The following is a 55,778-nucleotide window of genomic DNA, read 5'->3' as shown; positions in this document are numbered from 1 at the left end:
CGACAAGGAGGTGTTCAAGTGCATGTGCCACAACTCCGAATTCGATCCCCGCGCGGGCGCGCAGGTCGTGTTCGGGCCGGCACCGCGGCGGCTTGCAGCGCTGCCGCTGGCGCTCGCTGACGGTTCGCTCAGCGTCGCCGGCAATTTCATGGGAAAGGTAGGTGGCACACAGCCAGGATGATGGACGGTTGCGGGCTGGGCCCGCGTCACGAACGGCCGCCTCCGCCGACGCGGCGGACGACGGGACGAACGACAAGAATTCACAACAAGAATTCAAGCGGATGAAAAAGGGGAACGTCCATGAAACTCTCCATGACCAGGAAGCAATTCTACCTGTCCGGCTTCGTCGCCTTCACCTGCCTCGTTTCGACCGCCGCGCTGGCTGGCCCGATCGAGAATTATTCGCCCGTCACTTCGCAGCGGCTCGAAAATCCGGAGCCAGGCAATTGGATGCTCTACCGGCGCACCTATGACGGGCACGGCTTTAGCCCGCTCGACCAGATCAATACCTCCAACGTGAAGAACCTCACACCGGTCTGGACCTTCGCCACCGGCGTGGTCGAAGGCCATCAGGCACCGCCGATCGTCAACAATGGCGCGATGTTCGTGACGACCCCGATGGGGCAGGTGATCGCGCTGAATGCGAAGACCGGCGACGAATACTGGCGCTACAAGCGGCAGCTTCCTGACGATCTGTTCCAACTGCATCCGACCAACCGCGGCGTCGGCCTCTGGGAGGACAAGCTCTACCTCGCCACCACGGACGACCACGTGGTCGCGCTCGATGCCAAGACCGGCAAGGTGCTGTGGGACACGAAGGTGCAGGACTACAGGAAGGGCCAGTACCTGACCCTGATGCCATTGATCGTTGACGGTAAGGTCATCGTCGGCGGCTCCGGCGGCGAGTTCGGCGTGCGTGGCTATATCGTGGCTTATGATGCCAAGGACGGCAAGGAGCTGTGGCGGACCTACACCATCCCCGGTGAAGGCGAGCCCGGTCACGACACCTGGCAAGGCGACGACTGGAAGAACGGCGGTGGGTCGGCCTGGATGACAGGCAATTACGACAAAGAGACCAAGACGATCTATTGGGGTGTCGGCAACGCCGCGCCGTGGCCGGGCGACTCGCATCCCGGCGACAATCTCTACACGTCATCAGTGCTCGCGCTCGATCCCAACACCGGCAAGATCAAGACCTATCACCAGTATCACCAGAACGATTCCTGGGATTGGGACGAGGTCGAAGCACCGATGCTGATCGACCTGCAACGCGATGGCCGCAACATCAAGAGCCTGGTCCATCCGGGACGCGACGCGATCTTCTGGGTGCTCGAGCGCACGCCGACCAAGATCAACTACGTCGCCGGCTGGCCGTTCGTCTTCACCGACGTCTGGAAGGGCATCGAACCCGAGACCGGCAAGCCGATCGTCGACCCCGCGCACAAGCCGGTCATGGGCAAGCGCGTGGAGTTCTGCCCGTCGCTGTGGGGCGGCAAGGACTGGCCGTCGGCGGCCTACAGCCAGAAGACCGGCCTCGTCTACGTGCCCGCCAACGAGAATTTCTGCGGCGGCTTTACCGGCGAGAAAGTGCCGCTCAAGCTGGGCGAGCTCTGGCTCGGCACCAAGCCGGAAGATATCGGCCTGAAGACGAAGCCGGGTGCGGATCATTTTGGCGAGCTCCAGGCCTGGGATCCCGCAACCGGCAAGAAGGTCTGGCAGCACAACTTCCCAAAGTCGCAACTGTTCGGATCGGTCACGGCGACCGCGGGCGATCTCGTCTTCGTCGGAGGGACCAACGACCGCTATTTCCGCGCCTTCCACGCCAAGACGGGCGAATTGTTGTGGGAGCAGAAGACCAACTCCGGCATCGTCGGCATGCCGGTGTCCTACGAGATCGACGGCACGCAATACATCGCGATCCAGTCGGGATGGGGCGTCGACGCGCAGCGCATCCAGGACGCGCTCGTGACCAACAACATCGGCATCGAAGCCAACGTGCCGCAGGGCGGCGTCATCTGGGTCTTCGCGCTGAAGAAATAGCTCCGCGGGCGGATCGACAGAAGCGGAGCAGCAGGGGGGTGGCGAATGCGGCGGACGGCAACGTCCGCCGCATTTTGTGTGGCTCTTCCTTCTCCCCCTGTGGGAAGAGGTGGCGCGAAGCGCCGGACGAGGGGTTCTATCCGCGCGCTTTCATCGGGAGATTGGCGCGCAGAGGCAGACCCCTCACCCAAGTGAGCGCGCATCGACCAGCGTCGCTGCCCTCTCCCACATCGCCTTCGCCAAGGCTTCGGCGGACAAAACCGGAGAGGGCGCATCAATGCGCAGGCGCTAAACCTACTTCCCCTCGCGCTCGACCTTGTCCTTTTCCTTCTGGTTCATCTCGCGAATCTTGGGATCGGGGTTGTGCTGCCCGGTGGTCTGGGTGGTGGAGGCGGGCGGGGCGTTGGCGTTGGGCAGCGAATTCTGGTCGGGCCCGGTGGGCCGCGTGGCCGTGGTCGGCGGCGTCGTGCTGCTCTGAGCGAATGCGCCCGCGGCAGTCAAAAGAAAGGCGCCCGACAGCGAGACTGCGAGCGCCTTTGAGATGTTGGTCATCGATCTGCTCCTGTCAGATCGATGCAAACGGCGCGAGGCCGCTTCTGTTCCGCGGCTTACGCCTCCAATTGCTTGCCGATCGGAAGCGAGCGGATGCGTTTTCCCGTCGCCGCGAAGATGGCGTTGATCAGGGCCGGCGCGAACGGGGGAACGCCGGGCTCGCCGACGCCGCTCGGCGGCGTGTCGGGTCCGGGCGGCACGATGTAGACGTTGGTCACCACAGGCGAGTCGTCCATCCTGACGACCTGGAAGTCGTCAAAATTCTTCTGCTGCACCTTGCCGTCCTTGAAGGTGATCTCGCCGTATTTGGCAAGGCTCAGCCCCATGATCGCCGCGCCCTCGATCTGCGAAGCGATGCGCTCGGGGTTGACGTAGGTGCCGCAATCGATCGCGGTGTCGACCCGCGGCACCGTCAGCTTGCCCTTGTCGTCGACGGCCACCTCGACGATGGTCGCGATGTAGCTGACGAAGCTGCGGTGCACGGCGATGCCGAGACCGTGGCCCTTCGGCACCTTTCGGGCCCATTCACCCTTCTCGGCGACCAGCTCGACCACCTTGCGCAGGCGCGCGGTATCGATCGGGTAGCTTTCCTGGGGTTCGCCGTAATTCCAGAGGTCCTTCACGTTGGGCTTGACGATGCGAGGCGAGCCGATCAGCTCGAGCAGCATGTCCTTCTGGTCGCGCCCTGTTGCCTGCGCGATCTCGCCGACCATCGACTGGACGGCGAAGGCGCGCGGGATGTTCGAGACCGAGCGGAACCAGCCGATGCGGGTGAACGCCGCGGCTTCCGGGTTCTCACAAGAGATGTTCGCGATCTCGAACGGTATATCGACCAGGCCCATGCCGATCTCGAACGGCGCCTGATGCACCGTGCCGGCGGCAAAGGTCGAGGCGATGCTGGGAGCCACGCTGCGATGGCGCCAGGCGATCACCTTGCCGCTCTTGTCGAGGCCGGCCTCGATCCGTTCGACCGAGACGGTGTGCAGGAAGCCGTTGTGGATGTCGTCCTCCCGCGTCCACTGCACCTTCACCGGCGCGCCGAGCTCTTTCGAGAGCAGCGCGGCTTCGAGCGCAAAGTCGCATTTCGACTTGCGTCCGAACCCGCCGCCGAGCAGGGTCACGTTGACGGTGACGTTGGCCTCGGGAATGTCGAGCGTCTTGGCGACGTCCTCGCGGGTGCCGCCGGGGCTTTGCACCGGCGCCCAGATCTCCGCCTTGTCGCCCTTGACGTCCGCGACCGCCACCGGCGGCTCCATGGAGACATGGGCGAGATGCGGGAGGTAGTACTCGCCGACGATCACCTTGTCGGCGCTCTTCAAGGCAGCGTCCGCATCGCCCTCCTTGCGCAGCACGAGGCCGGGCTTGCGCGACGCTTCCTCGAGCTCCTTGCGGTAGGCGACCGAGTCGTATTTGCCGTTGGGGCCGTCGTCCCAGACCAGCTTCAAGGCGTCGCGGCCCTTGATCGCCGCGCCGGTGTTGCGCGCGATCACCGCGACGCCCCCGAGCGGCTGGAACTTCGACGGCCATGGCCAGCCGCGAACCTGCATCACCTTCTCGACGCCGGGGATCTTCAAGGCCTCTTCCGGCTCGAACTTGACCAGCTTGCCGCCGGTCACCGGCGGGCGGGCGATCACGGCATATTTCATGCCCGGCAGCCGCACGTCGGCTCCATAGCGCGCCTTGCCGGTGGTGATGTCATGGAGATCGACGATGCCGATCTGGCCTTTGCCGAGATAGCGGAAGTTCTTGGGGTCCTTCAGCTTGAGGCCCTCGATGCTCGGCACCGATTCCTTTGCGGCGTCGGCAGCGAGCTCGCCGAAGCCGAGCTTGCGCCCGCTGGCGCTGTGCACGACCTCGTGGTTGACCGCCTTGACCTCGGTCGCCGGCACGCCCCAGCGCTTGGCTGCGGCCTGCTCCAGCATGGTGCGGGCGGAGGCGCCGATCTGGCGCATCGGAATCAGATAATGCCGCGTGCTGCGCGAGCCGTCGGTGTCCTGGTTGCCGAATTTGACCTCGTCGCCATGGGCCTGCTGCACCTTGACCCTGGACCAGTCGGCCTCCATCTCCTCGGCCACGATCAGCGGCAGGCTGGTGCGCACGCCGGTGCCCATTTCCGAACGGTGCCCGACGATGGTGACGATGCCATCCGCGCCTACCGAAACGAAAACGCGCGGATCGACCACGACGCCATGCGGCATCTTGCCGGCGCCGGTCTCATAAGCGAGCGCCTGGCGCGACATCACGGGGGCGGCGAGCACGAAGCCGCCGGCGACGCCGAGCCCCTTCAGGATGCTTCGGCGCGTGACCTTCTCGACCTTGATGTGCTTTTCGAAGCCGCGCAGCTTGCCGGGATTGTCGATGAAGTTCATGTCACACCCCCGTCGATGCGAGATGGACGGCGTTCTCGATGCGCTGGTAACAGCCGCAGCGGCAGATGTTGCCGGCCATCCCTTCGCGGATCTGGTCATGCGAGGGTTTCGGGTTATCCATCAGGAGGGCCGCAGCCTGCATGATCTGGCCGGCCTGGCAGAAGCCGCATTGGGGCACGTTGAGCTGGCGCCACGCCTTCTGCACCGGGTGATCGCCATTCGGATGCAGACCCTCGATCGTGGTGACCTCGCGACCGGCGACATCGTTGACGGACGTGATGCAGGCGCGCACCGCTTGCTTGTCGACGATGACCGTGCAGGCGCCGCACAGCGCCTGGCCGCAGCCGTATTTGGTGCCGGTCAGTCCGGCCTCGTCACGCAGGAACCAGAGTAGCGGGAGATCCGGGTCGCCGTCCCAGCTCTGTTCCTGGCCGTTGATCTTCACCTTGATCATGATCGTGCCTCGCTCTTCATAAGCATGCCAAATTCAAAATTCCGCCGCCGGTCGGCGACGGTTCGTGCGTCGTCTCGCCACGTCCCGCCGTGGTCCCGCGCGGGCAAATCCCGGAGGGAGGCAGGAACGCGGATGGCGATGTCTGGATGTGCTCGATACCTCCCGTTTTCTTCTTGATTGATTGTCTTCGCGCGGCATCGTGACGGCACGACCCTAGCAGAGATCGCTCCGACCCGGCGTTCACAGCCGGGTGTTCTCACCGGGAAAAGATTGCATCGACGGTTTGTCAAAAGCAGGGCGCGTCATCCCGCCGCCTGCTCATCGAATGGGCGCAACGAAAAAAGCTTCGTCCGCCAGCAAGACCGAACGGACGAAGCAGTAGGCCTCAGTCGAGGGAGGGAGAACGCAGGACACCGCGAACTTCAAGCAGGAAGCGGTCGGTCCTGCGCAGTCATTCAGAGACCAGGACTGAGGAGCCGATGGCCCTTACTCACGCGTGGTGCAGAAGCGGCGGCATTGCGCCGCGGGTCCGGTGCGGCTCGCTGGCGGCGACGGGCGCTAGCGAGCCGAAGATGGTGTGGCCGAGGTCTAGCGGCCGGCCAGCTCGGGCAGCCCTCTCAGGCGGCCTTGGCCTTCGCCACATGGGTTGCGATCGCATCCATCAGGGCCGGCGACAGGCAGTCATAGGGCTCGAGGCCGATCTCCTTCAGCCGCGAACGGATGCCGGCCATCTGCTCGGGCTTCACGCCCGATTCGATCACGGAGGAGACGAAGGCGGCGAATTGCGGCGCCTGCGAGCCCTGCTCCTGGAACAGTTCGGGATGGATGAAATCGAGGCCGTAGAACGGATGGTTCTTGTTCTCGATCCGGCCGTACATGTGCGTACCGCAGGCCCTGCAGGCGTAGCGCTGGATCACCGCCGAGGGATCGACGATCTGGAGCTTGTCGCCGTTCTCGAGCACGGTGACGTTCTGGCGCGGCACCACGGCGACGACGGAGAAGGTCGCGCCCTGCGGCTTCCAGCATTTGGTGCAGCCGCAGGCATGGTTGTGGGCGACGTCGCCCTTGACGCCGACCTTCACCGGGTGGTCGCTGCATTTGCAGACCAGCGTGCCGCCGGCGAAGCTGCCGCTGCCTTGCTTGATGCCGTTGTCGATCGAGGGATGGAGTGCAACAGTCATGGTCGATCCTCCTTGGTGTGACGTTTTCGAGCTAGAACACGACGACTGAACGGATGGATTTGCCCTCGTGCATGAGGTCAAAGCCCTTGTTGATCTCCTCGAGCTTGAGCACGTGGGTGATCATCGGATCGATCTGGATCTTTCCGTTCATGTACCAGTCGACGATCTTCGGCACGTCGGTGCGCCCGCGCGCGCCGCCGAAGGCCGTGCCGCGCCAGTTGCGGCCAGTGACGAGCTGGAACGGGCGGGTGGCGATCTCCTTGCCGGCCTCGGCGACGCCGATGATGATCGAGGTGCCCCAGCCGCGATGGCAGGCTTCCAGCGCCTGGCGCATCACGGTGGTGTTGCCGGTGCAGTCGAAGGTGTAGTCGGCGCCGCCGTCGGTGAGGCCGACGAGGTGCTGAACGATGTCGCCGGTGATCTTCTTCGGGTTGACGAAGTCGGTCATGCCGAACCTGCGACCCCATTCCTCCTTGGAATCGTTGATGTCCACGCCGATGATCTTGTCGGCGCCGGCCATCTTGGCGCCCTGGATGACGTTGAGGCCGATGCCGCCGAGGCCGAACACGACCACGTTGGAGCCCGGCGTGACCTTGGCGGTATTGACGACGGCGCCGACGCCGGTGGTGACGCCGCAACCGATGTAGCAGCTCTTGTCGAACGGCGCGTCCTCGCGGATCTTGGCAACGGCGATCTCGGGCAGCACGGTGAAGTTCGAGAAGGTCGAGCAGCCCATATAGTGGTAGATCGGCTTGCCCTTGTAGGAGAAGCGGCTGGTGCCGTCGGGCATCACGCCCTTGCCCTGCGTCGCGCGGATCGCGGTGCAGAGATTGGTCTTCTGGCTGAGGCAGCTTTTGCACTGCCGGCATTCCGGCGTGTAGAGCGGGATGACGTGATCGCCCGGTTTCACCGAGGTCACGCCCGGGCCGATCTCGCGGATGATGCCGGCCCCCTCATGTCCCAGGATCGACGGGAAGATTCCCTCGCTGTCGAAGCCGTCGAGCGTGTAGGCGTCGGTATGGCAGATGCCCGTCGCCTTGATCTCGACCAGGACTTCGCCGGCCTTCGGGCCTTCCAGATCGACCTCGACGATCTCGAGCGGCTTCTTGGCTTCGAAAGCAACGGCGGCACGTGTCTTCATCGGTAGCTCCTCAAATTCGCATCAGACGCCAAGAAGTAGTCTTGGCCGCCTTCGTAACGTTCATTTCTTGCCCATGCAGGCGTCTTCAGCCTTGGTGTAGGCCTCCGTCTTCTCCTCCTTTTTCGAAGGACGCTGCCGGCCCCAGGCTTCGGTGGAGCGCGCGCGGAGATAGACATAGAGGTCGTCCATGTAGCAGGCGACGTTCGGGTTGTCGCCGAACGCCGGCATGACGTTCTCCTGCGCGGTCGAGATGTTCTTGCGGCCAGAGGCGACCACGCCGAGGAAGTCGCCGTAGCTCATCGACTTGACGGAATCCTTCAGCGCCGGCGCGTAGGTCGATCCCATGCCGTCGGGGCCGTGGCACACGTGACAGTCCGAGTGATAGCGGCGGTATCCGGAATAGGTGAACCAGTCCACGGTGCCGTCGGCCGAAATCTTGTAGGTGGGATTGCCCTCCTTATCGAGCCACTTTCCGTCGTCTTCCTTCTTCACGGCAGCCGGATCGCCCGGACCGTCCGCGACCGCAATTCCTCCGGACGCAACCAAGATCGTCGCAGCAATGACAAAGCAGATTTTACGCAAGAGTTTTTCCCTCGGCCGGCATTCGGTGGAGACGAGCCGGCGCGTGGAGCGATCCACGCGCCGGAGCGATGCTGACGGATTTAGTTCGGCAGCGAGAACACGGTCAGCGTACCGCCGAGCGCCGTGTAGTTGCTGAGGGCCGCGTAGCCGCCGACGGCACCGAGGCCTGCGGTCGGATCGGTCAGACCTGCCGCCAGACCGATGCCGGCCCAGCCACCCACGCCGGAGAGCACGGCAACGTACTCCTTGCCGTTGTTCTCATAGGTGGTGACGTTGCCGATGATGCCGGAGGGAGTCTTGAACTTGTAGAGCTCCTTGCCGGACTTGGCATCGACCGCCTTCAGGTAGCCTTCGAGCGTGCCGTAGAACACCACGCCGCCGGCGGTTGCGAGCGCACCCGACCAGACCGAGAACTGCTCCTTGTTCGACCAGACGATCTTGCCGGTCTTGCCGTCCCAGGCGATGAAGTTGCCCATGTGGCTTTCACCCTGCGGCGGATACATCGAGAGCGTCGCACCCACATAGGGCTGGCCCGCGGTGTAGCTCACCTTGAACGGCTCGTAGTCCATGCAGACGTGGTTGGTCGGAACGTAGAACAGCTGCGTGTCCGGCGAGTAGGCTGCCGGCTGCTCGTCCTTAGTACCGAGCGCGGCCGGGCAGATGCCCTTCACGTTGACGTCCTCGCCGGCCTTGTCGGTCGAGGCCGCGTCGAGCACCTTCGGCCGGCCGTAGGTCGGCGAGTTCTTGTCCATGTCGACGCCGGAGGTCCAGTTCACCTTCGGATCGTATTTTTCGGCGACCAGCAGCTCGCCGTTCTCGCGATCCATCGTGTAGGCGAGGCCGTTGCGGTCGAAATGGGTCAGGAGCTTGCGCGGCTGGCCGTTGATCTGCTGATCCGTGAGGATCATCTCGTTGACGCCGTCATAGTCCCACTCGTCGTGGGGCGTCATCTGGTAGACCCACTTGGCCATGCCGGAGTCCGCATCGCGCGCGAAGATGGTCATCGACCATTTGTTGTCGCCCGGACGCTGCTTCGGATTCCAGGTCGAGGGATTGCCCGAGCCGTAATAGACCATGTTCAAAGCGGGATCGTAGGAGATCCAGCCCCAGGTGCAGCCGCCGCCGATCTTCCACTGATCGCCCTGCCAGGTCTTCAGGCTGGAGTCGGCTCCGACCGGCTTGCCGAGCGCGGTGGTCTTGGCCGGATCGAACTTGATCTGGTCATCCGGGCCTTCGGAATAGGCGCGCCAGACCTGCTTGCCGCTCTTGAGGTCGTATGCGGTGACGTGGCACTGCACGCCGAACTCGCCGCCGGAGATGCCGACCAGGACCTTGTCCTTGACGACCAGCGCGGCCGACGTGCCGGTCTCGCCCTTCGCAGGATTGCCGTTAGTCGCCGACCAGGCCACCTGGCCGGTCTTGGCGTCGAGTGCGACGAGGTTGGTGTCGGCCTGATGCAGGATGATCTTGCCGTCGCCGTAGGACAGGCCGCGATTGACGGTGTCGCAGCACATCACGGGGATGACGTTGGGATCCTGCTTCGGCTCGTACTTCCAGATGATCTTGTTCTCGTTGGAAAGGTCAATGGCGTAGACCTTGTTCGGGAATGGCGTGTGGACGTACATGACGTTGCCGATGATCAGCGGGCCGCCTTCATGGCCGCGCAGCACGCCGGTCGAGAACGTCCAGGCGACCTGAAGCTTGCCGACGTTCTGAGCGTTGATCTGGTTCAGCTTGGAATAGCGGGTGTTCGCATAGTCGCCCGCCGGCATCACCCAGTCCTTGGGGTTCTGCGACATCTTGATCAGCTCGTCATTGGCTGAGGCGCTGCCGACGGCGAGAGCCGCCGCGGAGCCGAGATAGGTCGCCAGTAGCACCTTGCGCATAGGTTATTCCTCCGTTGGTCTCGTTTATTGTTTCCGAAGCATTGCTCAATCACCGGGCTTCTCGTCCGGCGTCTGCTCGTGCAGGGCGGTCACGTTGGGACCAGAAACGATGCTGTGCTGTTTCCTCCTCCTGATGAGAGCCACGGGTCCACGTGCAGGAGCGGCCCGTTCTTGTTGTTCCTGCCGCAATCCCTAACGGCTTCGCCATCGGGAAACTTGCCCAAGAGAGAAGGCGGTTTGCTCGACAGCGCACGGAGGTGAAGATTTTGATTTTGCAGTAGCGAATTCAGCGGCTTCGGTGCGTCCTTGAGACCGCCTCTGCGCTCAGGTTCCCCTTGACGGCGCTGCAACTAAGGCGGAGGATTAAGTTTCAAGAGTGGCAATGGAACGATGGCGCTCGTTGCAAGAGACCGCTCAAATGCGAGGTAAACGTCACGCAATCACGGCTGAGGGCTCCGGCAGCGCTGGTTGCGATTCGCGCCGAATCTCCGGATCAAATCAGTGGCTGGATTAATGTCCGACACCATTCACACGCTCTCGACGACCGGAATGACGCCGAAGCGGCAGATCCAGAGCTGGATCGACGGGCTCACGAGCCTGTGCGGGCATTTCGACGTCGATCCGCTGGAGGCGTCCTCGCTCGAAGGTCGCATCGATTACACCACGGTCTCGCGCCTGAAGCTCTGCCAGATCGAGGTCAGTCAGCATCGCATCGCGCACACGCTGGCGCGCGCCAAGGCCAATGAACACCCGTACATAAAAATCCACTTCCAGACCTACGGCGTGTCTTATTTCGAACAAGAAGGCCGGCACATCGAGATCAACCCCGGCGACATCATCGCCTATGACGTCTCCTGTCCGCATTCGATCATCAGTCCCGCCTTTACCCGTCATGACGTGGTGATCGTGCCGAAGGCGCTGCTGCGCGACCGCGGATTCCCGTCGCAGCGAATGCCGGCCTGCAAATTGACCGCGAAGACGGGGACCGGGCGGATCGCTCACGATTTCGTCCATGCCGCCTTCGACGAGGCGGCAAAACTGTCGGCCAACAGCGCGGTCGGCGTCGCCGATTCGCTGATCGACCTGTTGCTGCTGCCGCTGCGCGAGGCCGACACGATGTTCGATCGTGTCGGGCCCGAAGCGATGTATGTGCGCGCGCAGTTCTTCATCCGCGAACACTTGCGCGACCCGGATTTGTGCATCGACCAGATCTCGGCCGAGCTCGGTTGCTCCAAGCGCTATCTGCACATGCTGTTCTCCGAGCGCGGCACCACGGTGAGCGACTACATCTGGCAGGCGCGGCTGCAGAACTGCCGCCAGGAGCTCGAGGCCCACGCCGGCAAGACCATCACCGACGTCGCCTTCTCCTGGGGGTTCTCCAGCTCATCGCATTTCAGCCGGGTGTTCCGAAAATACTTCGGCGTGGTGCCGTCCTCGATCCACAAGGCCCAGCAGGGCGCGGCGAGCTCGGGCGAGCATTAGACGTTCTCAAGCGAATGCTCCACGCGAACGCTCGCATGGTGTCGCGCCTGTCAGGTCGGCATGGCGACATAGGGAATGCCGGCCACGAGCGCGACCAGCAGCACCGCGTTCCCCAGCATTCCGCTCCAATGCAGCCGGCGTAACCGACGCGCGGCCTCGGCGTCACCGGCGTCCCGCGCGCTGAGCTGGTCGTCGACCCGTTGCATGAACCAGGGGCGGCCCCAGATCGCCAGGGCCGTGATCATGCCGACGCCGAAGGCGGCAAGCAGGCGGCCGTCGAGCAGCAGCGCCACCGTTCCAATGGCGCCGGCGACGCGCATCACCAGAAAATGGGCGTTGAACATTCCGCGCAGCAGCTGAGCGACGGGTTGAATATCGAGCCTCACCAGCAGGAAAGCGGGCGATGCCAGCGTGAAATAGCCCATCGGAAACAGCAGGATGATCATAACGGCGACGGCGACTGCATCCGGTGTCATGCGATCGACCTTCCTTGTCCGCAGAGGCGCACAATCATAGCGGGAAAATGCGCCTCCGACACTAGGCTTTGGTCGGACTCCGGTCGGGGAGGGAGCAGCCGGCGTGCTGGCCATGTCTCCAAGTTCAGGCCGGCTCGAGGCCGAGCGCCTGCGCGCTCTCGATCCAGATCGGCAGCTCGCGCTGGTACAGCGCGTTTGTTTCCTTGAATCCGATCGCGGGTTCGAGCACGAAGGTCGCGAGAACCTCCTTCACCTTCGGATCGTTGTTGGCGGCGACGCAGAGCTCGGCGATGCGATCGACCACCGGCTGCGGCGTCGCCTTGGGCACAACCCAGCCGGTGAACCCGCTCACGGTGAAGAATTTCGACGTCGCGCCCTGTTCCGGCAGCGTCTTGACGTTCGGGATCGCGTCGACCTTCTTCGAATGCACCGCGAACACCGTGCCGCGGTCGCTTTGCAGCACCGACTGCGCGGCCGTGTAGCTGCCCATCGCGGCATCGAGGGTGCCTTCCAGCATTCCCGTCCACATCGGCGCCTCGCCGCGGTAGTGCACCGGCTCGATGTTGAGGCCGTATTGCTTGTTGAGCTCGTTGATCGTCATGTGCGGGGCCGAGCCCGCGCTGTAGGTGCCGAAGTTCACCTTGCCGCTCTTGCGCGCGAAGGCGACGAAATCCTCCAGCGTCTTGACCCCGGTCTTGGGGTTCGCGACCAGCAACAGGCCCGCGCCCGGAATGACGCTGACGAGTGTCAGATCCTTGTCCATGTCGTAGCCGGGATTCTTCATCACCACCCGGTTCATGATGTAGGTGGTCGAAATCGAGCACAGGATGGTGTGGCCGTCGGGGTCGGCGCGGGCGACCTCCGCCGTGCCGATCGCGCCGGCGGCGCCGGGCTTGTTCTCGATGACGACGGTCTTGCCGACCTGCTTGGAGATGAACTCGCCATAGGCGCGCGCGAGCAGGTCGGTCTGGCCGCCGGCCGGATAGCTGCAAATCATGCGAATCTGCCGCGCCGGCCAGCTGCCTTGCGCGGAGGCGCTACGCGAAACGAAAGGCATTGCGAATGCGCTGGTACCGGCGGCGATGAAGTGGCGGCGATCGAGCTTGGCGGACATGATTCTCTCCCGGATTTTTGCCGAACCTACTGCATCAGGCCGTCGCTGCCATGCGCCGCAGGCGAGACAGATTGGCGCATTCGATTGGCTTGCGCGGTGCCTATTCGCTGATCACCCGGAGGTTCGTGCCTTCCGTATCAGCCGCGGCCAAACGATCTCCGTCAGGGCTACTGCGATAAGACCGAACGTGCCGCCGATCAGCACGTTGATAATGCGCTCCTCAGCGATCCCGCTGGCGCCGCCGGCAAAGGACGCCGCCAGCGCGATAAAGAAGCAGCGCAGGCCGAAGCCGACGACATAGCGGGAGAACGAGATCAGCGTGAGGGTGGCCGCGAGAACCGCCACTGCGTAGCCGATGCGGCTTTGCGGCAGGGCAAGGCCTGTGACAAAGCCCAGCGGCACGCCGACAAAAGCGCCGATCGCGCGCTGCTTCAGCTTGTCGGTGGAGGCGGCGAGATCGCCGACGACGACGCTTGCAGCCGACCACATCACCCATTGCCCCTGCGCGAGGTCGAGGATCTCGACCAGCGCTGCTGATGCGAACACCGCCATGGCGGTCGCGAGCGCGGGCAGAAACCACTCGGCGGCGGCTGGCCCGAACGAAGCCGCCCCGGTGCCGCCGCGCCGCCGCTGGTCATAGATCTGGATGGCACAGACCAGCGCCAGCGCGACCGGAGAGGAGACGATGATGACGCCGGCGTGGCGTAGCGCCTCGGACGGACTGAGACCTTCCCGCACCTCGCAGGCGAGATAGACGGCGGGGATGAACACCCAATTGCCGAGTGTGCGGAAATGCTCGCCATGGCGCGTCCCCGCCACCGCAAGGAAGCCGGCGAGCGCCGTCAGCGCTACGAAGAGCGGCTTGATCGGAGCGGCCAGAAACAGCGCGGCAAAGGTGACGAGAATGGCTAGGTAGTGCCACACAACGATTTTTGGCGCCAGACGCAGCCGCAGCGCCGGAATGAGCAACGAAACCGCGACCAGTCCGAGATTGAGCAACGCCGTTTCGCGCGCGATGAAATAGGCGGCGACGATCGGGCCGACAACGATCAGCGCGCGCAAGAGCTCGCGGGTCTTGATCTCGCGGGCGAGGAGGTCGCGCAGGTTGCTGGCGATGGCCGGGGAATTCACGGGGCACCGATGGCGAATGAAATGCGAGCATCATACGGTTCGGGCCGCCACTAGGCGAGTCGATGCCGTCGGACTCCCGCAAGAGGTACGCTGCCGCTACTCCACACTCCGTCATTGCGAGCGCAGCGAAGCAATCCAGAATCTTTCCGTGGAGGGACTCTGGATTGCTTCGCTGCGCTCGCAACGACGGTGTTGATGTAGCTATGCATGCTCCAAAACTGAGGATGCAGCCGGGCACGAAAGCCCTTACCGTCACCGCTGGATGATCTTCGTCCAGACATCGCCGAGGATGGCGGGCTCGCGCGGCGGCAGATAGGTGAGGCCGGCCTGCTTGCCGAATTCTCCGATCCTGCCCGAAGCCGTGAGCTCCGTCAGCGCCTTGTTGACGGCCTCGATCAGCGCGCCGTCGCTGGCGAGCCCGACATAGCCGCGATTGGCGCCGATCGGGTAATAGTAGCCGGACGCCGTGATCGCCGTGTCCGGGTGTGCGGCGCGATGGGCGTCGAAGCGGGCAAGATCGATCAGCGTCGCGTCATGGTCGCCGCGCTCGAGCGCGCCGAGGAGATCGTCGCGGCCGGGGACGAGGTGGGTGATGTTGTCGATCAGGCGTCCCTTGTCGAAGGTCATCAGGATCGCGTCGCCGAGCGACCCGCTTTCGATGACGAGACGAAGGCCGGCGAGATCGCCGATGTCGCCGACCTTGCGCCGCTGCGCCTTCGGCCCCAGCACCACCGTCATCGGCGAATAGATGTAGGGCTGGCTCGGCGCGAGCACGCCGAGCGGGACGCGACGTCGCCGATCGTCGCGCGTGGCTCCGGCGAAATCCGGCAAGCGCGCCGTCTTCATGCCGGGGGCGACGAGCGAATCCTGCGTCAGCGCGTAGCCGCCGACGAGCGAGCAGCGCCCGTCCGAGAGCAGCGCGTTGGCCTCGAGCGGCGGGCTCGAATCCTCGTCCAGCTTGCTCTCGAACCACTGGATCTTCAGCGGGCGTCCCAGCCGCTCGGCGATCGCCTGCGCCAGCAGCACGTCGAAGCCGGCATCCGGCTTGCCGCGGTGATGCACCGAGAGCGGCGGCCGGTCCTCGTCGAGACAGACCTTCAGGGGATCGTCGGCCGCCAGAGCGGCCGACGCCATCGTGGACAGAAAGGCTGCCGCGCTCCAGGCAACACGCCGGCTCCTCATGGCTTTCTCCGGCTGGAGACGAAGGCCCAGAGGTTGCCGATCTCGTCGTCGCTGAGAATGTCGCCCCAGGGCGGCATCTTGTTGTTCTTGCCGTTCTTCACGGTGGTCACGAAGCGCGTCTTGTCGTCTGGGATGGCGCGCAGGTCCGGCGTGATGGTGCCGGAGTTCATCAGGTTGGGGCCGTGGCAGTGCGAGCATTTCTCGGCATAGGTCGACTTGCCGTGGTCGATCTGCGCCTGCAAGGGATTGCCGGTTGCGTCATCCGCGGCGCGGACGGTCGCCGCAAGCGCGACCGTCATCGCCGCGACGGTGGCGATCGTCGCCACCGTCTTGTGTGATACGTCGATCAGCATCGTGCCGTGGTTACTGCTTGACCGCAAAGACCCACAGCGAGCCGCCGGGCGGCACGTTGGCAAGCCGCTCGTCGCCGGAGAACAACGAGTAAACGCCGCCATAACCGCTGGTCACCGCGACGTATTGCACGCCGTCCTGTTGCCAGGTCACCGGCTGTCCCTCGATGCCGGACCCGGTCTGGAACTGCCAGAGCTTCTTGCCGGTGTCGGCGTCGAAGGCCTCGAACTCGCCGGTCAGCTGACCCGAGAACACGACGCCCCCGGCGGTCGACAGCACGCCCGAGAAGCGCGGAATGTCGCTCGGCGCCTCCCACTTGGCCTTGCCGGTCATGGGGTCGATGGCCTTGAGGTAGCCGCGCGGACCATCGTCGAACTGCCAGGGATCGGACAGGTCCATGCCGAGATACCATTCACCCTGCTTGAAGGTGACGGGCTCCGCCTTGTACTTGCCGCCGAAATTGAGCGTGTTGGCATAGGCGAGGCCGGTCTGCGGATTGAACGACATCGGCTCCCAATTCTTGCCGCCGAGGATCGACGGATAGACCGTGACCTTCTTGCCCTCGCGCGCGTCCTTGGAAACGTCGGTCTCGATCGGACGTCCGGTCTTCATGTCGATGCCGGTCGCCCAATTCACCTTCACGTAAGGATTGGCGGCGAGCAGCTTTCCGTTGGTGCGGTCGAGCACGTAAAAGAAGCCGTTGCGGTTGGCATTCATCAGCGCCTTGGTCGGCTTGCCCTCGACATTCACGTCGGCGAGCACCATCTCGGCCACGGCGTCGTAGTCGAACGGGTTGTTCGGCGAGAATTGGTAATGCCACTTGATCTTGCCGGTCTTGGGATCCATCGCCAGCACGGAGCAGGTGTAGAGATTGTCGCCGGGGCGCACGGCCGAGTTGAACGGGCCGGGATTGCCGATGCCCCAATACACCGTGTTCAGCTCGGCGTCATAAGAACCCGTGATCCAGGTCGAGCCGCCGCCGAGCTTCCAGGTGTCGCCCTTCCAGGTATCGCCGCCGGGCTCGTCCGGCGAGGGGATCGAGTGGGTCCGCCAGAGGTGCTTGCCCGTTGCCGGATCCCAGCCGTCGATGAAGCCCCTTGTGCCGAATTCGGCACCGGAGATGCCGGTGATGACGACGCCATCGGCAACGAGGGGGGCCACCGTCATCGAATAGCCTTCCTTGATGTCGGCCGCCTTCTGCCGCCACAGCTCCTTGCCGTTCTTGGCGTCGAGCGCGATCACGTGGGCGTCGAGCGTGGTGCGGAACACCTTGCCGTCGAAGAGCGCGGCGCCGCGGTTGATGATGCCGCAGCAGACGATGCGCGGGGTCTCGGCGGGGTACTCGACCTTGGTCTTCCAGATCTGCTTGCCGGTCTTGGCATCGACCGCCATCGTCGCGTTGTGCGAGGTCACGTAGATCACGCCCTGGTACACCAGCGGCTGCGATTCCTCGCTGCGGTCGTCGTTGAATGAATAGTTCCAGACCGGGACGAGGTTCTTGACGGTGTCCTTGTTGATCTGCTTCAGCGACGAGAAGCGCTGCAGATTGTAGCCCATCCCGTAATTGAGAACGTTCGATGTGTCGGTCGCACCCTTGACGAGCTGCTCGGTGGTTTGTGCATTTGCACAGGTTGACGCAAGCATGACGAGGCCCGCGGCCATCGCAAAGCGTTTCATCCGTTCCTCCCAATATGCGCGCCTTTTGACGCTGCGACTGCAACACTCCGTCGGAAACCAAAACGCGTCAATACGAAAGTCGTACGTGGCCTGCCGATATCGTTGGCGGTCACCTGACGGAAACCTGACAAAGACAACTCGAACTTGTGCGCAGACGCTGAGAAATTCCGCGACGCGAAGGTTGTGGCGCGCGCAAGTTGCAGGTCGGGACTTGAACCGAGGTCGGCTTGTGGATTTATGTCGGCTCTGCCCCCATCGATCCGGGGGCTCTAGGTCAGGGAGGTCTCGATGATTTCGGCTCGCTCAATTGCCCTTGCACTTGTGATTGCACTGTCCGCCGGTCCGGCTTGGTCGGCCTCCGCCAATGCGGTCAAGATGTTCGACACCGACAATGACGGCACGCTTGATCTTCCCGAGGTGAAGAAGGCCGCCGCCGCCACGTTCGCAAAGCTCGATCCCGATCATGACGGCACGCTCGATGCACGCGAATTGCGTGGACGGTTGAGCGCGAAAGAACTCGCCGCCGCCGATCCTGACCGCGACGGGACCCTCACCCTCGACGAATATTTGTCGGTGGTCGAGCAGCGCTTCAACGCAGCGAATCCCGACAAGGACGGAACGCTGGACGCGAAGGAGCTGAACTCGCGCGCCGGTCGCGCGCTCGTGCGATTGCTCCGGTGAACGCCGCGATGGAACGGACATGACGGGCGCAATGTTTGCGACCATTCCGGTCTGACGCTCGGGAACATCGGGCTGCTCGGCCTGTTTCTCCGGATGTCCTGCCGTCGCCGGGGCTGCGCGGCGGGAGAAGAGGAGATGCAGATGAACACGAAGCGTTCCATTCTTGCTGCCTGCGCAATCCTGACGCTGAGCGCCGGGATTGCGGTCGCCGGCCCGTGCAACACCGGCAGCGCCAGCACTGACAAGGATGCGGGTTCTGGTCCGGTCACCGTGGGCTCCGCACAATCGCACACGTCCGGCTCGGCGAGCGATACCAGCCAGCATCCGCCGACCAGCACGATGAATCGTGCCAGCGGTGAATCGCCGGCATCGTCGGAGGATGCACAGCGGCAAATGCAGAGCGAGCCGACGGCGGCTCAGCGCGCCGCAGGCGCCAAGCCGAATGCGGAAATGGCCGACAAGGGCTGCTGACGACACCCTTGTCGATTCGACGCGCGGTGCGTTGCACAAAGCAGTGTCTCGCTGGTCGTGCTTGACCAAGAGGGAACTTGCTTTGTCCGAGAGAGAAATGTGGCCGCGAAGAATCGGCACAGACGCGCTCGGCAGACGAATCGAGGCTTGAACTGCCCTTGAGGCAGCCCTAGGTTTTTCGCCGCGCGATGTCGCGCTCAATACCTTGGGAGACCCGAATGGCTTGGAAAGCTCCGAAGATCGTGGAAGTGCCGGTCGGCATGGAAATCAACATGTACGCCTGCGCTTCGCGCAAGTAAGACCGACGACCTGCTGCGGCTTCGATGGCGAACGCCGTCGTCGCCGTGGCAGTGTCGGATCACCGCCGCGCCGTGCTCTGTGCTTTGCGGATCGACACCAAAGCCGCATGTGCAGGAGCTTCAATTCTCTTCCGCAAAATCTCGACCATGCTCCGCGGCAGTGTGTTACGCTGGTGCTCGGTCAGCGCTGCTGCCGCATCAGAGCGGAGCGCGCCTTTGGGGCACGGCATGGGCGGCAGAGCCTGCAAGTTCTGGTTGGTGATCGCGTGCGCGATCGTGCTGGCGCCGGCACGCACCAGCGCCGAGGAAGGCTTTGATACCGAGCACATCTTCGGCTTCATGATCGGCACCGATGTCGGCAATGTCGGCGAGCGCGAATTCCAGAGCCAGACGACGGGGCGCTTCGGCAAAGGCGGGGTGGCCTATCGCGCCCTCGCGCAGGAGCTCGAGATCGAGGTGGTGCCGCTGCCGAATTTTCGTATCGAAGTCGGCGGTACCGCCAGCTTGCACGACATCACCGGCGTCCCTGATATCGACGATCGCCGCCAGTTCAACTTCCAGGGCATCTCGCTCGACCTGCGCTATCGCCTGCTCAACCGCGAGCGCGCGCCATTCGGCCTCACGATTGCGGCCGAGCTCCACGGCGACCGCATCGACGAGACCAGCGGCGCGAAAGGGCGGATGTACGGCACCGAATTCACGCTCGCCTTCGACCGCGAACTGATCCCGAACTTCGCCATCGGCGCCCTCAACCTGATCTACCAGCCGGAATGGGCGCGCTTCGAGATTGGAGGGGCATCCGAGAAGAGCTCGACGATCGGCGCCGCGTTTGCCGGCCTGGTGCGGGTGCGCCCCGATGTGCTGCTCGGCGGCGAGATGCGCTACTTCCGGCAATATGAGGGCATCGGCCTCGGTGAGTTCTCGGGCCAGGCCCTGTTTGTCGGCCCCACCGCCTATTTCCAGCTCTCCGAGCGCTCCCGGCTCACCATGAGCTGGAGCATGCAGGCCTGGGGGCGCCCAGCCGGCTCAGGCGGCAATCTCGATCTCGTCAATTTCGAGCGGCATCAGGCGCGATTGGTGTTCGGCGTGAACTTCTAGCGCGGAAGGTCGTCATACCCGGGCTTGTCCCGCCTGCGCGCCGAAGCCGCTTCGGCGAGGCGAAGGCCCGGGCATCGACGTTCTTTGTTCCACGAGGCAAGGCGTGGAGGGCCGGACAAGCCCGGCCATGACGAGGCTTCGGCGCTTTGAAACTTCCCCTTCCTTGGGGCGTAGCTCCATGTGCTAATCTCTGCATCGCTCGTTGCGAGAGGATTCCGGCATGAACCCGATTGACCTGGTGGTGACTGTGTGTGCGGTGCTCTCGCCAGCGACCTGCGAAGAGCAGCATCTGGTGTTCAACTATTCCGGGTCGCCCCGCCAATGCGTCATGGCCGCGCCGCCCTATATCGCGCAATGGATCGGCGAGCATCCGAAATGGCAGGCCGTGCGGTGGCGCTGCGAATATCCGCACCCGAACGACAAGGCGTGAGCTGCAAGAATCGATTCAATCGCTACTTGCTGCAGTCCTTCAAATCCTTGTCGGCAATCGAGAACACCGCGTCGGCCTTGATCTCGATGTCGCGGACGATGCACTGCCGTGCATTGGGATAGCTGACCTTGGCGTCGTAGCGGCCGGGCTCGATGCCGGTGATGCGCAGCCGCTCGTCGTGGTCGACCTCCTTATCCTTGTCGTTCAGGCACTGGTTCGGACCCCAGTCGGTCCTGCCAGCGGGCGAGAGCTGGAAGCCGGAGATCGTCTCCGTCGTGAGATTCCAGAGCCTTATGCCCTTGCTCTTGGTCTGCGCGGCGGCTTCGCCGGCAAGCGTCAACAACGCGATCAAAGCAAGAACCCCACGCATCAGCCAGTCCTCCCAAAGGGCGCCGTCATTCCCTGATCAGGCGCTCGCGGTTCTTTGCCTTGTCGAAATTCTTGGCGCGGTCAAGGCCGTTCGGTGCGATCAGCTTCGCCGAGACGAGATCGGCGCCGTCGAAATCGGCGTCGATGACGATGGCGCCGGTCAGATCGGCTCCGCCGAGCTGGGCGTTTTTCAGTGATGCGCCGCTCAGGTCGGCGCCCCTGAGGACTGCGAATTCGAGGTCGACGCGCGACAAATCTGCGTTGCGCGCGTTCAGCCGTTCCAGGTTGGCGGATCTCAGCACCGCGCGCATCAGCCCCATCGACTGGTTGCGCATATCGGCGCCAAGATGCGCGTCCGCGATCGAGGCGCCGACCAGGGTTGCGCCGGTGAGGTCGGCAGCGATGCGCGCTCCTGACAGGTTCGCGCCGTCGAGACGCGCGCGGGCCATTTGCGAGGCGAACAGATTGGCGCCCTTCAGGCTTGCGCCGGTAAGATCCGCATCCAGCAGCCACGCCTGATCGAGGATCGCACCGTCCAGCCTGGCGTCTCGAAGTATTGTCTTGTTGAGCCGCGCGGCGCGGAGAACCGTGTTGGACAGGTCCAGCCCCGAGAGATCGAGACCCGACAGGCGCTTGCCAGTGAAATCGGCAGGCTGCTTTGGGCTCGCTTTGGCCAACATGGCCTCGACCTCCGGCCTCGTCATTTCAGCCGAGACCATCGCGGGGGAAGTGAGGTCGACGCCACGCATCATGTCCTGCGCGCCCGCCGTCATCGCAACCAGTGCGAGGCTAAGCGCTGCAAGACCAAGCGTTGCGAAGGCGACTGTCCGTGTCATCATCAGCTCCGCCGCCGGCCTAATCTAGCACGTCCGCCAGGCGAGCGGCTATGAGGCATCTCGCTCAGTGCGGTCGCCTTGAGTTCGTTGGGCGAGGCTGGCCTTGATCGCCGCAATCTCGGCCTCGCCGCGTGTGCCGCGCGGGATGCCGATAGGCACCTCGGCCACGATCCGCGCCGGTCGCGGCGACAGGAAGAACAGCCGGTCGCCCAGGCGCACTGCATCGTCCAGGCTGTGTGTCACCAAAAGCGTCATCACTGGCCGGCTCGCGACGAGCGTTGCAATCTCATCGCGCAGCCGTCCGGCGAGAGCGTCATCGAGCGATGCCAGCGGTTCGTCGAGCACGAGAATATCCGGCTCGACGGCAAAGGCGCGGGCGAGCGCCACGCGCCTGGCCAAACCCAACGAGAGTTCACCGGGATAATGGTTGCGATGCGCTTCCAGCTCCAGGATTTTGAACAGCTCGGCGAGCTTGGCATCGGCGACACCGGGTGCAGCCAGCCTTACATTCTGCTCGACCGAGCGCCACGGCAACAGGCGCGGCTCCTGGAACACCATGCCGATCCGCGCCTGCGGCGGTCGCGCGACGTGGCCTGCAAAGTCGTGGTCCAGTCCGAGGATGATGCGCAGCATCGTGCTCTTGCCGCAGCCGGACGGGCCGATCAGAACGCCGACCTCACCGGATTGCAGCGCGAATTTGACCGGTGCCAGCACCTCGTGCGTTCCGCCCGCGGCACTCCGGAAGGTCTTGCCCGTGATGTCGACCTCAAGCCGCACGGGGCCGCCACCTGTTTGCGCGGGCTTCGAACGGCTGCACCAGCAAGGTTTCGATGACGAGTACGACGGCGGCAAATGTCAGGGAATAGGCCAGCAGCCGCGGCGTGTCGAACAGCTGGAAGGCGACGCCGATCTCGAAGCCGACGCCGTTCGGCCGTCCCAGCAGCTCGGCGACCAGCACGATCTTCCACACCAGCGACAGGCCGGAGCGGGCAGAGGCCGCGATATAGGGCGCAAGCTGCGGCAGCACGACGTGGCGGAAGGCGCGCCAGCGCGGCATCGCGAACACGCTCGCCATCTCGTCGAGCGAACGGTCGAGTGCGCGCGTGCCCTCGCGCAAGGTGACGATGGCGGTCGGCAGCTTGTTGATCGCGATCGCCGCGATCGCGGCGGCTTCGGTGAGGCCAGCCCAGATATAGGCCAGCACGATCACGACCAATGCGGGCAGGTTGAGCAGCAGGATCAGCCAGGGATCGCCGAGTCGGTCGGCGAGCTTGACCCGGCCCATCAAATAGCCGATCGCGCTGCCGAGCGACATTGCCAGCGTGAAGGCGAGCGCGACGCGCGCCAGCGTGGCGCCGAGATGCAGGAACAACGCGCCGCTCGATGCTTCCGCTATCATCACCTGAAGCACCGCCGGCGGGGAGGGCAGTTTTGCGCCGCCGACGAGGAGCGCGGCAATCCACCAGATCGCGAGGAACAGGGCGAACGAGAGCAGGCGCAGCACCTCAGTCTCCGGGGACCGCGTGATAGAAGGTGCCGGGGTCGAGCTCGGCTGCGGGGCCGACGAGCTCGCGTCCGCCGATCTCGGCCAGCACGCGGTACAGCACGCGCGCGTCCGTTTCCTCATCATCGATGCTCCGGCGCGGAATGCCGTCGCGGTAGCGGTCGCGGTAGGTCTTGAGCAGGGCAGGATCGGTCGTGCCGGTGAGCGGCGCGACCTTGTCCCAGGCCGCATCCGAGGTCGTCAGCAGCTCCTTGGCCTTGCGGGTCATCGCGATGAACCGCGCGACCGCCTCCTTATGGCTCGCGGCCCAGCTCTCGTCGAAGACATAGCCGACTGCGGCGACCGCGCCTTTGGCGCCCAGCTTCGGCAAGATCTCCTCGATCCCGGCGAGGCGGCGAAAACCCTTGGCTTCGAGCTGGGCGCAGAAATTCCAGAAGTTGAGGCTCGCATCCATCTCGCCGTCCAGCGACTTGGCGGCGATCAAGGGCGGGGCGCCATAGACGATGGTTGCTTCCGACTTCAGGTCGATGCCGTCCTGCTTCATGCGCGCCTGCAGCAGCAGCCAGCTCTTGTCGATCGCCCCGCCGGCGACCGCGAGCTTGCGGCCCTTGAGGTCGGCAAGCGTCTTGATCGGCGAATTGGCCGGCACCATCACGGCGCCGAGCGCACTGGAATAGGGATAGAAGGCGAGCTTGGCACCGAGCGCGCGCTCGCGTGACACCCACAGCCAATCCGACAGGATGATGTCGGCGCTGCCGGCGCGCATCGCGATCTTGCCGGCCTCGGTGCTCGCGAGCTCGGTGACCTCCAGCGACAGGCCGGCCTCCTTGTCGAGGCCGGCGCTGCGGATCGCGGCCAGCTCCCACGAGAATGTTCCGGTCTTCTGCACCGCAAGGCGGATCGTGTCCGCGGCGCCGGCCGGTGCGACCAGGGTCAGCGCCAGCGCCGTTGCGAGCGCCAATATTCGTGCCAAAACTCTCATCACCTTGTGAGCCGTTTCCTCTGACAGAGTGCTTTTCAGCACAATACGCATAGCATAGCTTGGCTCGCAACCAGCGGGAGGACGCGCATGAATCTGGCCGGACGGCTACGACCGATTGTCGCCGCATTGACGGCGCTCGCTGCGAGCCTATGCGCGGCAGGGGCCGAAGAGGCCAATGATTATCCCACCGCGGCGCGCGCCGAATACGTCTATGGCTGCATGAAGGCCAATGGCGAGACGCGGTCCGCGATCGAGCAATGTTCCTGCTCCATCGACGTGGTCGCCTCGATCATGCCCTACGAGCGCTATGTTACCGCCGAGACCGCGCTCAGCATGTCGCAAGTGCGCGGCAATCTCGGCGTGCAGTTTCGCACCTCGGAGCAGGCGAATTCGGCGGTGAATGACCTGAGGCGCGCGCAGGCGGAAGCCGAGGTGAGGTGTTTTTGATCCAAGCACCGTCATTCCGGGACGATGCGAAGCATCGAACTACGGTGCGCAATTGCGCACCTGAGAATCTCGAGATTCCGGGTTCGGTCCTGCGGACCGCCCCGGAATGACAGCGAGAAACGCAGCTATGTCCCCGGCTTCTCCACGTCCCATTCATTGCGGAACACGTGCCCGTCCGTGTCCTTCGCTTCCGCGCGGAAACGCTTGGCGCCGTTGGAGACATAGGTGAAGCGCAGGTTGGGATCTTCCGAGATCGAGATGCCGCCTTCCATCGACAGCACGGGGCTGTCGTCCTGCGTCAGCTTGAGCTGGTTGATGAAGAAGGCGGGGATATAGAGCTGGGTGACCTGGTCCATCTGCAATCCGGAATTGTTGGGATGGCCGATCATGATCTGCGCTTCGCGCAACCGGCTGGCCGGACCGTCCTCACGGGCGAATTGCCGGTAGCGCATCTGGCCGAGCCGGTTCTTGGCTTCTTCCACGTTCTTTGCTGCCGGGGCCGAGCAGCCGCCGGAGGCCTTCACATAGACTTTCGAGACGTAGAGCTGGCCGTCGCTGAGCTCGGCCACGGCATGCACGTCGGTGTAATTGTTGACGCGCACGCGGGTCGAGATTTCCGTGACATTGGCGTCCGGGCCTAGCTCGAACTTCGCAGCCATCGGTGCGGGGTTGCGGTCGATCACCAGCGTGATCGAACGGACGCGGCGGCTATCTGCGGGCGACAGCTTGCTGCGCAGCGTCACCGGCACGATGGCCGCATCCTCGGCGCGATAGGGCATCTCGATGCCGATCACCTCGGCGCCGTCGTTCATCGGCCGGTTGCTGAAGATGTCCTGCACCAGGCCCGGCCAGGGATCGTAGGCCTCTTCCGCTTGCGTCGGCACGGCGAAGGCGATGCCGAGGAGCAGGGCGATCAGGGGCAGGCGGCGTGTGCATCCCGTCATGGTCATGCTCCTTGGATCAAGCGAAGCTGATCTCTGCCAGGGTAGCGCGCCCGCTACTCCCATTCAATTTCCGAAAATGCTGCAGTTGCGTTGCGGGCGTTGTAGTCCTCGAACAGCTGCCAGTGCGGCCGCTCTTCCGTGGCCGCCTTGTCCGCAGCGGCGCGGATCGGCGCGCCCTTCTTGTTCAGGGCGCGGACATCGGACAGCAGCGTTGACAAGTAACGCCGTTGATCGCTCAGCGCCGCAGGCCAGTCGCTCACGGGGCCGTGACCGGGAACAACGCGCAGCGCCGGGATCGTCTCCAACGCCTTCAGCGTAGCGAGCCAGCCGCGAATGCTGCCGTCCATCACCGGAATGTGGCGGAGAAAGACGAGATCGCCGGCAAGCAGGGTCTTGGTGGTCTCGTCGAACACGGTCAGATCGTTGTCGCTGTGCCCGGCCGGCCATGCCCTCAGGGTCAAGCGGCGCGATCCGAGATCGAGCGTCAGCGTGTCCGTCACGAGCAGGGTCGGTGGCACGATCTTCACGGGACCGATCAACTCGGCGCCCATGATGCGTCTGAAATTGTCGAGATAGAACGGTCCGCGGCTCGCCAGCGCCTGCGGCAGCTTGCTGTGGCCGACGAAGCTGGCTCCCTCCGCCACGAAGGCAGCATTGCCGAAGACGTGGTCGGGATGGCCATGGGTGTTGATGACATAGCGGATCGGCTTCTGCGTGCGCGCGCGCACCGCCGCCAGCAGCGCCTCGCCTTCGCGCAGGCTGCCGCCGGTGTCGATCACGGCCACCGCGTCATCTCCCACGATGAAGCCGACATTGGCGATGTCGCCCTCATTCTCGCGGCTCATCAGCGCGATGGTCCCGGAGTGTAGGAAGATTCCCGGCGCGACTTCGCTCACAGGCAATTCGGCCGCTCCGGCGCGTGCTAGCGTCGCTACTACCAGGGACAAGGCTGCGATCACGAGAGCGATGCGAGACACTTTTCCGCCTCAGTTCAAAGGATCGGCCTCATTGCACTGCAACAAAGCAAAGCCAGCAAAAGTTGGCACACGTGGCGCGTCATGCGTTGCATGGATAACATTCAAACAAAACGAGGAGGAAGCGCGATGACGCAGGCCGGACGACATCGTCGCTGGTGGTTTTCACTCTGCATCGTGATCGCATCCTGTGCGTTCGGCGATATCGCCTTCGCGCAGACCAACGAGACCGGCGATCTCTCGTTCGAGCTGGTTGACCCGAAGGTGCTGCGCGTCTGCGCCGACCCGCGCAACCTGCCTTTCTCCAACGAGAAGGGCGAGGGGTTCGAGAACAAGCTCGCCGAGTTCCTGGCGGACAAGCTGCAGAAGAAGCTCGACTACGTCTTCTTTCCGCAAGCGACCGGTTTCGTGCGAATGACGCTGGGCGCACATCGCTGCGACGTCATCATGGGCTTCCCGCAGGGCGACGACCTCGTGCAGGGCACCAATCCCTATTATCGCACGACCTATGCGCTGGTCGCGAAGACCGGCAGCGGGCTCGAGGACGTCGACACGCTGGAGGACGCACGCCTGAAGGGCAAGCATATCGGCATCGTCGCCGGCACGCCGCCGGCGACGAATATGGCGTTGGCGGGCCTGATGGGCGACGCCAAACCCTATCCGCTGATGATCGACACGCGCTTCGACAATTCGGCGCAGGCGATGATCGAGGACCTCACTGCCGGCAAGATCGACGCCGGCGTGCTCTGGGGACCGATGGCCGGCTATTATGCGAAGAAGGCCGGCTCCTCGCTGCACGTCACGCCGCTGGTGAAGGAGACCACCGGGCCGAAGCTGGTCTATCGCATCGGCATGGGCGTGCGTCCCGCCGACCAGAACTGGAAGCGGCAGCTCAACCGGGTCATCCAGGAGAACCAGGGCGAGATCAACAAGATCCTGCTCGATTTCGGCGTGCCGCTGCTGGACGAGAGCAATCGGCCGCTCGGCGCGGAGACTGCCAAGAAGGCGCCATGAGCCGGCCGCTTGCTGCGGCGTTCGTCGTTGCCCTGCTCGTGGTCCCGGCGTTGGCGCAGCAGCAGGAGCCGTTCGAGCCCGAGGGCTATCGCACCGACAATTATCGCGCGCCGGTGCCGGCGACGCTCGCTGGCGCGCGCGTGCTCACGACCGGAGAGGCGGAGGCGATCTGGCGCGCGAGCAGCGGCGCTTTCGTCGATGTGATGCCGCGCCCGCCGAAGCCGAAGAACCTGCCTGCGGGCACGGTGTGGCGTGATGCGCCGCGCAGGAACATTCCGGGCAGCCTTTGGCTGCCGGACACCGGCTACGGCAATCTGCCGCGCGCCATGGACGATTATCTCCAGCGTGGCCTTGTGCGCGCCTCGCGCGGCGACAAGGCCGCGCTGCTGGTGATCTATTGCCTCGCCGATTGCTGGATGTCCTGGAACGCAGCCAGGCGCGCATTGGCTTACGGCTATTCCAACATCGCCTGGTATCCCGACGGCACCGACGGCTGGGAGGGAGCAAAACTTCCGACCGAGGAAGCGCAGCCGGAACCGCGCCCGGACCAGTAACGGTTGGGCGAAGTGCTCTGCCTGTCCTTGCAAGCGGGAGACGAAAGACGGTGTTACGGCTTCTGCTTCTGCAACTTCGTCAACGTGCCCGTACCGTTGGTCTCGGTCGCAGAATAGCTCACCCTGTCGCCGGCATGGACGGCGTCCAGCATCGCGGCATCCTTGGCCTTGTACTCCTGCAGCGCGCCGGCGCTGCCGGTGCTGGCGCCGACCGTGCCCTTCTGCGTCTGCTGGATTGAGATCGTGCCGTTGAGCCGATCGATCCGCGTGATCATCCCGGTCATGTCGTCAGCGAAGGCGCTGGTTGCGAGCATGCCGAGGACCGCGGCGCCCGCGAACATGAATCTTGTGGTTCCCATCGAGGCCTCCCGACGTCTGGAGTTCACTTCGACAAGCCATCATAAATCGATTTGGTTCCGGCAGATAGCGCGGCGAAAGGTTAACGTTGCTGAGGCGATTGCGGGAACTTTCCGTGAGCCGTCAGCCCACTGACGCTATTCCATTTCCTGCTGGATCACGCGTCCGAGCGCGAACAGGCGCTGGTCGATCGAGGTTGGAACCTCGCAGACGAAGCGCACCACCTTGTGGCGGTCCTCGAAGATCCGGGTCTTCCAGATCAACTCGTTGCTGAGCGCCTCGACCTTCGCCTCGTCACGCGGTGTGGCCCCTTGCAGGGCCTGGAGCTGAATCGTCTCTTCGCGGATCTTGTCGGCGGCATCGCGCTGCTTGCGGCTGACGCGTTCGAGCCCGTTCATGACCTGGGAGCGCTGGGCGTTGAGCGTGTCGAACAGGCCGGCGAACAGCAGCCTGGCGTTCGCACTCTTGTCGGCGGCGGAACCTGCGAGAAACTCCTTCACCAGCTTTTCCGCCTCATCCAGCGGCGTCTTGCGCGCCGCCAGCTTTGCGACGAGCGCGCTGATCCTGGCGTCGTCCTTCCATCTGTTCTGGACGTCGTCGAGCGGCGGACCGGCCCACACGGCAGCCAGCGAGATCTCCGGCACCTTGGCCTGGGTGCACGGCCAGTCCGGATAGCGGGGATCGGCGGCGTGCGCCGCCGTGCTCGCAACAGCGAGCACCAGGACAGCACTGGCCAGAACTCGAACAATCATCCTTCGCCTCCCGCAGGCCCGCGTCGCGCCAGCCCGCGCGAGGGATCATAGGCCAGGATCGCGCCGATCATGAAGACGATTGTGCAGGTCGCGACCACCGCCAGCGAGATCCAGTTGACCTGGCCATACAGCGCGAAGCGGATCAGCTCAACCGCATGGGTGAACGGATTGGCCTCGCACAGATAATAGAGATAGGGGCTGCCCTCCTGCACCCGCCAGAGCGGGTAGAGCGCGGAGGAGGCGAAGAACATCGGGAAGATCACGAAGTTCATGACACCGGCGAAGTTCTCCAGCTGCTTGATGCCCGACGAGATCAGCATGCCGAGCGAGCCCAGCATCAGCCCCGACAGGATCAGCGCCGGCAGCACGGTGAGATAGCCCTGGGGCGGCGGGGTGATGTCCCAGAGCCAGGCGATCAGCAGGAACGCATAAACCTGGAGCAGCGATACCGCGGTGCCCGCGAGCAGCTTGCAGAACAACAGGAAGCCCCGCGGCAATGGGCTCACCAGGAGCGTTCGCATGTTGCCCATCTCGCGGTCATAGACCATCGACAGCGAGGACTGCATGCCGTTGAAGAGCTGGATCATCGCCATCAGCCCGGGGGCGATATAGACCTCGTAGAGGATGTAGGTCTCGTAGGGCGGGATGATGGAGATGCCGAGCACCTGGCGGAAGCCGGCGGCAAAGATGAACAGCCACACCAGGGGACGCACCAGTGCCGAGACGAAGCGCTCGCGCTGATGCAGGAAGCGCAGCCCCTCGCGCCAGACGATGCCAGTGAGGCAGGTCATGTACTCGGAGAGCGAAAATCCCCGCGGCGCCTCGCGCGTTGTGATGCTGCTCATGCGCCGCCTCCAGGCATGGTTTGCGCGCCGGTCAGGCGCATGAAGGCGGTGTTGACGTCCTGCGCACCGGCCTCCGCGACGACGCGGCTCATCGGCCCCTGCGCCAGCACCTTTCCCTGGTGCAGCACCACGAGATCGTCGCTGGGCATGATCTCGTCGAACAGGTGCGTGGCCCAGAGCACGCCGATGCCTTGCTCGGTCACGAGCTGGCGGACGTGGCTGATGATGTCGGCGCGCGCCTTGACGTCGAGGCCGACGGTCGGCTCGTCGAGCAGCAAGAGGCGCGGCCGATGCAGCAGCGCCCGCGCGATCTCCAGCCGCCGCATCTGTCCGCCCGAGAGGTCGCGCACCTTGCTCGCGGCGCGATCGGCAAGGCCGATGCGCCCGAGCAGCTCGGCGCTGCGCGCCGAGGCGTCGCGGCGGCCGATGCCATGCAGCGCGGCGTGATAGAGCAGGTTCTGCGTCAGCGACAGGTCGAGATCGAGCGTGCGCGGCTGGAACACGACCCCGAGCAGCCGCAGCGCCTCGCCGGGGCTCTTGCTGACGTCGTGCCCGAAAATGCCGACGCGGCCGGACTGGATGCCGAACAGGCGCGTGATCAGCGAGAACAGCGTGCTCTTGCCGGCGCCGTTGAGTCCCAGCAGCGCCGTGAAGCTCGCGGGCTGCACATTGAAGGACACGTCCGTCAAGGCGCGCCGCAGACCATAGGCATGGCTGACGCCCTCGATCGACAACGCCGGCACCGTGGCCGCTCCCGGTCTCGGCGTCTGCTGCGGTTCGGCGATCGGGGCAGGGCTGGTCATGGCGCGATCGCAATGCCCCAGGGCAGTTCGCCCACCTGAATGGTCTTGATCACTTTTTGCGCGGCAACGTCGATGACGGAGACATCGTTCGACACGCCGTTGGTGGTGAGCAAATATTTCTCGTCCGGCGTGAACGCCATGTGCCAGACCCGCTGCCCGACCAGGAGATATTTCGTCACCTTGCGCGAGGCGACGTCGACCACGGCGATGCGGTTGGCGGGGCCGAGCGCGACGAAGGCGGTCTTGTCGTCCTTGGTCATGCCGATCCCGACCGGCTGGATCGCCTCCTTCCGCAGGCCCGGGATCTCGAACGTGACCTTGCCGATCACCTCGTGCTTTTTGGGGTCGATGATCGAGACGGTGCCGCCGATCTCCGAGGACACCCAGACCTCCGAAGAATCGTGCTTGTACTCGGCAAAGCGCGGCCGCGCGTCGACCAGCACGTTGGCGACGATCTGGCGCGACGACGTGTCGATGAAATGCGCCATGTTGGTTGTCTCGGACGTGTTGATCAGCGTCTTGCCGTCCGGGCTGATGGTCATGCCCTCGGGCTCGACGCCGACCTGGATATCGCCGAGCCGGGTGCGCTTCTCGAGGTCGATCACCGTCACCGTGTTGTCGTTCTCGTTGGCGACATAGAGGATCTTGCCGGCCGCATCCTGCGCGAACAGCTCGGGGTCGGGTCCGGAGGGCAGGCTGTCCACCACGCTTTGCGTCTTGGTGTCGATCACCTGGATGGTGTCGTCGTCACCGACCGCGACCATCACGAACTTGCCGTCGCGGGTGAAATCGATGCCGCGCGGACGCTGGCCGACCTTGATGGTCTTGGTCACGGTCCAGCTGTCGGTATCGATCACCGAGACCGTGTTGCTCTTCTCGTTCGAGACATAGGCGATGAAAGCATGCGCGGGCGCCGCGGCGAACGCCAGCCCGGACAGAAGCCCCACACGCCACATGCGCAACATCTGCGTCCTCATTTCAGCTTGCATTTGCTCTCCGGGCGATCGTAGCCGAGCGTGTCGAGCTCGGAGACCTGGTGCAGGAATCCTTCCTGCGGCGACACCGATACCACCATGCGGCCGTCGACCAGGAGGATCGGCTGGCGCAGCTGCCAATTCCAGTCGCGCAAGGTCAGCCGCGTGCCCTTGAAGGCGGCGACGGAGAAATCCGGGCCCTTGATGAAATCGGTGACCTTCTTGACCTCGCCGGAATTGGTGCGCGAGGTGGCTTCGCCGATCATGCGCACCGCGGTCCAGGCCTGCATGTCGAGCGCGGTCATCCGCCGCGAATTCAGCTTGATGAAGCGGTTCTGCATCTGGATCGCGCCCCATTGGTCCTGCGATGCGTCCCAGCTGCGCGGCACGAGGCCGGCCGAGCCGGCGACCGGACGCGGATCCCAGGTGCGATAGGGCAGATAGGCGCCGAACACCTCACTCTCGTCGGCGGCGACCAGCACGTCATAGGCCGGCGCCTGTTGCGTGAAGACAGGAATCTGGCGCTGGATCTGCGTCACGCCGCTATCGGTGCGCCGCGCGCCGCCCTTGTCCTCGAAGGTCCGCTCCTGCACGATCTTGGCACCGAACCGCGCCGCGGTTCGCCGGAGCGCATCGGCGAACAGCCTGTCCTCGTCGTGCGAGCCGACCACCAGCAGCCAGCGCGACCACTTCTTCCACACCAGATATTGGCCGAGTGCGTCCGCCAGCATCGCGCGCGTCGGCGCGGTGTGGATGACGTTGGCGCGGCAATCGGCCTCGCGCAGCCGCTCGTCGATCGCGCCGGCGTTGAACAGCAACGTGCCGCGGTCGCGCAGGGCGTCCGCGGCCTTCAGAAGCGCATCGGCGGGGAGGTCGGCGATGATGAAGCCGTTCTTCTCGGCGAGCGCGGTCGCAGCCTGCGCCACGTCCTCGCCTTCCCTGATGCGGCGCTCCTCCAGCGTGAAGCGCTGGCCGGTGAATTTCCCGGTGGTGTTGTTGTCCTCGATGGCAAGGCGCGCGCCGGCGACGCCGTCATTCTCGGCGGGCTGCTCGACCAGCGACAGCGTCGATCGGGTGCCGGCGATTCCGAGATAGCCGACGCCGACCGTGACGGGATCGGCCGCAAGCGCGCTCGTCGCCGCAAGACCAAAGCCGATCAGGCCGGCCAACCATCGGATCATGTTTCCTCCAGACGATCTCCCCGGCTTGACCGCCGGTGAAGAATTGTCTCTGCTTCAAGCATGACCAAATTGTCAGGCCATGCAACCCCGCATTTCGTCCCCGCGCGCGCACGGCCGGGAATCACGATCATGCGAGCACTGTTGGCGATCGCGGCTTTGCTGTTGACGGGCGCGGCCGCGCTCGCCGACCCGCCAAAACTCGCGGTGTTCGATTTCGAGCTGATCGACACCAGCCTGCCGGGCGAGTTCTACGGCTCCAAGCCGGAAGAGGCGCGACTCGTGCGCATCAGCGAGCAGCTGCGCAAGGAATTGGCAGAGTCGGGCAAGTTCCAGGTGCTCGACATCGCGCCGGTGCGGGAGGCCGCGCGTCACGCGAACCTGCAGGCCTGCGGCGGCTGCGACCTCAAGCTCGCCGGGCAGCTCGGTGCCGATTTGGAGATCACCGGCCTCGTGCAAAAGGTCTCGAACCTGATCATCAATCTCAACGTCTATCTGCGCGATGTGAAGACCGGCAACATGATCACCGCCGCCAGCGCCGACATGCGCGGCAACACGGATGAATCCTGGTCGCGCACCATGAGCTATCTCATCCGCAACCGCCTGCTGGCGCCGAATTACGGTAAGCCATGAGGTCTTCGCCTCTCCCCGCGTGCGGGGAGAGGCCGGAATTTGCGGAGCAAATTCCGGGTGAGGGGGAGTCTCCGCGAGTCCAACTCTCAGCGTCTTCGCGGAAGCAGCCCCTCACCCCAACCCTCTCCCCGTAAAAACTGGGAGAGGGGGAGGAGAGAGCAAGATCACGCCGTCAATCTTGCCGCATGCCAGTGCAGGTGATCGCTCATGAAGGTCGAGATGAAATAATAGCTGTGGTCGTAGCCCGCCTGGCGCCGCAGCGTCAGCGGGATGCCGGCCTTGGCGCAGGCGGCCTCGAGCAGCTCCGGCTTGAGCTGCTCCTTCAGGAAATTGTCGGCCTCGCCGACGTCGACCAGGAAGCCGGAGAACTTGGCGCCGTCCTCGATCAGCGCCACCGTGTCGTGGTTGCGCCAGGAATCCTTGTTCGGCCCGAGATAGCCGGACAGCGCCTTGATGCCCCAAGGCACGAGCGAGGGCGCCACGATCGGGGCAAACGCGCTGGCTGCGCGAAAGCGGTGCGGGTTGCGTAGCGCCACCGTCAACGCGCCGTGGCCGCCCATCGAGTGCCCCATCACCGATTGCCGCCTGGCATCGACCGGGAAGTTCTCCGCCACGAGCTTCGGCAGCTCGTCCGTGACGTAGCTCCACATGCGATAGTTGCGCGCGAACGGCTCTTGCGTGGCGTCCACATAGAAGCCGGCCCCGAGGCCGAAATCATAGGCGTTGTTGGCATCGCCAGGCACGTCGGGCCCGCGCGGGGAGGTGTCGGGCGCGACGAAGATCAGGCCGAGCTCGGCGCAAGCCTTGCGGAATTCGCCCTTCTCGGTGACGTTGGCATGCGTGCAGGTGAGCCCGGACAGGTACCAGACCACGGGCAGTTTGGCGCCGTCCGCATGTGGCGGGATATAGACCGAGAACACCATGTCGGTTCCGGTCGCCTGGCTGGCGTGGCGATAGACGCCCTGCACGCCGCCATGGGATTTGTTGGTCGAGACAGTCTGAATCGTCATGCCGAAAGACTCCGTGGCATCTCACCACATCAAGATTGCAACGCTTGTGTGACCGAATTTGTGGCGTCGTCAGGCGACGCCGCTGTCGATCGCCAGCCGCACCAGTTCGACCGAGGTCTTCACCCCGAGCTTCTGGCGCATTATGGACGAGGTATTGGCGACCGTCTTGTAGGACGATTGCACCAGCCAGGCGATCTCGGACAGGCTCTTGCCGGCGCTGAGCAGCCGCAGGATCTCCATCTCGCGCGCGTTCAGCTTCGACAGCGGGTTTTGCGCCAGCGTCGGCCCCGCAAAGGCGATGCTGCGCGCGATCGCGGTCGGAAGGTAGGTGCCGCCGCTTCCGACGGCGCGGATCGCCTCGACGAGGTCGTCGGGGTCGCCGGTCTTGGAGACGTAGCCCTTGGCGCCGCACTCGATCGCGCGCGCGGCGAAGGCGGGGTCGTCATTCATGCTGAACATGATGATGCGAGCCTCGGGCGCACGCTCGAGGATGCGGCGCGCGAGCTCGAATCCGGAGACGGTCGGCAGATTGATGTCGATGATGCAGAGGTCTGGACGTTCGACGATGAAGACGCACTCGCCGTCCTCGGCGTCGGCGGCCTCCAGAATCTCGATCTCGCCTTCGTCGGCCAGCACGGCACGGCAGCCGGAGGCGACGATGGGATGATCGTCGACGATCAGAATGCGCATGGGCGTTCCTCGCGACAGCCACGTCCCCTGGAGCTTGCCTGTTCTGCGCCGCACGAGGCTGACCGGACAAGACGCGCGTCTCGTGTCGCCTCATGCAACCCGGCCGGGATTGCTGTACGCTTCCGATTAGATATCGGGCGGTTCGGCTCTGTCAACGTCATCGGACAGGCGCGGCCAACCCTTCGCGAGGCACGAGCGAGACCAATGTGGCAAAATCTTTCCTTGCGCGGGCGCATCAATCTCTTGCTGGCGTTGCTGCTGGCACTGGGGCTCGCGGTCAATATCGGCCGCCAGGTCGCCGAGGCCGGCCCGCGCGTGCAGGCCGAGGACCAGAGCGTAATCCGCCTCGCGCGCGAATTCATCGAGATGATCGTTGCCGATCTCAACGAGGCGCCCGATCCGGATGCCAGGCTGAACCAGATCGCCCGCGATCTCAGCCGCCTGCGCCATGTCAGCATCGCGCTGCACGATTCCGGTGGGAACCCGCTGACGGCGCCCCGGCTTGGCGCCGATGGCGACGCGCGCGGCCCGCCGGCCTGGTTCGTCAGCCTGGTTCATCCCGAGCAGACCGCGGTCAGCGTGCCGGTCGCGATCCGCGGCAAGCCCGGCTCGCTCGTGATCACCTCGCACCCCGACGACGAGATCGCCGAGATCTGGGACGGCATCGTGACCCAGCTCGAGGTCGGATCGGTGGTCGCGCTCGCGCTGTTTTTCCTGATGATGAAGGTGGTCGGCCGTGCCCTGGCACCGCTGCAGTCGCTGGCGGAGGCCATGGGCAAGCTCGAAAGCGGACATTACGAGGCCCGTGTCGCGCCGGGCGGCGCGCCGGAGCTTGCCGCGATCTGCACCAGGCTCAACCATCTTGCCGCGACACTCGGTGAAGCGGTCGAGGAGAAGCGGCGCCTTGCCGAGCGTGCCGTGTCGCTGCAGGACATCGAGCGCAAGGAGATCGCGCGCGAGCTGCACGACGAGTTCGGGCCCTATCTGTTCTCGCTGCGCGCACATGCGAGCGCGCTGGCGAAGCAGGCGGACGGACGCGAGCCGAGTGCGGATGCCGTGCGAAAACATGGCAGCGCCATGCTGGAGCAGATCAATGCACTTCAGCAGTTCAATCGTCGCGTGCTGGAGCGGCTTCGGCCCGTGGGCCTTGCCGAGCTCGGCCTGCGCCAGGCGCTCGAATCCCTGTCGCGGCTCTGGCGGGAGTCGCGGCCCGACGTCGCGATCGAGACCTCGATCTCGCCGGCGCTGGGCGCAACCGGCGAGACCGCCGATCTCACCATCTACCGCATCGTGCAGGAGGCGCTCACCAATGTGTTCCGCCACGCCGGCGCGACCTCGGTCAGCGTCGTCATCGAGCCGGTCGAGCAGGCCGGCGGCCGCGGCTGTGCCCGGGTGCGGGTCAGCGACAACGGTCGCGGCATGGAGCCGGGCCAGAAGCTCGGCTTCGGCCTCGTCGGCATGCGCGAGCGGATCCTGGCGCTGGGGGGCACGCTCAATGTGGTCTCCGGTGACGGTGGTGTGACCGTGGAAGCGCTGGTGCCGACGGCGGCAACCTGATCGCACCCGAAGCGATCGGGAAAAATTCCCGATTTGGTCGGGAAAACGGGTGCGGATTGGACCCGACCTTTTGTGGCTGGCGTCCCCAATGCGGCCGAATAAACTCGCCTCGACCAATCGGCGGAAATCAAAACAGCCGGTGGTCGCGGATGGGAAGGCGGGGATGGGCAAGGTTGATTCGTTCAAGCGTGCTTTGTTGATGGCCTCGGTGTCGACCGGGCTGGCGTCGGGCTTGGTGTTTGCGAGCCCCGCCGGGGCCGCGCCGGACGAGGAGACCAACGTCCAGAACCTGCCGCCGGTCGAGGTCTCCGCGCCACCTCCTGCAACGCGGCGCGCGGCGCCGTCGCGACCGGTTGCGCGCGTGGGGGCGCCGGCATCCGCCGCGCCGAGGACACGCATCTACGTCTATCCGACCTCGCCGGGCATCGGCCGCGGTCTCGACGTCGACAAGGTCCCGTCGGCGATCAATGCCGTCGATGCCAACCAGATCAGGCGCACGGGTTCGCTGAACGTCACGGACGCGCTGCGCGACAACATCGCCGGCGTCAACATCAGCGAAGTCACCGGCAATCCGTTCCAGCCGGATGTCGAATTCCGCGGCTTTGTCGCGTCGCCCGTGACCGGCACGCCGCAGGGCCTTGCGGTGTATCAGAACGGCGTCCGTATCAACGAGGCATTCTCGGATGCCGTCAACTGGGACCTGATCCCCACCGCCGCGATCAGGTCGGTGACGCTGGTGACCAACAACCCGGCCTTCGGCCTCAATGCGCTCGGTGGCGCGATCAACCTGCAAATGAAGGACGGCTTCACCTATCAGGGCGCCGAGCTCGATCTCATGGGCGGCTCGTTCGGCCGCGTCCAGGGCTCGGCGCAATGGGGCAAGCAGGTCGATCAGAACTACGCCGTCTATGCCGCGCTCGAAGGACTGCGCGACAACGGCTTCCGCAATTTTTCCCAATCGACGGTGCGGCGCTTCTACGGCGATGTCGGTTACAAGGCCGGCGACAGCGAATTCCACGCCAACATGGGCGTCGCCAAGAACGATTTCGGGGCCAGCGCCACCGTTCCGGCCGAGCTGCTCGACAAATATTGGGGTGCGACCTACACCACCCCGCAGACCACCTCCAATCGCGTCGGCTATCTCAACCTGACCGGCAAGGTCGAGGCGACGCCGACCTGGACGTTCGAAGGCACCGCTCACGTGCGCAGGTACGAGCAGAAGGTGGTCGACGGCAACCCGACCGACGTGCAGGAGTGCGGTGCGGATCCGGCGCTGCTGTGCTTCGGCGATGACACCACCGCGGCGAACGGCGCGGGTGGCGCGCAACTCGCCAATCCCTTCGCGCCGGGAACCATCCTCGGCGAGATCGACCGGGGCTCGATCCGTTCGACCACCCTCGGCGTGTCGGGGCAGGCGACCAACACCGATCAGCTGTTCGGGCACGACAACCGCTTCGTGATCGGCGCCACCTACGATGCCAGTGTCACGCGCTACAACGCCACCGCCGAGATCGGCTCGATCGGAGAGAACTACGTCGTCAGCGGCAGCGGCGTCTTCCTGGGCCCGACTCCCACGGCAAACCCGGTCGCCGGCCCCGTCTCGCTGCGGACCGTCAACCAGTACAACGGCCTCTATGCGATGGACACGTTCAACGTCACGGATGCTTTCGCCATCACGGGCGGCGGTCGCTTCAACGTGGCGCGGATCTCGCTGGAGGACCAGCTCGGCACCGCGCTCAACGGCGATCACACCTACACCCGCTTCAACCCGATCATCGGCGGCACCTACAAGATCACGCCCGAGCTGACTGCCTATGCCGGCTATTCCGAGGCCAACCGCGTGCCGACGCCGCTCGAGCTCGGCTGCGCCGATCCCGCCAGGCCCTGCCTGCTCGCGGCGTTTCTGGTCGCGGATCCGCCGTTGAAGCAGGTCGTCTCCAAGACCGTGGAAGCCGGTTTTCGCGGCACCAAGGAGCTGAACATCGGCACGCTCGGATGGAAGGTCGGCGGCTTCCGTGCCACCAATTATGACGACATCGTAGCGGTGCCTGTCGTCGGGCGGACCGGCTTCGGCTATTTCTCCAATGTCGGCCGCACCCGGCGGCAGGGGTTCGAAGCCGAAGTCAGCATCAAGTCGCCCACGCTGCAGGTCCAGGCGAGCTATGCGTTCGTCGATGCGCGCTTCCTTGATCCGCTCGAGCTCGGCTCGGAGAGCCCGTTCAGAGACCCTGCCACCGACACCGTCCAGGTCAGGCCCGGCAACCAGATCCCCGCGATCCCGCGCCACCGCGTCAAGGTTGGCGTCGACTACGCCGTGACCGACGTCTGGAAGGTCGGCGGCAACGCGCTGTTCGTCTCCAGCCAATATCTCGTCGGCGACGAGTCGAACCAGTTCGCGAAGCTGCCGTCCTACACGGTGTTCAATCTCAACACCTCCTACCAGGTGACGAAGAACATCCAGCTCTATGGCCGTGTCGACAACATCTTCGACAAGCGCTACGCGACCTACGGACAATTCTTCGATACCGGGGCCTTGCCCAACTTCACCAACGGCGGCAATGCCTTCACCGACCCGCGCTCGCTCAGCCCGGCACGGCCGCGCGCGTTCTACGCGGGGATGCGGGTGACGTTCTAGATATTTTGGAGCGTCCTCTCTTGGATGGCCGTCTATGTCGACGACAGGCCCGCGAAACCCTCGCCTTCACTCCACCTTCACTCGCTCGAGCGGCGCCGCAGCGACGCTCGCCTGCTCCCGGCCTTTGGCCACTCCCACGCGTTGGCGTCGGTGCACGAGATACTGATCTCCGAGCACGCCGATCAGGATGACCGTTCCCATCACCGCGAAATTGAGCGAGCTCGGAATGCCCAGCAGGTTGACCAGATTCTGCAGCACCTGGAGCAGCACGGTGCCGAGCACGACACCGATGATCGAGCCTTCGCCGCCGCGCAAGGAGCAGCCGCCGAGCACGGCGGCGGCGATGGCGTAGAGCTCGTAGAACGAGCCGTGCACGGCGGGGGAAATCGAACGGGTATACATCGCGATCAGGATTGCCGAAAACGCTGTCAGCCCGCCACAGATGACATAGGCCGAGACGATCACGCGGCTGGTGCGAATGCCGGAATAGCGTGCCGCTTCCTCGTTCTTGCCGACGGCAAAGAGATAGCGGCCGAACACCGAGCGGTGAAGCACCACCCAGGCGATCACCGCCACCACGGCGAGCGCCACCACGCTGTGCGGCAGCGGGAATCCGAGCACGTTGGTGCGGCCCGCGGCGAGCCATTCCAGCATCGGAAAGCTCGCGCCGAAGCCGAAGCCCGCCGTCGCGTCCTCGGTGTAATAGCGCGCCGCGCCGCGATAGATCAGGAGGCCGCACAGGGTTACCACGAAAGGCTGGATCCGCATCCGGGTCGCCAGCGTGCCATGGACGAGGCCGATCACGAGCCCGGCCGCGACGATCATCGCGAGGGCTACCACCCAGTTGACGTCGTGGTTGACGATGAGGTCGATGAACAGGACGCCCAGCAGTGCGATCACCGAACCGACCGACAGCTCGATCCCGCCGATGATGATGATGAAGGCTTCCGCGATGGAGAAGATGCCGAACAGCCCGATCTGGTTGGCGGTGTTGGAGAGATTGCCCACGAACAGGAATCTCGGATTGATCAGGGCGACGACGGTCCCGACCACCAGAATCAGAACGAGAAGGCTCAGGTCTTTCTTGCTCAAGGTCCCTCCGCCGCGATTGTGTGGCCAACGGCAAGCTGCAGCACATTGTGCTCACTGAACTGGCTGCGATCAAGGAAGCCCGAGATCGCGCCCTCATGCATGACCGCGAGCCGGTCGCTGACCCCGATCACCTCCTCCATGTCGCTGGAGATCATCAGGATCGCCACGCCGGCATCGGTCAGGCGGCGCAGCATGCCGTAGATCTCCTGCTTGGCTCCGACATCGACCCCGCGCGTCGGCTCGTCGACAATCAGCACCTTCGGCTGCATCGACAGCCATTTGGCGAGCACGACCTTCTGCTGGTTGCCGCCCGACAAAGAGCCGACGACGGTCTTGACGTCGGGCGCGCGGATCTTGAGGCGCTCGCGCTGACGCACCGCATTCTCGTTCTCGCGCGCGCTATCCACCAGCCAGAAGCGCATATAGGACGCCAGATCCGGCAGCGAGATGTTTTCGGTGATCGAGACGTCGAGCAGCAGGCCCGCGCCCTTGCGGTCCTCCGGAACAAGATAGATGCCTTGCTCGATGGCGGCCCGTGGGCTTGCGATCCGGATCGGCTCGCCATCGAGTCGTATCGCGCCGCCGCGCAATCGGTCGATGCCGAAAAGGGCGCGCGCGAGCTCCGTGCGGCCGGACCCGACGAGACCGGCAAGTCCGAGGATCTCGCCGCGGCGGACCGACAGGCTCACGGCGCGGCCGGGATAGGTGTCGGTGACCGCATCGACGATATCGAGCACGCTGTCGCCGGGCGGCGCGGCCGGCGGAACGTAGAGCGATTTCAGGTCGCGGCCGATCATCAGGCGAATCATCGCCGCCGGAGAGAGTTCCGCACGTGTCAGTGCGCCGACCACGCGCCCGTCGCGCAGCACGACCGCGCGGTCGGCGCACTGCATCACCTCGTTGAGCCGATGTGTGATGAAGATGACGCTGACTCCGTGGGCTTTCAGGCTGGCCACGGTCCGCATCAGGCGGTCCGTCTCGGCGAGCGTCAGGCTCGAGGTCGGCTCGTCCATGATGACGAGACGAGCATCGAGCGAAAGCGCCTTCATGATCTCGACGAGCTGGCGCTGCGCCAGCGACAGCTCGGCGAGCGGCGCATCGGCCGCGAAATCGCAGCCGAGCCGCTCCAGCAGCGGCGCGACACCGGCATGCATCCGTTTGCGGTCGATCAGCCGCAAGGGCCCGCCGTGCACGGGCTCGCGGCCGATGAAGACGTTGCCGGCGACGTCGAGATTGTCGAAGAGGTTCAGTTCCTGATGGACGAAGGCGATGCCCGCCTTGATCGCGTCCGCCACGGTGAGCGAGCCTCGCGCGACGCCGTCGACAAGGATGACGCCGCCGCTCGGCTCCACGACCCCGCCGAGCACGCGCATCAGCGTCGACTTGCCGGCGCCGTTCTCGCCGATCAGCGCAACGACCTCGCCGGGCGACACCTGGAGACCGACGTGGTCGAGGGCGACCACGCCTGGATAGCTCTTGCTGATGTCGACCAGCTCGAGGAACGGTTCTGGCATGGTAGGCTGCGCGGCGGGCAGCGCGGATATCTCCTATTTCTTCAGCATCTGCTTCATCGAGGCCATGAACTCGTCGACATTCGCCTTTTCGATGACCTTGCCGGGCACGATGATGATGCCGTTGGCCGGAATGCCGGACTTGTTGCCGCCGATGTAGTTCGCCATCAGCTTCATGCCCTGATAGCCCCACTCGAACGGCTGCTGCACCACCGTGCCGACGATGCTGCCTTCCTTGACGCCGCCGAGCGTGATCGGATCCTCGTCAAAGCCGATGATCTTGATCTTGTCGAGCTTGCCGGCCTCCTTGAGCACCTCGTAGATCCGCGGCGTATTGTAGGAGTAGAAGCCGACGAGGCAGCTCACATCGGGCATGGCCGCGAGGATGTCCTCGACATTGCGCTTGGCGCGCGTCTGGTCGATCTCGTCGCCGCGAACGTCGACGAGCTCGACCTTCGAGCCCTTGATCGTCTCCTTCACGCCTTCGATGCGCTCGCGCGCATTGTCGGCGCCGGGCAGGCCGACGAAGCCGACGCATTTGCCGCCGTTCGGCAGCGCCTTGACCATCAGCTTTCCTGCCTCCTTGCCGAGGTCGGTGTTGGAAGAGCCGATATAGGCCACGCGCTTGGATTGCGGCGCGTCGCTGTCGGTGGTGAACAGCACCGTCTGGGACGCAACCTTGTTGAGGTGCTCGGTCTGGTTCTTCGGATCGACCGCGCTGACCATGATGCCGGCGGCACCGGCGGCGACGAGGTCGTCCATCACGCGCTGCTGCACGGCGGCCGCAGCCTGTTCCGGATATTTGAACTGGAGCTCGTAGTTGGGCAACTCGCCCTGCGCCTTCTTCATCCCGGCCTCGGCGATCTTCCAGAAGTCGGATGCGCCATTGACGACGAAGGCCAGAACCTTCTTGTCCGCCGCATCGGCCGAGCCGAACCCCGCTGCAATCGCGAAGGCAATAGACGCACCTGCAACCAAGAGACGCTGCATATCATCCTCCCCTAAGGCGGTCGGCCCTTTTTGATGGCCAACTCTGCTTGAGCCCAGATTGGGCGCATGCCTCACCCCCGGCGGCGCGGCAATCGGCCGCCACCCGCATCGTTGCGGCAGAGGCGGGTCACCGACCCGGCCGGCGAGGTGAAATGAGGCGCGTACCTCAAGCTAGCAGAAGCCCGCGGGGCGCGCAATTGGAAGCAACGGTCCGGACGCCAACCTCGGCGCTGAGGTGATGTCGTGCCTCACGAGATGAGGCGGCATGCGCTCGCCAATGGCTCACCACATGCAAAATCAGACTGCGTTATCAAGTAGGTCCGCGCTCGGTCAGCCCGGCACGGCCAAGGGCATTCGTTCTGAGTTGCAGCAGGCGCTGACGCCTCCTCCTCCCAAAGGAGGAGAAGGAAGCGCAGCGTCCACTCGGCTCAGTAGTCCCAGAACACCGGCACCCAGCGGAAGGCGCCGCCATCCACCGCGACCCGTCCGACCGACGGGAACGGCAGGTGCGTGGCCACCAGCATCTCGCCAGTCTTGGCAAGCTCCTGCAGAAGACGGGTACGCACGCGCGCCGCCTCCTCGGGATCGTGTTCGAAACCGTTGTGCCAGTCGGGCTGGTCGAACCCGACGGCGAACACGGCGTCGCCGGCAAACGTCAGCGCCTCGCCGCCGGACGCGATGCGAACCACGCTGTGCCCGGGAGTGTGACCGCCGGTGCGCCGTGCGACGACGCCCGGCGCAACCTCGTGCGCCTCATCGAACGGCCTGAGCTGACTGCCATAGGCTTTCACGAACTGCTTGGCGGTCGCCCGCAGCGCATCGGGGAAGCCCTGAGGCATGTTGGTGTGAGAGAAATCAGGTGCTTCCCAGAACTTGACCTCCGCCGCCGCGACGTGGATCCGCAGGTCGGGGCGCAGCCGCTGCTTCACACCGTCGACGAGCAACCCGCCGATGTGGTCCATGTGCATGTGGGTGAGCACCAGATCGGTCACGGAGGAAAGATCGATGCCGGCCGCCTCCAGTCGCTTGATCAACTGCCCGGCCCGCGGCAAGTGCAAGTTCGGGTCGGAGCCGAGGCCGGCGTCAATGAGAATGGTCTTGCCGCGGCTTCGCACCATGACCGCATTCAGTGCCCAGTCGAAAGCATCAGGCGGCAGGAACATGTCACGCAGCCAGGCCGCACGCTCGGCCGGGGCGGCGTTGTGCGCCAACATGGTGGTCGGCAGCGGCAGAACGCCGTCGCTGACCACGAGCACGTCGATCTCACCGATCTTGAGCGCGTAGCGCGACGGCACGAGCTCTTCGGGTTTCGCGGCGTATGAGGTGTTGTGGAGGTTCATGTTGTTCTCCTGTTTCATGCTGCTGGCTGATCTTGTTGATCAGGCCGCGCAGCCAGGGAGCGCGGCCGTCATGGCGTCGTGCGTTAGAGGCTGGTCACGCGTTCCGGATCGGCCGATGCGAGCGCGGCGGCGCGTTCGGCCTTCGGCGGATAGATCCAGACGGTGTTGATCTCTTGCTTGGTCTTCTTGGCGACGTCGCCGACCATCTCGACCTTGCGCTCCCAGCCGCGCGTGAACAGTGCGCCGGCTTCGCCGAGATCGAGACAGGTGACGTAGGCCCTCTGGTGGTACGGCCTGGTCGGAACGCCGAGCAGTTCGGCGGCGGCATTGTTGCCGGCAAAGGCGCCCATCCGCGTGGCGTGCTGGCACGACATCAGCGCGTAATTGCCCTCGTCGTCGCAGGCGGCACGGGCCGCATCGCCGGTTGCGAAGACGCCCTCGACGCCTGGCACCCGCAAACAGGGGTCGACCAGCAACCGGCCGAAATTGTCGCGCTCGGCGGGAATCTGCCTCGTCAAAGGGGCCGCACGAATCCCCGCCGCCCAGATCACGGTCTCGGTTTCGATGTGCTCACCGTTGGACAAGGTCACGCCAGACGCATCGAGCGAGGCCACCCCGGCGCCGAGGCGGGTTTCCACGCCGAGCTTCTGGAGTGCGCTCTCGATGACCGGCCGCGGACCTTCGCCCATGTCGGGTGCAATCGCGCTGTTGCGCTCGACGATGATGACGCGGGTCTTTGCATCCGGTCCGAGGACGGCACGAAGCCGCGCCGGCATTTCGGTGGCCGCCTCGATGCCGGTGAAGCCGCCGCCGGCGACGACGACCGTGTCGCGTCCGTTCACGGCCGGCCGCTTGGCGAGGCCATGCAGGTGCCTGTCGAGCGCAATCGCATCGTCGAGCGAATCGACGCTGAAGCCGTGCAAGGCGAGGCCCGGAATGTTCGGGCGGAACAGCCGGCTGCCGGTGGCGACCACGAGGCGATCGTAAGAGAGCATCTTCTTGGTGCCCTTCGCCGTGGCGATCCTCACCATGCGGGATTGGGTTTCCACCGTGTCGACGCTGCCCTGAACATAGGTGACGTCGATCGCCTTGAGCACATCGAGTAGCGGTGCCGTCAAGGTTTCGGGATGTTGTTCGTATAGCCGCGGGCGGACGACCAGCGTCGGCTCGGGCGCGACTAGCGCGATTTCGAGTTCGTCGGGCGAGACTCCCTGGATGTCACGCAGGCGGGCAGCGGATAGAGCGGCATACATGCCGGCGAAGCCGGCGCCGATGATGACTAGTCGCATTGATGGTCTCCTCTGGTTGATCTTCCCGGATACGAGGGCGCGTTGCCGCCGCGGCTACGGGTTCGCGGCAGGCTCTGTTGCGGTCAGCAACGGCGCCAAGGGTTGAAGCGGACTTGCGCGCGCTTAATGGAGGGGGCAGCCGGACGACTGCGAGCTCTGCGGCCAGCCCTGACGAAAGACGATGGAGGGCGGCTTGCGGCCCCAGTCCTGATGGAGAAGGCGGGGCCCGTCCCCGGTCACGACAGACAGCGCCGGATGAGCGCGTTGTATGTCGGCCTCGTCACCGGCGGCTGACGTGAAGCGGACAGTCAGCGAAAGGCCGTACACGATTGCGGTCGCCAGACCCTTGCGTGATGAAGTGGTTGCCAGCCGCTGGACGACATCTTTCCAGATCATCATCTGTCTCCGTCGTGGGATTGGACATGATGATGGTCTAACCGATCGGGTGTGCCGCTGCCCCAGCGCGATTGCTGTCGCTATCGAGCGATTGCTGCTAGCGCATGCGCCTGCGCCAATCGCTCGGCGTCTCGCCGGTCAGCTTCCTGAACGCCGCCGCGAACGCCGTCTGCGAGGAATAGCCGAGCGCGGCAGCGATCGAGACGATCGGCTCGTCGCTCTCCCGCAGCTTGTGCATGGCCTGCTCGAGCCGGTGTTGGCGCAGCCAGGCGTGGGGCGAGAGCCCGGTGCTCTCCTTGAAGGCGCGGCAGAAGTGGAAGCGCGAGAGGCCGGCATCGGATGCCAGCGCATCGAGCGAGACGTCCGCATCGCCGTCCGAGCGCAACCGTTCGATCGCGCGGAGCAGGACCTTCGGCGCCAGCCCGCCCATGGCCGGTTGGAACGTGGCCCGCGTGCCTGTGTGCGCCGCCAGGACGCGGGTAGCGAGAAGATCCGTCACCTGATGCCGGAACAGCGCATCCAGGACCCCGTTGCCTTCGAGTGCATCCGCTGCGCTCAACAGCAGTCTCGATGTGATGGGGTCAGGGTGCGCCGTCCGCTCCAGCAGGTCGGTCGCCCCTGCGATACCGGCTTCGCCGGCGACGCGCTTCAGTGTCGCATTCGGAAGGTAGAGTTGAACGACATCGACCGGCTTCGGAATGTCCCATCGGGAGCTCGATCCTTCCGGAATGATGATCACGACTCCGGGGCGAAACGTCCCGATCGAAACCGATTTTCCCGTCCGGCGCTCCATGCGCTGTATCACGCCGTTATACGCCATGATCACGTGGTGGCTCATGGGCTCGACGACGTCGTGCAATGGGTCGTGATTCCAGTGCGCGATGCCGGCGCCGGAGGCGTCCAAGGCCATGCGGGTCGGTTCGGTCCTGAGCACCCGCGCCATCTCCGATCCGGCGGCGCGCCGCTCGGAAATCGCGACATCGGCGGGGTGTGCGCCAGGGACGGGTGGCCGGCCATTGGGCGAGGGATTGTGCCTGGATGCGGTGCTCCCGGTCATTGCGTGGCTCCTTCCGATCGCCTGCTGCCTGAGATCAGGGGCCCGTACTTGTACGGGTTGGCGCGGGTTCTATGCGGGGCCGAGGCACCGGGTCTTGCCCGAAACGGTTGTGCTTTGCCTGATCCTGCTCCAGCCGAGCGCGCGGTTTCAAAGGCACGCTGGATGACGGCGGGCGATCGTTGCAGGCCCGCGGGCGAAGGTCGGCGGCGCGGGCCTCTTAACCGGTCAGAAACCATAGCAAATGATCTGAAAACTTTAACGAAACTGCTTGATCGTCTGTGCGTCGATGTGTCGGAGGGCCCGTCCGATGACAGAGCACCAGTTGAGAGAGCAGGAATTTTTGATCGCGCGATACCGGCATCTGGAGCGCGAGGTGACCGACCCGCTTGCCGTGCATCTGCTTCACAGCATCATCGAGGAGCTCGAGGCCGAGCTGCGCAAGGAAAGACCGGATTGGCACGGGCCCGGTCATTAACCGTTTGTTGGCGCTAATGATGCCAATTGTCGGCGTGGGAATACCAGGGGAGGCTGCTCCCATGTTGAAGGACGGCACCTACGCGGCTTGGTACAAGACGCCGATCGACCAGGGTACCGGGATCGTCCATGTCGCAGACGGCCAGATCTGGGGCCGTGACAGCCTGATGACCTATCACGGCACCTGCCAGGTCGATGGAGATCGCTTCACCGCTATCGTGTCGACGAGGCGTCATACCGACGGTCGCGCCACCGTGTTCGGCAACGATGACGAGCTGACGCTGACGATCGAAGGAAGCTGCCCTGGCAGGATCGCGACCTACACCGCGACGGCACCTCAGGCGCCGGGCATGATCCTCCACGGAACGCTCATCCGCACGGAACAACAGCCGCCCGCACCTGAACCACCAGGGCAGATGCCGGCATTCAATCCCGACAAGCTGCCGAAATTGCCGAAGCGCTCGCGCTGAACGAGGGGCCGCCGCCGCGCCGGTCCGCATTGTACGTGCTGCTCTTCGGCCCAGCCATGACGATCGTGAACTCCGATCCGGCACCGCCGCGTGCCAACGGTCGGGCAAATTGTCTCAGGCAGGTTCAGCGGAAATTGTCGCAATCAGGCCTGGATAGGCTTGTATCAATGGTTGCTGATAGATCATAATACAGCCGTTGCGATGGGTGGCAGGTTCGTACGAGGACCAAGCCACGCCGGTTCGATTTTGCGTCCATATGTTTCGATCGTGATTTCGAGGGCATGACCTCGATGGTGTGCGTGCAGGAGCCCGGCGCAATTTCAGTGGCGTCGTGGCAAGGGCACAATGAGCTGCTGACCGATTAGTGGGAACGTCGCGAGCCGCCATGGGTGGCCTCGCTTCGACGAATTGCGTGAAGATTTTTTGAACGAGGCGGGCGATGGAAGTTGCTGCGGCTTGTCACCCCAGGGTGGGGGATAATCTCTATTCGCGGGAGATCCGCTTCGGCATCGTGATGTATGGTGGCGTTTCGCTCGCGATCTACATCAACGGAGTTACGAATGAGCTCTACGAGATGGCGTGCGCGACGCCGAAGGAGCATGACGACCTGAATCTTCGCGGGACGCGCGAGGTCTACCGAAAGGCGTCGTGGCTGCTGCGCGACGAGAACTTGCGCGCCCGCTATCTCGAGCATCTGACCATCGGCGGGCGTGACCCGTTCGCCGACATGGCCACTCTGCCGACTGGGCAACGCACACGCTTCGTGGTGGATTCGCTCGCGGGCACCTCCGCTGGCGGCATCAACGGCATTTTCCTCGCAAAAGCTCTCGTCAGCGGACAGAAGTTCGCTCCATTGAAGACGTTGTGGATCGAGGAGGGCGATATCAATCGTCTGCTCAACGACAACGCCTCCTACGAGGGGCTGGAGTTCGCCAAGACCGGTTCTGCGCCGCAGTCGCTCCTGAACAGCGATCGGATGTACGTCAAGCTTCTCGATGCCTTCGAGAAAATGGAGAAGGAGAGAGAGGGGAGGGTCGCGCCGACGGCGAGGGGCGAGTCTCAACTGGTCGACGAACTGGATCTGTACGTCACGACGACGGACATTCGAGGCGCAGTCGTGCCGTTGCGGCTGTTCGACAAGGTCGTCTATGAGCAGCGCTACAAGCAGGTCTATCACTTCCAATATGCCGCCGGGGGCGAGAACCATTTCACCGAAAGTTTCGCCCCGTTCCTTGCGTTTGCGGCGCGTTGCACGTCATCCTTCCCATTCGCATTCGAACCGATGTCCGTATCCGACGCGCAGCGCTTGTGCGACGCGCGCCAGACCGTCGGGAGCGTGAATTTCGACGCCTGGAAGCCGTTCTTCACGGGGCTGTCGATCGCGGACCTGGACGGTGACGGTTGGCGCAAGCGCGCGTTCGGCGACGGAGGCTATCTCGACAACAAGCCGTTCAGCTACGTCGTCGATGCGCTGTCATGGCGACTCGGCAGCCTACCGATGGAACGCAAGCTGATCTATGTCGAGCCGACCCCCGCTCATCCCGAAACCGAGCAGGGAAGCGCGAGCCAAAAACCCGATGCGCTCGCCAATGCGCTCTCGGCCATGCTGACAATCCCGCAGGATGAGACGATCCGCGAGGACATCGAAGCGGTGTTGGCGCGCAACAGGCGCATCGAGCGGGTCGAGCGGATCGTGCGTCAGGTCGAAGTCGACATCGAAGCGCGCAACGATGACCCCTTCGCGCGCATCGTGCTCGACGGGGACGGCAAGGTGCCTGCCTGGCGGTCGCGCGACATGCGCCATATGGTCGATTACTACGGCGTCGCGTTTCTGCCATACCGTCATCTCCGGCTGATGACCGTCACGGACGATATCGCCGATCGATTGGCCGTCTGGTGGGGCATCGACCGCCGCTCCGACCAATTTTACGCGTTGCGCGCGTTGGCGCGAGCCTGGCGCGAGGAGAATTTCTACGAATACGAGAAAGACGCCAAGGGTCGTACCGAGTCGGTCAACGCCTTTCTGGACGATTACGACGTCAAGTATCGGCTCAGGCGCACCGGGTTTATCCTGCGCAAGGTGCATCAGCTTCGAAGTCTTTTCATCAAGCCCGAGCTGCCTGGCGCCGGGAACGCCTGGTCGGATGCTGAAACACATCTCATGGAACGGTGGGACAGGCACGTGTCCCACCGGCGAATGGACACGCTGGCGCTCCTCGCTGCGTTGAACAGCCTCGCCGGCGGGCTCGGAGAAGCCATCGCCCAGCTCCGTTGCGTGACCTGGCAGTTGAAGCCCCCGGAGAACGGGTGCAGGTCGGCATGTCATGAAGAATTGATCCAGACCCTTCGTGTGATTCTTGGCCAGAAGCCGGATCCCAAATTGAAGGCGTTGACGACCAAGTCCGGTACGCCCGTGCCGCTTCCGAGCGACCTGCCGCCTCCGAGTCCGCTGCGGACGCTTCAGGAGAACGTCTTCGCCAACGCCAAGATGCTCCTCCAATATACGAGGGCCGTCGAGACGCAGCTTCAGGTCGCGCTCGAGGGCGACATTCGCGCGTTGAAAGACGGTTACGCCCCGGTGATCGGCATGGCGCCGCGCGGCCAGATGCCGCTTCCCCAGGCCCTGCTTGGGAACCCGGAGCTTCATGCCTGCGAGGAGAGCGACGAAGGCGGCCCCAAGGTCCGCGTCGCGGTCGCCAAGGTGGCCTTGCCAGATGACGTCGATGCGCTCAACACCCCGGAGGGGACGGCGCTCCGCGAATTCCTGGCCGAATATTTCATGAGGTTCGACGAGTACGATCAGGCGAGCTTCCCGCTCTACTACGATACAGGTACCGGCGAGCCTTCGACCGTCGAGATCGTTCGGGTCAGTCCGGAGGATGCCACCAGCCTGATCGACGAACGCAATGGCCTGCGACACAAGCTCGCCGGCGTTGCCGTGCTTCACTTCGGCGCCTTTCTCGACGAGCAGTGGCGGCGCAACGACATCATGTGGGGCCGGCTGGACGGTTGCGAGCGGATACTGGCAACCCTGTTTCCTGCCGCCGAGGACAAGGTGATCAGAGACGCTCTCCTCAAGGAGGCGCAATGTACGATCATACGCGAGGAGATGAAGCCGGATAGTTACGACCAATTGGTTGACGGCTTCACAAAAGCGCTGGCGGAGCAGAAGAATGAAACGCTCGAAGGCGCCTTCGATGCCTTATGGCAAAAACTGGCGCTGACCGCGGGCGGACAGCGCCGCACGCAGATCGCTCAGGCGCTGAAAGAGGTGCTGGGCGACCAGGGCATGCTCAACTATGTGCGCGAGTACTACAACGTCAACCGCAGGCCCAGCACCGAGGTCGCGCTGCGGACCGGCTCACGCGCCTTGACCATTACCGGACAGATCCTCGAGCAGGCGGAACAGCACCGTCGGGGACAGCGAAGCTGGATGATGTGGGTCACAAGGGCCGGTCGCGCGGTTCAGACCCTGCTCACGATCTCGACGCCGGGCAGCCTTGGTCGAGCCGTGTTCTGCTACTGGCTCGGGCTGCTGTATGTTGTGGAATTCCTGTTCTTCGGCATTACCGCGTTGATCGGGGCGTCGGGTGCTCGCAATGTCAGCCTGATTGCTTTGGCGATCACGGCGGCCGTTCACCTGTCGATCACGATGCTGGGAGACTTCATCGCTCGGCAGGAAAAGTGGGCCAGGTGGGTGCGGTTGATCAAGGGAGGCACCCTCGGACTTGCCGTCATGGCCGGCCTGCTCATCTTCTTCGGCGTGATGGCGTTTGCCAATGGCGGTTTCGCCGGAATCAATTGTCCGGACGGACATAACGTGTTCGGCTCAGCCTTCGATCTGTTCTGTAGACCGAAGACCGGTTCATGATCCTGATGCACGCCGCGTGATCCGTTGCCGAAGCGCTCGCGCTGAACGAGGGAGCCATGTCCCTGATGCGAAGCTACGCCAGCAATCCGTCGAGATCGGAATAGATGACGTCGGCCGTACGCTGATAGTGCTGCTGAAGCAGATGCACGGCCCGCTCACTGTCCCTGCCGAGAACCGCCTGAAGGATATCGGTGTGCTCGGCACCGACCTTGCGTGCCGGATAGGCCTTCGCAATCGACATCATGCGATACCGATAGAGCCGGTCGGCGAGTTGCTCGCAGAAGCCGAGCAGCGGCCGTGAGCCGCAAAGACCGATCAGCGTCGTGTGGAAGGCACGGTGCACCTTCTCCCAATCCGGATTGTCCTCGAACGTGTCGTGCTTAAGCGAGCGCGCCGTACGATCAAGCCTGTGATGCGCAACCAGCAGAGCCTCTTCCCAGGTCTGGGTCGCATTCTGCATGGACTCGCGGAGCGCCAGGCCTTCCACCCAGCATCGCGTCTTGGTCAGCTCCTGCAACTCCTCCTTGCTGACCTCCTTCACGTAGAAGCCGCGTTGCTCCATGCCGACGACGAACTCTTCGCTGGTCAGGCGGTTGAGCGCCTCGCGCAGCGGGGTCTGCCCGACATTGTACTGCTCCATCAGGAAGCGCGACTGGAGTTTGCGACCGGGCTCGAGCCGCGTCGTCAGGATGTCGGCCTTGAGCCGTGCGTAGATCGTGGTGGCCAGCGTGGCCGGTTGGCCGTCAGTGCTCATGGGCATCCCATCAGAATCTCCAGCACTTATGTACATTAGCACGGCTCGTGCCAATTATTTATAAATTTTTGCTTTACGTGGAACTTTATACATATTAAGGAGGGAGACGTTCGCGTTCCTTGGTAAGGAAGCCCAATGTCCGCCTTTCCGGTAACGGCCCTGCGCAGCGTCGAAATCACGACGCCGCAGCTTGCCGGCTCGATCGAGTTCTACAGCAAGGTCTGGGGCCTCGACGTCGCGGCGGAAGCGGGCGACACGGTGTACCTTGCCGCGACGGGCAGCGACTTCCACGTCCTCGAGCTCACGCCGGGCGAGACGACGTCACTCCGCAAGATCAGCTTCCGCACCCGCTCGCACGACGATCTGCACCACTTGTTCGGGCGTGCGCGGCAGGCCGGCTGTGAGGTGATCAGCTCACCCGCGCCGTCGCCTGCTCCGTCAGGCGGGACAAGTTTCGTGGTTCGCGAAGCGCAGGGATGCGTCATCGAGTTCGTTCATGGCGACCGTACCAAGCCGGCGCGCGTGATCGCGGATCGCCCCGAGCGGCTGGCACATGTCAACATCAACAGCGCCGGCATTGAAAAGCTTTCGGCCTTCTACCAGGAGACCTTGGGATTCCGGCTGTCGGATCGATCCAAGCTGATGGCGTTCCTGTGCTGCAACAGCGATCACCACGCGGTCGTGCTTGCGGAGGCTCCTCGCAACGGCCTCAATCACGTGGCTTTCCTCATGCCTGATCTCGAGTCCGTCATGCGTGGCTCCGGCCGCATGATCGATCATGGCTATCCGATCGGCTGGGGCGTTGGCCGCCACGGTCCGGGCGACAACGTGTTCGCCTATTTCGTAGATCCGGCTGGTAGCGTCATTGAATACACGGCCGAAGTCTTGCAGATCGACGACAGCTACGTCGCGAAGGGGCCGAGCGATTGGGTCTGGCCTCCGGGACGAACCGATCAATGGGGCATCGCTCCGCCCAAGTCTGACGCCTGCAAAACGGCGCAGATCGCCGTTCCCTTCGCGACGGCGCGCACATGACGGATACGGCCGGCGCCATCGACTACGACGTGCTCGTCGTCGGCTTCGGGCCGACCGGCGCCGTTGCCGCAGGCCTGCTCGGCGGCCTTGGTCATCGCACGCTGGTCATTGACCGGCTGACCGACGTGTACGACAAGCCGCGCGCGATCGCGCTCGATCACGAGATTTTCCGTCACTTTGATAATATGGGGCTCACTGATGCAATCTCGCCCTATATCGAGCCTTTCACCGCATCGGAGCATTTTGGGGTCGACGGCCAGCTGATCCGGCGAATCGACATGGTCGCAAAGCCCTATCCGCTTGGCTACACGCCGAGCATGGTGTTCAGCCAGCCCGCGGTCGAGGCCGAACTGCGCTGCCACGCGACCAGTTTTTCCAACGTGCGGGTAGAGCTCGGGGTCGAGCTGCTCGGTCTCGTGCAAACGCCCGATCGCGTCGAAGCATGCCTGAAGAACAGCGATGGACAGCACCGCTCCGTGACGGCGCGCTACGTAGTCGGCTGCGACGGCGCATCGAGCACCGTGCGTCAGATCGCAGATCTCGCGCTTGAGGACCTCATCTTTGATGAACCCTGGCTGGTGGTCGACATCCGCGTGAACGAAGACGCGCTTGCCCGACTGCCGCAATGTTCCGCGCAGTTCTGCAATCCGGCGCGCCCTGTGAGCTTCCTGATCGGCCCGAAGAAGCACCGCCGCTGGGAGATCATGCTGCTGCCAGGCGAAGACGCGCGGCAGATGGAGCGGCCCGACAATGTCTGGAAGCTGCTCGCGCCATGGCTCACGCCGCATGACGGAGAATTGTGGCGGGCCGCCTCCTATCGTTTCCACGCCCTCGTCGCCGCCGAGTGGCGCAACGGCAGGATCCTGATCGCCGGCGATGCTGCGCATCAGCAGCCTCCCTTCATCGGCCAGGGTATGTGCCAGGGCCTGCGCGACGCCACGAACCTGGTCTGGAAGCTGGATCATGTGCTCAAGGGCGTCTCCTCCGACAGTCTGCTCGACAGCTACACGGTCGAACGCAAGCAGCACGTCATCGAGCTGACCGGCAAGATCAAGGCGATCGGCCAGTCGATCTGCGAACGCGATGCGGCAGCGGCCCGGCGGCGGGATGCGCAAATCCTCGCCGACGGCGGCGGCAAGCCGCTGCTGCTGACGCGGCAGGAAATCATTCCGCCGCTCCGCGCGGGATGCCTGTCACAGCACGAGATGCCCGCACGTGGCACTCTGTTTCCGCAGCCGCGCATCGCGAGCGGCCCTACCGCTCGCTTGCTGGACGATGTGACCGGGACCGGCTGGCGCGTGTTGATCGACGGCCGCAGCGATGATGCCGCTTCCATGCTCTCGCTCTGTGCCACGCGCCCGGACGTGTCGGCGGCGGCAGTCGCGCCTGCCGGCGCGGGTCTGCCAAATGCGCTTGAAGAGACCGAGGGCGTGCTCGCGAACTGGTTCGACCGCCACGGTGTCGTCGCTGCGATCGCGCGACCAGACCATTACGTTTTCGGAACCGTGCGCAATGCCTCCGAGCTAGGCGATCTCATGCGCGAGATCGAGTTGCGTCGTCGCGACGTCCGAGCAAGACAAGATTCCCGATCTGACATGGAGAGAATACCGTGAAGCTTGCCACCGTGGCGATCGACGGCCGCACCACCTGGGGCATTGTCGAAGACGAAACCTTTTTCGATGTCGGCGCTGCACTCAAAGCGCGCTATGCCGATCTCAAGGCCGCTATCGGCGCCGACTTCGCCGGCGTTGCGGATGCAAAGACCTCCGTCGCCGGCGTTCCGATCTCAACGGTCACCTGGCTGCCGGTCATCCCGAACCCGGACAAGATCCTGTGCGTGGGCC

At 64.4% G+C, this 55,778-nt stretch carries 56 protein-coding genes (2 of these 56 cut by a window edge); 20 read left to right on the top strand and 36 right to left on the bottom strand.

All coding sequences use genetic code 11. From position 1 onward, the window contains the following. Positions 1 to 181 carry the end of a ubiquinol-cytochrome c reductase iron-sulfur subunit gene (locus DCG74_RS32095; RefSeq protein ID WP_172785589.1) on the top strand. It extends 473 nt beyond the left edge of the window, so only the last 181 of its 654 coding nucleotides appear in the window; the start codon falls outside the window, past its left edge; the stop codon is at positions 179 to 181. Between the two features lie 131 nt (positions 182 to 312). Then, complete coding sequence (locus tag DCG74_RS32090) at positions 313 to 2,040, top strand: methanol/ethanol family PQQ-dependent dehydrogenase (protein WP_172785680.1); 1,728 nt, start codon at positions 313 to 315, stop codon at positions 2,038 to 2,040. A 294-nt stretch (positions 2,041 to 2,334) separates the two neighbouring features. On the opposite strand, the gene DCG74_RS32085 is transcribed toward DCG74_RS32090, so the two are convergent. The 7 genes from DCG74_RS32085 to xoxF5 all read right to left on the bottom strand — a co-directional run bounded on the left by DCG74_RS32085 (position 2,335) and on the right by xoxF5 (position 10,205). Beyond that, entirely contained in the window at positions 2,335 to 2,592 is a 258-nt protein-coding gene (locus DCG74_RS32085) for a hypothetical protein (protein WP_172785588.1), read from the bottom strand. Positions 2,593 to 2,648: 56 nt separating this feature from the next. Next, positions 2,649 to 4,961, bottom strand: a complete 2,313-nt coding sequence (locus DCG74_RS32080) for a molybdopterin cofactor-binding domain-containing protein (protein ID WP_172785587.1) — start codon at positions 4,959 to 4,961, stop codon at positions 2,649 to 2,651. Between the two features lies 1 nt (position 4,962). After that, entirely contained in the window at positions 4,963 to 5,415 is a 453-nt protein-coding gene (locus DCG74_RS32075) for a (2Fe-2S)-binding protein (protein ID WP_025037743.1), read from the bottom strand. Between the two features lie 617 nt (positions 5,416 to 6,032). Next, on the bottom strand, positions 6,033 to 6,596 hold the full coding sequence (gene gfa / locus DCG74_RS32070; protein WP_172785586.1) for an S-(hydroxymethyl)glutathione synthase: 564 nt from the start codon (positions 6,594 to 6,596) through the stop codon (positions 6,033 to 6,035). Between the two features lie 31 nt (positions 6,597 to 6,627). Beyond that, on the bottom strand, positions 6,628 to 7,737 hold the full coding sequence (locus DCG74_RS32065; RefSeq protein ID WP_027574628.1) for an S-(hydroxymethyl)glutathione dehydrogenase/class III alcohol dehydrogenase: 1,110 nt from the start codon (positions 7,735 to 7,737) through the stop codon (positions 6,628 to 6,630). Between the two features lie 60 nt (positions 7,738 to 7,797). After that, on the bottom strand, positions 7,798 to 8,319 hold the full coding sequence (locus DCG74_RS32060; RefSeq protein ID WP_172785585.1) for a c-type cytochrome, methanol metabolism-related: 522 nt from the start codon (positions 8,317 to 8,319) through the stop codon (positions 7,798 to 7,800). Positions 8,320 to 8,399: 80 nt separating this feature from the next. Next, complete coding sequence (xoxF5, locus tag DCG74_RS32055; RefSeq protein WP_172785584.1) at positions 8,400 to 10,205, bottom strand: lanthanide-dependent methanol dehydrogenase XoxF5; 1,806 nt, start codon at positions 10,203 to 10,205, stop codon at positions 8,400 to 8,402. A 513-nt stretch (positions 10,206 to 10,718) separates the two neighbouring features. Between xoxF5 and DCG74_RS32050 the strand changes: the two genes are divergently transcribed. Beyond that, positions 10,719 to 11,687, top strand: coding sequence for a helix-turn-helix domain-containing protein (locus DCG74_RS32050; RefSeq protein ID WP_172785583.1), 969 nt, complete (start codon positions 10,719 to 10,721; stop codon positions 11,685 to 11,687). Positions 11,688 to 11,737: 50 nt separating this feature from the next. Here the strand turns inward: DCG74_RS32050 and DCG74_RS32045 are convergent, their stop codons facing one another. The 6 genes from DCG74_RS32045 to DCG74_RS32020 all read right to left on the bottom strand — a co-directional run bounded on the left by DCG74_RS32045 (position 11,738) and on the right by DCG74_RS32020 (position 17,618). Then, positions 11,738 to 12,163 (bottom strand): hypothetical protein, encoded by a 426-nt coding sequence (locus DCG74_RS32045; protein ID WP_172785582.1) that lies wholly within the window; start codon positions 12,161 to 12,163, stop codon positions 11,738 to 11,740. Between the two features lie 124 nt (positions 12,164 to 12,287). Further along, entirely contained in the window at positions 12,288 to 13,277 is a 990-nt protein-coding gene (locus DCG74_RS32040) for a tripartite tricarboxylate transporter substrate binding protein (protein WP_172785581.1), read from the bottom strand. Positions 13,278 to 13,388: 111 nt separating this feature from the next. Continuing rightward, on the bottom strand, positions 13,389 to 14,408 hold the full coding sequence (locus tag DCG74_RS32035; protein WP_172785580.1) for an FUSC family protein: 1,020 nt from the start codon (positions 14,406 to 14,408) through the stop codon (positions 13,389 to 13,391). Between the two features lie 252 nt (positions 14,409 to 14,660). Beyond that, on the bottom strand, positions 14,661 to 15,590 hold the full coding sequence (locus DCG74_RS32030; protein WP_172785579.1) for an ABC transporter substrate-binding protein: 930 nt from the start codon (positions 15,588 to 15,590) through the stop codon (positions 14,661 to 14,663). Continuing rightward, positions 15,587 to 15,943: a cytochrome c gene (locus tag DCG74_RS32025; RefSeq protein WP_172785578.1), complete on the bottom strand. Its 357-nt coding sequence runs from the start codon at positions 15,941 to 15,943 to the stop codon at positions 15,587 to 15,589. The genes DCG74_RS32030 and DCG74_RS32025 overlap by 4 nt, the downstream gene beginning before the upstream one ends. A 10-nt stretch (positions 15,944 to 15,953) precedes the next feature. Further along, positions 15,954 to 17,618, bottom strand: coding sequence for a methanol/ethanol family PQQ-dependent dehydrogenase (locus tag DCG74_RS32020; RefSeq protein WP_172785577.1), 1,665 nt, complete (start codon positions 17,616 to 17,618; stop codon positions 15,954 to 15,956). A 288-nt stretch (positions 17,619 to 17,906) separates the two neighbouring features. Here DCG74_RS32020 and DCG74_RS32015 point away from each other — a divergent pair, with 288 nt between their 5' ends. From DCG74_RS32015 to DCG74_RS31995, 5 genes are all read left to right on the top strand, one after another. Next, positions 17,907 to 18,299: a calcium-binding protein gene (locus DCG74_RS32015; protein WP_172785576.1), complete on the top strand. Its 393-nt coding sequence runs from the start codon at positions 17,907 to 17,909 to the stop codon at positions 18,297 to 18,299. Positions 18,300 to 18,440: 141 nt separating this feature from the next. Beyond that, positions 18,441 to 18,770 carry a hypothetical protein gene (locus DCG74_RS32010; RefSeq protein ID WP_246570752.1) on the top strand — a complete coding sequence of 110 codons (330 nt, stop codon included), beginning with the start codon at positions 18,441 to 18,443 and terminating at the stop codon, positions 18,768 to 18,770. A gap of 218 nt (positions 18,771 to 18,988) precedes the next feature. Next, a complete protein-coding gene (gene pqqA, locus DCG74_RS32005) occupies positions 18,989 to 19,069 on the top strand; it encodes a pyrroloquinoline quinone precursor peptide PqqA (RefSeq protein WP_008562446.1) in 81 nt (26 codons plus the stop codon). Positions 19,070 to 19,297: 228 nt separating this feature from the next. Next, positions 19,298 to 20,167, top strand: a complete 870-nt coding sequence (locus DCG74_RS32000; RefSeq protein WP_172785574.1) for a hypothetical protein — start codon at positions 19,298 to 19,300, stop codon at positions 20,165 to 20,167. A gap of 220 nt (positions 20,168 to 20,387) precedes the next feature. After that, positions 20,388 to 20,597, top strand: a complete 210-nt coding sequence (locus tag DCG74_RS31995) for a hypothetical protein (protein ID WP_172785573.1) — start codon at positions 20,388 to 20,390, stop codon at positions 20,595 to 20,597. Positions 20,598 to 20,619: 22 nt separating this feature from the next. On the opposite strand, the gene DCG74_RS31990 is transcribed toward DCG74_RS31995, so the two are convergent. The 5 genes from DCG74_RS31990 to DCG74_RS31970 are packed head-to-tail and all read right to left on the bottom strand — an operon-like array spanning position 20,620 to position 24,288. After that, positions 20,620 to 20,967 (bottom strand): hypothetical protein, encoded by a 348-nt coding sequence (locus DCG74_RS31990; protein WP_172785572.1) that lies wholly within the window; start codon positions 20,965 to 20,967, stop codon positions 20,620 to 20,622. A 25-nt stretch (positions 20,968 to 20,992) separates the two neighbouring features. Continuing rightward, entirely contained in the window at positions 20,993 to 21,802 is an 810-nt protein-coding gene (locus DCG74_RS31985) for a pentapeptide repeat-containing protein (protein WP_172785571.1), read from the bottom strand. A 48-nt stretch (positions 21,803 to 21,850) separates the two neighbouring features. Then, on the bottom strand, positions 21,851 to 22,579 hold the full coding sequence (locus tag DCG74_RS31980; RefSeq protein WP_172785570.1) for an ABC transporter ATP-binding protein: 729 nt from the start codon (positions 22,577 to 22,579) through the stop codon (positions 21,851 to 21,853). After that, positions 22,569 to 23,306, bottom strand: coding sequence for an ABC transporter permease (locus DCG74_RS31975; protein WP_172785569.1), 738 nt, complete (start codon positions 23,304 to 23,306; stop codon positions 22,569 to 22,571). Before DCG74_RS31975 ends, DCG74_RS31980 begins: the two co-directional genes overlap by 11 nt. A 1-nt stretch (position 23,307) precedes the next feature. Further along, on the bottom strand, positions 23,308 to 24,288 hold the full coding sequence (locus DCG74_RS31970) for an ABC transporter substrate-binding protein (RefSeq protein ID WP_172785679.1): 981 nt from the start codon (positions 24,286 to 24,288) through the stop codon (positions 23,308 to 23,310). A gap of 87 nt (positions 24,289 to 24,375) precedes the next feature. Between DCG74_RS31970 and DCG74_RS31965 the strand changes: the two genes are divergently transcribed. Beyond that, complete coding sequence (locus DCG74_RS31965; protein ID WP_172785568.1) at positions 24,376 to 24,735, top strand: hypothetical protein; 360 nt, start codon at positions 24,376 to 24,378, stop codon at positions 24,733 to 24,735. 125 nt (positions 24,736 to 24,860) lie between these two features. Here the strand turns inward: DCG74_RS31965 and DCG74_RS31960 are convergent, their stop codons facing one another. Together DCG74_RS31960 and DCG74_RS31955 are read right to left on the bottom strand one after the other, a co-directional pair. Continuing rightward, positions 24,861 to 25,679 carry a quinoprotein dehydrogenase-associated SoxYZ-like carrier gene (locus DCG74_RS31960; RefSeq protein ID WP_172785567.1) on the bottom strand — a complete coding sequence of 273 codons (819 nt, stop codon included), beginning with the start codon at positions 25,677 to 25,679 and terminating at the stop codon, positions 24,861 to 24,863. Between the two features lie 53 nt (positions 25,680 to 25,732). Then, a complete protein-coding gene (locus DCG74_RS31955; protein WP_172785566.1) occupies positions 25,733 to 26,656 on the bottom strand; it encodes a quinoprotein relay system zinc metallohydrolase 2 in 924 nt (307 codons plus the stop codon). Positions 26,657 to 26,782: 126 nt separating this feature from the next. On the opposite strand from DCG74_RS31955, the gene DCG74_RS31950 reads away from it, so the two are divergent. Continuing rightward, positions 26,783 to 27,667 (top strand): substrate-binding domain-containing protein, encoded by an 885-nt coding sequence (locus DCG74_RS31950; protein WP_172785565.1) that lies wholly within the window; start codon positions 26,783 to 26,785, stop codon positions 27,665 to 27,667. After that, a complete protein-coding gene (locus tag DCG74_RS31945) occupies positions 27,664 to 28,221 on the top strand; it encodes a PQQ-dependent catabolism-associated CXXCW motif protein (protein ID WP_172785564.1) in 558 nt (185 codons plus the stop codon). The genes DCG74_RS31950 and DCG74_RS31945 overlap by 4 nt, the downstream gene beginning before the upstream one ends. A gap of 53 nt (positions 28,222 to 28,274) precedes the next feature. Here DCG74_RS31945 and DCG74_RS31940 read toward each other — a convergent pair whose 3' ends face one another. From DCG74_RS31940 to DCG74_RS31915, 6 genes are all read right to left on the bottom strand, one after another. Next, positions 28,275 to 28,580 (bottom strand): copper-binding protein, encoded by a 306-nt coding sequence (locus tag DCG74_RS31940; protein ID WP_172785563.1) that lies wholly within the window; start codon positions 28,578 to 28,580, stop codon positions 28,275 to 28,277. Between the two features lie 135 nt (positions 28,581 to 28,715). Continuing rightward, positions 28,716 to 29,330 carry a hypothetical protein gene (locus DCG74_RS31935; protein WP_172785562.1) on the bottom strand — a complete coding sequence of 205 codons (615 nt, stop codon included), beginning with the start codon at positions 29,328 to 29,330 and terminating at the stop codon, positions 28,716 to 28,718. Continuing rightward, entirely contained in the window at positions 29,327 to 30,175 is an 849-nt protein-coding gene (locus DCG74_RS31930; protein ID WP_172785561.1) for an ABC transporter permease, read from the bottom strand. Before DCG74_RS31930 ends, DCG74_RS31935 begins: the two co-directional genes overlap by 4 nt. Beyond that, on the bottom strand, positions 30,172 to 30,978 hold the full coding sequence (locus DCG74_RS31925; protein ID WP_172785560.1) for an ABC transporter ATP-binding protein: 807 nt from the start codon (positions 30,976 to 30,978) through the stop codon (positions 30,172 to 30,174). The genes DCG74_RS31930 and DCG74_RS31925 overlap by 4 nt, the downstream gene beginning before the upstream one ends. Continuing rightward, the gene (locus DCG74_RS31920; RefSeq protein ID WP_172785678.1) at positions 30,975 to 31,943 is read right to left on the bottom strand and encodes a YVTN family beta-propeller repeat protein; all 969 of its coding nucleotides are present in this window, start codon (positions 31,941 to 31,943) and stop codon (positions 30,975 to 30,977) included. The genes DCG74_RS31925 and DCG74_RS31920 overlap by 4 nt, the downstream gene beginning before the upstream one ends. 8 nt (positions 31,944 to 31,951) lie before the next feature. Continuing rightward, a complete protein-coding gene (locus tag DCG74_RS31915) occupies positions 31,952 to 33,133 on the bottom strand; it encodes an ABC transporter substrate-binding protein (RefSeq protein ID WP_172785559.1) in 1,182 nt (393 codons plus the stop codon). A gap of 60 nt (positions 33,134 to 33,193) precedes the next feature. On the opposite strand from DCG74_RS31915, the gene DCG74_RS31910 reads away from it, so the two are divergent. After that, positions 33,194 to 33,763, top strand: coding sequence for a DUF3280 domain-containing protein (locus DCG74_RS31910; RefSeq protein ID WP_172785558.1), 570 nt, complete (start codon positions 33,194 to 33,196; stop codon positions 33,761 to 33,763). 164 nt (positions 33,764 to 33,927) lie between these two features. Here DCG74_RS31910 and fghA read toward each other — a convergent pair whose 3' ends face one another. Together fghA and DCG74_RS31900 are read right to left on the bottom strand one after the other, a co-directional pair. Continuing rightward, positions 33,928 to 34,773, bottom strand: coding sequence for an S-formylglutathione hydrolase (gene fghA, locus DCG74_RS31905; RefSeq protein WP_172785557.1), 846 nt, complete (start codon positions 34,771 to 34,773; stop codon positions 33,928 to 33,930). Positions 34,774 to 34,842: 69 nt separating this feature from the next. Next, entirely contained in the window at positions 34,843 to 35,463 is a 621-nt protein-coding gene (locus tag DCG74_RS31900; RefSeq protein ID WP_036007891.1) for a response regulator transcription factor, read from the bottom strand. 204 nt (positions 35,464 to 35,667) lie between these two features. Between DCG74_RS31900 and DCG74_RS31895 the strand changes: the two genes are divergently transcribed. Beyond that, positions 35,668 to 37,020, top strand: coding sequence for a histidine kinase (locus DCG74_RS31895; RefSeq protein WP_172785556.1), 1,353 nt, complete (start codon positions 35,668 to 35,670; stop codon positions 37,018 to 37,020). A gap of 163 nt (positions 37,021 to 37,183) precedes the next feature. Beyond that, complete coding sequence (locus tag DCG74_RS31890; RefSeq protein WP_172785555.1) at positions 37,184 to 39,655, top strand: TonB-dependent receptor; 2,472 nt, start codon at positions 37,184 to 37,186, stop codon at positions 39,653 to 39,655. 66 nt (positions 39,656 to 39,721) lie between these two features. On the opposite strand, the gene DCG74_RS31885 is transcribed toward DCG74_RS31890, so the two are convergent. From DCG74_RS31885 to DCG74_RS31855, 7 genes are all read right to left on the bottom strand, one after another. Then, the gene (locus tag DCG74_RS31885; RefSeq protein WP_172785554.1) at positions 39,722 to 40,747 is read right to left on the bottom strand and encodes an ABC transporter permease; all 1,026 of its coding nucleotides are present in this window, start codon (positions 40,745 to 40,747) and stop codon (positions 39,722 to 39,724) included. After that, a complete protein-coding gene (locus DCG74_RS31880) occupies positions 40,744 to 42,261 on the bottom strand; it encodes a sugar ABC transporter ATP-binding protein (RefSeq protein WP_172785553.1) in 1,518 nt (505 codons plus the stop codon). Before DCG74_RS31880 ends, DCG74_RS31885 begins: the two co-directional genes overlap by 4 nt. Before the next feature lie 33 nt (positions 42,262 to 42,294). Further along, on the bottom strand, positions 42,295 to 43,248 hold the full coding sequence (locus DCG74_RS31875) for a sugar-binding protein (RefSeq protein ID WP_172785552.1): 954 nt from the start codon (positions 43,246 to 43,248) through the stop codon (positions 42,295 to 42,297). A 428-nt stretch (positions 43,249 to 43,676) separates the two neighbouring features. Further along, entirely contained in the window at positions 43,677 to 44,588 is a 912-nt protein-coding gene (locus DCG74_RS31870; RefSeq protein WP_172785551.1) for an MBL fold metallo-hydrolase, read from the bottom strand. Between the two features lie 83 nt (positions 44,589 to 44,671). Continuing rightward, on the bottom strand, positions 44,672 to 45,877 hold the full coding sequence (locus tag DCG74_RS31865) for an NAD(P)/FAD-dependent oxidoreductase (protein ID WP_172785550.1): 1,206 nt from the start codon (positions 45,875 to 45,877) through the stop codon (positions 44,672 to 44,674). Between the two features lie 123 nt (positions 45,878 to 46,000). Beyond that, the gene (locus DCG74_RS31860; protein ID WP_175421776.1) at positions 46,001 to 46,276 is read right to left on the bottom strand and encodes a hypothetical protein; all 276 of its coding nucleotides are present in this window, start codon (positions 46,274 to 46,276) and stop codon (positions 46,001 to 46,003) included. Positions 46,277 to 46,370: 94 nt separating this feature from the next. Continuing rightward, on the bottom strand, positions 46,371 to 47,330 hold the full coding sequence (locus DCG74_RS31855; RefSeq protein ID WP_172785548.1) for an AraC family transcriptional regulator: 960 nt from the start codon (positions 47,328 to 47,330) through the stop codon (positions 46,371 to 46,373). Positions 47,331 to 47,637: 307 nt separating this feature from the next. Here DCG74_RS31855 and DCG74_RS31850 point away from each other — a divergent pair, with 307 nt between their 5' ends. The 3 genes from DCG74_RS31850 (at position 47,638) to DCG74_RS31840 (ending at position 52,145) form a co-directional block, all read left to right on the top strand. Further along, positions 47,638 to 47,805 (top strand): hypothetical protein, encoded by a 168-nt coding sequence (locus tag DCG74_RS31850; RefSeq protein WP_172785547.1) that lies wholly within the window; start codon positions 47,638 to 47,640, stop codon positions 47,803 to 47,805. A gap of 61 nt (positions 47,806 to 47,866) precedes the next feature. Continuing rightward, entirely contained in the window at positions 47,867 to 48,274 is a 408-nt protein-coding gene (locus DCG74_RS31845; protein WP_172785546.1) for a hypothetical protein, read from the top strand. Positions 48,275 to 48,713: 439 nt separating this feature from the next. Then, positions 48,714 to 52,145, top strand: a complete 3,432-nt coding sequence (locus DCG74_RS31840; RefSeq protein ID WP_172785545.1) for a patatin-like protein — start codon at positions 48,714 to 48,716, stop codon at positions 52,143 to 52,145. A gap of 73 nt (positions 52,146 to 52,218) precedes the next feature. On the opposite strand, the gene DCG74_RS31835 is transcribed toward DCG74_RS31840, so the two are convergent. Then, the gene (locus DCG74_RS31835) at positions 52,219 to 52,899 is read right to left on the bottom strand and encodes a GntR family transcriptional regulator (protein WP_246570757.1); all 681 of its coding nucleotides are present in this window, start codon (positions 52,897 to 52,899) and stop codon (positions 52,219 to 52,221) included. A gap of 135 nt (positions 52,900 to 53,034) precedes the next feature. Between DCG74_RS31835 and DCG74_RS31830 the strand changes: the two genes are divergently transcribed. The 3 genes in view from DCG74_RS31830 to DCG74_RS31820 are tightly spaced (each overlapping or abutting the next) and all read left to right on the top strand, a layout consistent with a single transcriptional unit that may run on beyond the window. Then, positions 53,035 to 53,934: a VOC family protein gene (locus DCG74_RS31830; protein ID WP_172785543.1), complete on the top strand. Its 900-nt coding sequence runs from the start codon at positions 53,035 to 53,037 to the stop codon at positions 53,932 to 53,934. Continuing rightward, entirely contained in the window at positions 53,931 to 55,547 is a 1,617-nt protein-coding gene (locus DCG74_RS31825; protein ID WP_172785542.1) for a bifunctional 3-(3-hydroxy-phenyl)propionate/3-hydroxycinnamic acid hydroxylase, read from the top strand. Before DCG74_RS31830 ends, DCG74_RS31825 begins: the two co-directional genes overlap by 4 nt. Further along, positions 55,544 to 55,778, top strand: the start of a protein-coding gene (locus DCG74_RS31820) for a fumarylacetoacetate hydrolase family protein (RefSeq protein ID WP_172785541.1). Its footprint extends 611 nt past the window's final position; 235 of the gene's 846 nt are visible here — the first part of the coding sequence; its start codon is at positions 55,544 to 55,546; its stop codon lies beyond the right edge, outside the window. The genes DCG74_RS31825 and DCG74_RS31820 overlap by 4 nt, the downstream gene beginning before the upstream one ends.

It is taken from the genome of Bradyrhizobium sp. WBAH42, assembly GCF_024585265.1.
Classification (GTDB): domain Bacteria; phylum Pseudomonadota; class Alphaproteobacteria; order Rhizobiales; family Xanthobacteraceae; genus Bradyrhizobium.
This window is presented reverse-complemented; position numbering and strand designations above follow the sequence as displayed.

Bases quoted from the DNA above. Each gene is read 5' to 3' on its own strand.
- DCG74_RS32040 (WP_172785581.1), bottom strand. From the start codon at position 13,277: ATGTCCGCCAAGCTCGATCGCCGCCACTTCATCGCCGCCGGTACCAGC.
- DCG74_RS32075 (WP_025037743.1), bottom strand. From the start codon at position 5,415: ATGATCAAGGTGAAGATCAACGGCCAGGAACAGAGCTGGGACGGCGAC.
- DCG74_RS31860 (WP_175421776.1), bottom strand. From the start codon at position 46,276: ATGATGATCTGGAAAGATGTCGTCCAGCGGCTGGCAACCACTTCATCA.
- DCG74_RS31880 (WP_172785553.1), bottom strand. From the start codon at position 42,261: ATGCCAGAACCGTTCCTCGAGCTGGTCGACATCAGCAAGAGCTATCCA.
- DCG74_RS32010 (WP_246570752.1), top strand. From the start codon at position 18,441: ATGAACACGAAGCGTTCCATTCTTGCTGCCTGCGCAATCCTGACGCTG.
- DCG74_RS31845 (WP_172785546.1), top strand. From the start codon at position 47,867: ATGTTGAAGGACGGCACCTACGCGGCTTGGTACAAGACGCCGATCGAC.
- DCG74_RS32050 (WP_172785583.1), top strand. From the start codon at position 10,719: ATGTCCGACACCATTCACACGCTCTCGACGACCGGAATGACGCCGAAG.
- DCG74_RS32030 (WP_172785579.1), bottom strand. From the start codon at position 15,590: ATGAGGAGCCGGCGTGTTGCCTGGAGCGCGGCAGCCTTTCTGTCCACG.
- DCG74_RS31935 (WP_172785562.1), bottom strand. From the start codon at position 29,330: ATGATTGTTCGAGTTCTGGCCAGTGCTGTCCTGGTGCTCGCTGTTGCG.
- DCG74_RS31985 (WP_172785571.1), bottom strand. From the start codon at position 21,802: ATGACACGGACAGTCGCCTTCGCAACGCTTGGTCTTGCAGCGCTTAGC.
- DCG74_RS31965 (WP_172785568.1), top strand. From the start codon at position 24,376: ATGAATCTGGCCGGACGGCTACGACCGATTGTCGCCGCATTGACGGCG.
- DCG74_RS31915 (WP_172785559.1), bottom strand. From the start codon at position 33,133: ATGATCCGATGGTTGGCCGGCCTGATCGGCTTTGGTCTTGCGGCGACG.
- DCG74_RS31995 (WP_172785573.1), top strand. From the start codon at position 20,388: ATGAACCCGATTGACCTGGTGGTGACTGTGTGTGCGGTGCTCTCGCCA.
- fghA (WP_172785557.1), bottom strand. From the start codon at position 34,773: ATGACGATTCAGACTGTCTCGACCAACAAATCCCATGGCGGCGTGCAG.
- DCG74_RS32045 (WP_172785582.1), bottom strand. From the start codon at position 12,163: ATGACACCGGATGCAGTCGCCGTCGCCGTTATGATCATCCTGCTGTTT.
- DCG74_RS31940 (WP_172785563.1), bottom strand. From the start codon at position 28,580: ATGGGAACCACAAGATTCATGTTCGCGGGCGCCGCGGTCCTCGGCATG.
- DCG74_RS32085 (WP_172785588.1), bottom strand. From the start codon at position 2,592: ATGACCAACATCTCAAAGGCGCTCGCAGTCTCGCTGTCGGGCGCCTTT.
- DCG74_RS32090 (WP_172785680.1), top strand. From the start codon at position 313: ATGACCAGGAAGCAATTCTACCTGTCCGGCTTCGTCGCCTTCACCTGC.
- DCG74_RS31850 (WP_172785547.1), top strand. From the start codon at position 47,638: ATGACAGAGCACCAGTTGAGAGAGCAGGAATTTTTGATCGCGCGATAC.
- DCG74_RS31870 (WP_172785551.1), bottom strand. From the start codon at position 44,588: ATGAACCTCCACAACACCTCATACGCCGCGAAACCCGAAGAGCTCGTG.
- DCG74_RS31855 (WP_172785548.1), bottom strand. From the start codon at position 47,330: ATGACCGGGAGCACCGCATCCAGGCACAATCCCTCGCCCAATGGCCGG.
- DCG74_RS31865 (WP_172785550.1), bottom strand. From the start codon at position 45,877: ATGCGACTAGTCATCATCGGCGCCGGCTTCGCCGGCATGTATGCCGCT.
- DCG74_RS32065 (WP_027574628.1), bottom strand. From the start codon at position 7,737: ATGAAGACACGTGCCGCCGTTGCTTTCGAAGCCAAGAAGCCGCTCGAG.
- pqqA (WP_008562446.1), top strand. From the start codon at position 18,989: ATGGCTTGGAAAGCTCCGAAGATCGTGGAAGTGCCGGTCGGCATGGAA.
- DCG74_RS31920 (WP_172785678.1), bottom strand. From the start codon at position 31,943: ATGTTGCGCATGTGGCGTGTGGGGCTTCTGTCCGGGCTGGCGTTCGCC.
- DCG74_RS31835 (WP_246570757.1), bottom strand. From the start codon at position 52,899: ATGAGCACTGACGGCCAACCGGCCACGCTGGCCACCACGATCTACGCA.
- DCG74_RS31825 (WP_172785542.1), top strand. From the start codon at position 53,931: ATGACGGATACGGCCGGCGCCATCGACTACGACGTGCTCGTCGTCGGC.
- DCG74_RS31930 (WP_172785561.1), bottom strand. From the start codon at position 30,175: ATGAGCAGCATCACAACGCGCGAGGCGCCGCGGGGATTTTCGCTCTCC.
- DCG74_RS31990 (WP_172785572.1), bottom strand. From the start codon at position 20,967: ATGCGTGGGGTTCTTGCTTTGATCGCGTTGTTGACGCTTGCCGGCGAA.
- DCG74_RS32025 (WP_172785578.1), bottom strand. From the start codon at position 15,943: ATGCTGATCGACGTATCACACAAGACGGTGGCGACGATCGCCACCGTC.
- DCG74_RS31875 (WP_172785552.1), bottom strand. From the start codon at position 43,248: ATGCAGCGTCTCTTGGTTGCAGGTGCGTCTATTGCCTTCGCGATTGCA.
- DCG74_RS31840 (WP_172785545.1), top strand. From the start codon at position 48,714: ATGGAAGTTGCTGCGGCTTGTCACCCCAGGGTGGGGGATAATCTCTAT.
- DCG74_RS32015 (WP_172785576.1), top strand. From the start codon at position 17,907: ATGATTTCGGCTCGCTCAATTGCCCTTGCACTTGTGATTGCACTGTCC.
- gfa (WP_172785586.1), bottom strand. From the start codon at position 6,596: ATGACTGTTGCACTCCATCCCTCGATCGACAACGGCATCAAGCAAGGC.
- DCG74_RS32000 (WP_172785574.1), top strand. From the start codon at position 19,298: ATGGGCGGCAGAGCCTGCAAGTTCTGGTTGGTGATCGCGTGCGCGATC.
- DCG74_RS31970 (WP_172785679.1), bottom strand. From the start codon at position 24,288: ATGAGAGTTTTGGCACGAATATTGGCGCTCGCAACGGCGCTGGCGCTG.
- xoxF5 (WP_172785584.1), bottom strand. From the start codon at position 10,205: ATGCGCAAGGTGCTACTGGCGACCTATCTCGGCTCCGCGGCGGCTCTC.
- DCG74_RS32080 (WP_172785587.1), bottom strand. From the start codon at position 4,961: ATGAACTTCATCGACAATCCCGGCAAGCTGCGCGGCTTCGAAAAGCAC.
- DCG74_RS31925 (WP_172785560.1), bottom strand. From the start codon at position 30,978: ATGACCAGCCCTGCCCCGATCGCCGAACCGCAGCAGACGCCGAGACCG.
- DCG74_RS31910 (WP_172785558.1), top strand. From the start codon at position 33,194: ATGACCAAATTGTCAGGCCATGCAACCCCGCATTTCGTCCCCGCGCGC.
- DCG74_RS31890 (WP_172785555.1), top strand. From the start codon at position 37,184: ATGGGCAAGGTTGATTCGTTCAAGCGTGCTTTGTTGATGGCCTCGGTG.
- DCG74_RS31960 (WP_172785567.1), bottom strand. From the start codon at position 25,679: ATGACGGGATGCACACGCCGCCTGCCCCTGATCGCCCTGCTCCTCGGC.
- DCG74_RS32020 (WP_172785577.1), bottom strand. From the start codon at position 17,618: ATGAAACGCTTTGCGATGGCCGCGGGCCTCGTCATGCTTGCGTCAACC.
- DCG74_RS31945 (WP_172785564.1), top strand. From the start codon at position 27,664: ATGAGCCGGCCGCTTGCTGCGGCGTTCGTCGTTGCCCTGCTCGTGGTC.
- DCG74_RS31900 (WP_036007891.1), bottom strand. From the start codon at position 35,463: ATGCGCATTCTGATCGTCGACGATCATCCCATCGTCGCCTCCGGCTGC.
- DCG74_RS31950 (WP_172785565.1), top strand. From the start codon at position 26,783: ATGACGCAGGCCGGACGACATCGTCGCTGGTGGTTTTCACTCTGCATC.
- DCG74_RS31830 (WP_172785543.1), top strand. From the start codon at position 53,035: ATGTCCGCCTTTCCGGTAACGGCCCTGCGCAGCGTCGAAATCACGACG.
- DCG74_RS31895 (WP_172785556.1), top strand. From the start codon at position 35,668: ATGTGGCAAAATCTTTCCTTGCGCGGGCGCATCAATCTCTTGCTGGCG.